Origin of the sequence: Xenorhabdus littoralis (assembly GCF_033949345.1) — a bacterium.
Lineage (GTDB): Bacteria > Pseudomonadota > Gammaproteobacteria > Enterobacterales > Enterobacteriaceae > Xenorhabdus > Xenorhabdus littoralis.
This window is the reverse complement of record NZ_VCDP01000015.1, coordinates 1-57,671: the sequence shown is the minus strand read 5'-3', so window position 1 is coordinate 57,671 and position 57,671 is coordinate 1. Positions and strand designations below refer to the sequence as shown.

The following is a 57,671-nucleotide window of genomic DNA, read 5'->3' as shown; positions in this document are numbered from 1 at the left end:
AACATTCAGCGTACCACTTGAATTCAAGCTGCCCGGTGCAATAACCGCTCCAGCGTTAGCCATGATAGAACCGACAGTACCCGTTCCTCCGAGCACTGCGTCTTTCTGCACAGTAACATCAGAGGTTATACCGCCACTGACTAGCAACTGACCTCCTTCTATCAACGTTGGACCTTTATAGGTGTTATTTTTACCAGCAAGTTCGAGCATACCGACACCGGTTTTCGTCAACCCACCATGACCGGAGATATCATTGTTCCAGCGGTCATAAACACACTCAATAGTGTCACATACTCGTTCTACAGTAGTTCCTTTTTCAATCACGCCACCGAGCCCAGGAATATTGGCGATAAACTGGGTTTCAATATAGGAACCGGGAATATAGTATGTCTTGGGAATATCCTGCTCAGTGATGAACATTTTGGGACCATCAATGGCATCTTTCAGGTTCAGCATTCCCCAACCATACAGATCATCCAAACCAGTATCACCTAAATCGGTTGCCGTGGTTTTAAGAACATCAGAAATTTGTCCAGCAGTCATATACGGGAAGCGCTGCATCAGTACGGCGGCGGCGCCAACTACATGAGGAGACGCCATTGATGTCCCCGTATAGGCGTCGTAAGTAGGATCAATCGTCAGTTCCCCATTATTGAAAGCATCTTCGTTGATATTTCCGTTAACTTTAGAAACAAAATCACCCGTGCTACTGTAAATTTTGGTGCCTGGTGCAGATAAACAGAAACTTGCTGTATAACCGCAGCTGGTTGATGAGAGATTAACCGTACCCTCTCTGGTCAGGTTGGCAACGCTGAGATAGTTTGGCAATACATCGGGGAAGAAATAGGGCATACCCGCATGTAACCAAGTGACGTTATAGTTATTTGCATTACCCGCAGCAAAAACAACTAATTTACCCTGACGTGCCGCACGCAACAAGCCAGCAGTTCTGGTAGTGTAGTCATCAAGCTCAGGGATTGGAGAACGGCTTAACCGATCCAAATCATCTTTAATCGGTGTGACATAATCAATGACATTTTGCAGTGTCACTTTTTCGTAATCAACTGTTCCGTCCGGCCGTCTGATAGGTCTGCCGAATTGATCTGTCTTAAATCTAGGGCGAACTCCCCAGCTGTTGTTGATAACACGGACATTACTTTGGATCATGGCTTCTGTACGGTTATATTCGTTTTGCAAATACTTTCCAGTAATTAAACCCGCATCAAATGCCACACCATGCATTTCTTTGCCATCTCTGTTTGCTGCAATAATTCCTGAAACATGGTTACCATGGGCACCGAAACTGAGAAAACCAAAATCTTCATCATAGTTCACGGGATCATCCGGACTCAGAATTTTCAGTTTACCTGCAAATTCTGGGTGATTGGTCACAGCTTCGTCCAATACACCAACATTAATGCCTTTCCCTGTGTAACCACGGGCATAAGCATAATGAGCACCAATAGCAGCTAACCCCCACTGATGATTAAATTCCTCTGACAGCCAACTGCCAGGTGAGTTTTTTTTACCCTGTTCCTGATATTCAGTGGCAGCCATTGATGCATTTACAGGTAATAGTCCAAAAAATAATGACATCCACAAAAAGATCGGTCGTGCCGAATTGTTTTTTTTCATAAGAGATAATCCATTTTTTAAAAAAAGTGGCGACTTTCAATTCGCTTTCTGGCACATCGCTCCTTGAAAAGTCCTTATTAATAAAACCGACTATTAGATTTAAAAAAGAATGATGCAGCGTTCCATATCTATATTTACAACCGCGCACAAAACAATGCTGACAATAATATCCCTGTCATCGAGCAGTTATAGCATATTAAATTAATTCAAAATGCAAGAAAAATATTTAACGTAAACTTAACTTTTTTACAACAAAAAGAAAAATCATATAGATAGATGTATTTTATAAAAATCCTTGTATATCAATGAAATTTTATTGTATCAATATGTATTAGGGGTCTATTTGTTAATGAAATGTAAAATATTTACATTATTGTCTACAGTTAATTCTTTGAGTTGTGATGGATTATTACACTAATATTTATATTTTTAATAATGTAGGTGTCATAAATTAATGAAAGATGTTTTATCATATATAAAACTTCATCCATAAATTAGATATTTTTTATTTAAAGTGGTTTCTGTTTATAAAATTAGTATTTTCTTACTTGTTCAATATACTAACTGAATATTTATTTTTGTTTTAACTTTTCGCATAAACCACCAATCGTAAATGTCTTTCTACATCCGTAACCATTGACGTGTAATCGAAAGCAGTTAACTGCCCATTTACATTCAATTCCCGTACACCATTACAGGGTTCATAGATTTCATGCCTATGCCACATAGCATAAAAATCAGGTGAGATTTTCAGCAGATTATTGACGAGTTCTTGAATATAAATATCTTTAGCAGCAAGGGCATAGTCACGCCTGAAGCTGGCCAGTAACCGATAAGCATCTCGTTCCCAGTGGCACAATAGTTCGTTAAAGGCAAGAACATCCCAATGTAAATTCAGTACATAAGTCAGATGAGGGGATAAGTCATGTTATCGGCAGCACTATTATTCCCATAGGTTTATGCCAGTATTCGTGCCAGTTTCAACGAAGATAATAGTCGCCGGGCATTCGGCTTACTGGGAATGACATTAGGTCTCGCAGCCATAGCAGGCCAAACTTTGGGAGGTTGGATTTTGGTGTTGTGGTGGTGAGTATGCTAGTTCAGTGGCATTTTAATGGGATAGAAATATGGTCTTTTGTCACATACCAAAATGCTTTTGTTCACAGCATGCTTTACAATGCCACAGCCGCTTTTATTGTATTTTACTTATTAAAGAAATTGCATAAGAAATAGGAAAACTAAACTTACATTATCGATTTGAACTTACTGAACCTAAAGGGGATAGCAATGACAAAAAAACATTGTTACATCGTAGATTCGGTATTTTTTCAGTGTCCTCGTGCTACTCTTATTGCGCTTGTTTTTTGATTATATTGTTTATAATGCGCTCTGCTTGAGTTTCTTTTTTAAGCGAAAGTGCCAAAAAATCGGTATACTGTGTTTTTATACAGATATGCCGATGCTTGACACTTTATTCTGTAAAAATAGTAAGGATATATTGTGTCATGGCGTATTGATGAACTTTTACTACTCGCAACACCAAAAGCGTTAAAACGAATCAAATCGGATATTCAACTACAAAAGTTTGCTTATTTTATACCTCATATTGATGATTATGACTGGTGTCATCCAGAGCATCGTCACAATTTACCGCCCGAAGGTTTAATCATTATTCGTCCTGTGTGTAGCGGAGAGAGTGCTGACAAATATCACCATACATTTTTAAATTCTGATGGCATGAACACAATTGAATTAAATACTTCTTTTTTAGCTGAAACAAAAGGTAAAATTGTTCCTGAAGCCCCCAAAATCAAACAGTCATTTCGAGAATTCTTGGTTCATTTCTCCCGAAGAATAGAAACTCCTGTTCTTTATTATAGTATGTCTACTTGGGGAGGAACCTTTGATTATGAATTGAGCTTTCTATATCAACCAGAAGAAACCTTTTATTCTTCACCGACACATTTCGAACCAGTTGTTTCAGATAAACAAGAGAATGCATTAATTGAAGGGTTAGCAGGAATTGGAATTACTACATTCGGTTATTTTGCGCCACATTCCAGTGAGTTTGAGTGGAACCGATATAAGCTGGTGAATTGAAAAAAGCTTCTTCAATATGGCCTCAGCTTAAATTTTTTAGCCGAGGCTTGGTCATCAGTATTTACATACCATACTGATAATTTTTACTTTCTTCGCTTACATCATCCCGAACTAACTTCAAGGCAGTAGCATAAGATTTAAGTAATTTCAGAGTATAGTTAGCCCGTCCTTCAAACGCTTCTTCATTACAAACCAGATCACTCGAAATTAAGTTTCCACCCTGACGGAAAATCAAATGATCAGGCAAGAAACAAACATGGTTATTTTTGAATCCTGTCATACGTAATTCACAGAGAGGATAAACGCCATTGATTCCACTCGATACGCTTGATAATAATGCGGGTTTATGGCCCAGTTCTGCCAAAGAACAATGTAATAAGAAGTTCTTTAAGGCTGGAGTTGCCATTCCATGCCACTCTGGGGTAACAAAAATAAATGCTTCACTTTCTTTTAAATCCCGCGCAATTGCCTGCCAAGGATGAGATTCTGCTGATATATCTGTTGTGTATCCATCGTGTAATGGCAATTCTACATTAGAGAGGTCAAGGATCTGTATATCAGTAAAGCCATGTTCGTTGCTTAATTTTTTCAAATAACACGCAACACGCTGGCTGTTGGAGTCTGGACGTTGGCTGCCGGAGATTATAGTAAGCTTCATAGATTTTCCTGTTATTTTTTACTTATTAATTAAGAGACTATCCTATTAGTCTCTAATTTGTAGGAGTACCGGATTTTCCTGCCTGATTCCGAGGAATAGAAAGCCAGACAGAAAGAATGATGGTGCATGCTCCGAGCATTTGTGGCAAGGAAAATGTTTGTTTTAGAAAAAAACACCCTAAAATACAAGCAGATAGTGAGATGAGAAATCCTAAAAAAGAGATGGTTACAACGGGTAATTTCTCAATTCCCCGAAATCAGATGATATAAGAGAAAACAGCGCCGATATTAAGTAATCCCAACACCATGATGCGAAACAACCAGATCCCCTTGGGGCTGGTACGGCAGATCAGCAGCAGTAATATGCCCGCAGGTAACGCCCTGATAGTAGAAGCAAGCAAAGGCATATCAGGAGGTAATACTTCCGTTGTGATGATATAGGTACTCCCCCAAACAATCGGAGCTAGCGCAGTCAGCAAGATATTAGGGATGATTCTAGTTTCTGACATCGTGATTCCTTCAAAGGTATTCCATTGGGTTTCTATCTCTGGAAACTTACTCAAAAGATATATCATCATAAAAAGTATCTTTACGTAAAGATAAATTAAAATAATAGCCTAAAAGATTTTTATCAAGTATCTTTTTGGCGTAATAAAATAAATAGGACAAAAAAGCATGAAGCATGATCACGTTGACCGATTACTGATACAGTGGGAACAACAGCGTCCAGACCTTGATCCGTCATCAATGGGTGTCATTGGACGGCTATGTCGCGTAAGCAAAATTATTGAACAACGTCTGCAACATGCTTTCAGAGAACACGGCCTGAGTACTATTGAATTTGATATCCTTGCTACATTACGTCGCAATAATACGCCAATTACGCCTACCGAAATGTATCAATCCGTTATGCTGACTTCAGGTGCAATGAGTACTCGGATTGAGCATATGGTACAAAGGGGATTGATTGAACGTATTGCCAATGAAGAAGATAGACGTAGCTGTAAAGTTTTCCTGACTTCAGAAGGAAAAGCCTTGATAGACAAAGCAGTAGAAAGCCATTTAGAAAATCAAAAAAACATTCTTGAATCGTTGACAGAAACCCAGCAGGAGCAACTTGCAACTCTGTTACGTCATTGGTTACTGGCCAATGAATCCACGCCTTAATATTTTTCCTGCTGCATTGTGAATTAAAAGGTATGAATAAAAGTATCTTGATTAAAAGATAACGTTAAATTATCAATAAGATATATCTTTTTTTGAAGTTATTTTTTATGGTAATTCGCCCTGACATCAGTCAGGGCGAGATAGGTTCAGGTGAGGGATATATTAGAATTTAACGTTAACTCTGGCCCAATAAGTACGACCAGGTTCGTTGACTTGCGTATTGGCCGAATAACCAAAACCTGCATTTCCCGCCAAGTTAAGATGTTCGCTGTAGGCTTTATCAAAAATATTGTCAATACCCGCGCTGACTTTAATATTTTTAGTTACGTTATAGGCCGCATTTGCAGACAGAATGGCAAAGCCTTTGCTGCTGTCAAAATCCTTACCTACCACGTTACCTTCATTGATTGCCACCCGGTGCTGGCTGTTAACCAGACGCAGCAAACCGCTGCTCGTCCAATCCCCATATTCCCAAGTCAAGCCAAAGCGGGCTTCCACAGGAGGAGTTTGCGGCAATGGGCGATGATTTGAGGTATTTTGTGCCCAGGAATACGCTAAACTTGTATCGGTTTTCCAGTTATCGTTCCACTGATAAGCGACTCCCATTTCTCCGCCCATAATGGTTGCATCGATGTTATGAGCCGGAATGATCTGTTTTGGGTTATTACCATAGCGGAATAGAATAAAGTCATTGACCTTGCCCACATAAGCCGATACCCAACCTTTCAGATTCTGGTCATTATATTGCGCACCGATATCTAACTGAGTGGTCTTCTCAGATTTTATGTCAGTGAAAGCATTTTCACCGGCTTTACCTGAAAACAATTCCCAATAATCAGGGAAACGTTCGGTATAACCAACACCGGCATAAAACATAACAGGCACATCATTCAGGTTATGTTCAAACCGGATAAAGCCTGAGGGAAGGGTATCTTTACGTCCTTGTTGGATTTTATAGTTATAAACGGTTGCACGATCCAAACGCGCACCGCCGATAATTTTACTCTGTTCTGTCGCATCCCACGTTAACTCACTGAAAATACCATAGTCACGGAAACGGGCATTCTTACTCCAGCCCTTTCTTTTGGTTTTATCCATATTGCGATCAGTATTAGACCTATGGATGTTGGTTTGCACATCAATGCCACTCTGCAACTTGAAATCTTCCCAGATCCAGGTGCCCATCATGCGTCCGCCCATAGTCAGACGATCTGGCTCTGAAACCATTTTCATTTTCGTGTTGCGCATGGAGTAGTTATCCATTACATGGTCGGTGTAGTTGTAATAGAAATTGGTTTCGAATTTGTCAAATACTTCACTGATATTGGATTTTTCGAAACGCACACCCAAACTTTCGCGCTTGAATTGGGAACCATCCATACCTCGGGTAGCGTAACGTGCTTCACCGTCACCTTGTCCCGCGTTTAACTCCAGCAGCGTATCCTCATCAGGTGTCCAACCCAATGCGATATCGGTATTCCATTTATCCCAACGGGAAGGAACGCGATTGCCACCTCCATCTTTATAATCATTGGCGCGGGATTTATTGCCGATCAGGCGGATATAACCCAATTCATTACCAACTGTGAGATCAGCATTACCATCCCAGCGACCATTAGAGCCAATCACTGAACTGATATTGCCTTTAGCACCTAATTGATCAAATTGAGGGCGGGTACGTTCAAAACGGATAGTACCCGCTGAGTTTCCCGCTCCCCAAAGTACAGTTTGTGGGCCTTTAACCAAGCTCAGAACATCGTAATTTTCAGGAGAAATATACGAACTTGGTGCGTCCATCCGTCCGCCACAAGATCCCAGAATTTCACCGTCATCGATCAGCATTCTCAGGCGAGAGCCAAACATGCCACGGAATACAGGATCGCCATTAGTACCACCGTTACGAATTTGAGAAAAACCGGGGATGGTTTTCAGGTAGTCAGAACCATCGCTGGCAGGTACTGGCTGACGCGGGGTTTTTAGTGAAGCCGCTATTTCGAGAGGTGAAATTGCGGGAGCCGTTACAGTAATCACAGATTCTTTATCATTAGCAGCGTGTGCTTCTTTTGTCTCTTTATTTGTATCAACGTTAACAGCCCAGCTACTGGTTGGTATAGCCAACGCTATTGCCAAAGCTGCTGTCAGTGGTGATACGCGGAAGAATTGTGTAGTAGACATAAAAGAATATTCCTTAATTAACAACAAATCCTGTTTTTGGAATTTGTTTGCAGCAATACTGCCTTGACTTACAAATATCGTAAGGCAAGGAAAATAAAATAATTTATTCCAGATAAGCTGATTAATTAAGGGGTGGGGCGCGCGGTTGCGATTCGCCGTAGAACAGCCGAACTGTTGGCCCTAAGAAACGCGGTGCGGGTGGAGCACGGGAAATGGTCAGTGTCAGCAAGATAAAAAGAACAAAACTTCCTGCCAATAATGGCAGATTGATCAAAAGCTGACAGTAACCACAGGCGATATCATCCATCAATCCCATATGAACATGATCAATACCATGATGGTTCATAGAATGTGATGATGATGTTTGATGGTGGTTATTATTATCGTTATGCTGCATGTCAGGCATCGACATGCAGTGATTCATTGCACTTGTTGTGCTATCACGATGATGTTCCAGTGCTTTCGATACCACTGGCGCAATGAACAACATCAAAATCGTTAGTAAAGCGATAATGGCAGGTGTTCGACATTGTGATAGACGAAAAAGTGATAACAAACTAATAACCCAGATCAATTTCCACGATTGGGCGCTGATATTACTGCATTTTTGATACTGAGTGTTAAAACATTTTTGGCCTTTAATCCAAATGTAATCCGTGCATATCCTTCCCTATTCCTTCTCCAATCCATATTGCCGAAATATACCCATACATATTGCAGTAGATTTCTACTTTTTGGCCAGTAAGCATTGCGTTTTGTAACATAGGAAGAGCCCGAAGATATGCACTGTCATTTCCATTAGCAGTATACATAACAATAGCAGCACCCGGTGTATCCATACTATCTTTTCTGAATACAAGTGATAAGTTACTTTCGTGACCAAAGTGACCTATAGCAACTCCTGTGATATAACCTTCATAAGCACTAGAAACCGGAGAACATTTACCATCCCCTTTATTAGTGTAGGATGCCTTAGAGATTGGAACAATAAAAAAGAACAAAGATACTATTATGAACATAAATTTTGATAGTCTCATTTATATATCTCCATCAAGATATTCAATTAATAATTACCATTATTCGTGCTATTAATGGATAAGTTATTATCTTAGAACCGCATTTTTGATTAAATTTTTCATATGAATTGAGTTTTAATAAATTAACGCCATGTCCTAGACACATTCTGGCAACCATCTCTTCTTGTGGTGAAAGAACAATATTTCTTATAGTAAATGCATCCTCATTATCATCTATCTGTCTCAGATTTTGAATATAATTCAATGTACTATATCTATACATCAGACTGGGTGTCAGGCTATCATTTGTTGATGTATATGTTATTATTGGGGAATACCAAGGGATAGCATTTTGATTTAAATAAATATTAGTCATTTCCGGGGCAAAGCCCAAGGAATAACCTAAATGGCGAACAAGAAGAATATACATGTATCTTTTAATTGCATCCGAGGAATTTGGTGCATCACTGAATGCAGCCATGATCATTTCGACATTTTCATTATTTAATATCTCCGTCATAGATTGGTCGATATATATACCATGAGAGATATTCCCCATAGCTATATTATTTACATTATCAGTATTTGGGATATATGATATAGCAGGCTCAAGGTCTTCATCACCACCAATAATCCCTATATTGGGATCATAACCAATTACAAAGTTTGCTTCTCCTTGATTTGCATGATTAATGGTCAATCCTGGATAGATATTAGGAAGAATACTCCGCCAGTAGTTTACTGCTGCTTCAATTTCACTAGAATAATCAACCAAATAACTTTCATCATCATACTCAGCTTGAACAGTTGCTCCTCCTGATGCTATTGAGTAACGGATCTCTCCATTATAAGCCTCCACGGGATTATATATAGAGGGTTCCAGTAATGACGAAACTCTTGATTCAGCTCTGAAATTTATTATTTCTATCGCATGAGCTGCCTGAATAAAAAAAGATGCAACCAGTAATTTAATTAGCGTTAAAAATAAATATCGAGTGTGATATTTTCTATTCATAACACCTCCAAAATTATATTTTGAAATTATTATTCACTTCATCACGAACCTTGCTTTGACTTATAAAAACCTGACCTACTGGTGGCAATAAACCACCAGCAAATGAAACCAATTAATTACATAGGCTGAAAGCATACATTTTTACTTTTATGTATACATAACACATGTTCTTCTTCTTGGGCATAAGATAATTGAACGCTACCCATTAAAATAAACGCAGCACAGATTTTGAACAGTGAATTTTTAAGATAAGTCATTCATTTACTCCATTAAGTTATTTATAATTTAATTCCGATTTAATATTTTCATCAGCTTATACGTCAGGAAATAATCAATTCGACCTTTTACATATTAAATAATAACCAGAAGGTATTTGTATAATGAAAAACAGTTATCAATTGATAACTGTCTATATTGAAATTTTAGCGTCATAATAAATTTGATCTGTGCCTTACCTGTCAGGATTAAAAACATGATACCTTCTCGATCAGACGCAGTAGCCGCGTTGTTCAGCAACTTATGATGATTCATCGCCTCTGTGCTAATGTAGTTTCATTGCAAACTCTTTGTTACAACCTTGTGGGAGGAGTTAAAAAATGTCAGATAGTCATCTTTTTCAAACCGATCCTTTTCAACCACTGAATTTTAAAGCGCATTGGATGCCATTCAGTGCCAATCGCCAATTTCAACAAGAGCCGCGTTTAATTGTTTCCGCAGAGGGAAGCTGGCTTATCGATGATCAAGGGCGGCGTATTTATGACAGTCTGTCAGCACTATGGACATGCGGAGCAGGGCATTCACGTACCGAAATTCGTCAGGCAGTTTCTGATCAACTGAGTAAACTGGATTATTCTCCGGGTTTCCAATATGGTCATCCTTTGTCATTTAAGTTGGCAGATAAAATTGCCAGTCTCATGCCGGGTGATTTAAATCATGTTTTTTTTGTCAGCTCGGGGTCAGAAGCGACTGATACCGCAGTAAAAATGGCCCGTGCTTACTGGCGCATTCAAGGGCAACCCGCAAAAACTAAATTCATTGGTCGCGCTCGTGGCTATCACGGCGTCAATATCGCAGGAACCAGTCTGGGCGGTATTGGCGGTAATCGTAAGATGTTTGGTCAATTTATGGATGTGGATCATCTGTCGCACACATTACAGCCCGACATGGCCTTTACTAAAGGAATTCCATCGGCTGGTGGCCCTGAACTGGCAAATGAACTGCTGAAGCTGATTGAATTGCATGATGCCAGTAACATTGCCGCTGTTATCGTTGAACCGCTTTCTGGCTCTGCCGGTGCGATTATTCCTCCACAAGGTTATCTACAACGCCTGCGGGAAATATGTACCCAACACGATATCCTGTTGATTTTTGATGAAGTTATTACTGGTTTGGGGCGTTTGGGACATTGGAGTGGCGCGGAGTTTTTTGGTGTAACACCGGATATCCTCAACTTTGCTAAACAGGTAACTAACGGTGCCATTCCTTTAGGGGGCGTTGTCGCTTCCGGCAAGATCTACGACGCCTTTATGTCACAGTCTCTGCCTGAGCATATGATTGAATTCAGCCACGGTTATACCTATTCAGCTCATCCCGTTGCCTGTGCAGCCGGTTTGGCAACATTGGAATTGCTGGAGGAAGAGAATTTACTGCAACAATCTGCTGAATTAGCTCCATATTTTGAACAGGCATTACATGAACTGAAACACTGCCCAAATGTCGTGGATATTCGTAACTGTGGGCTGGTGGGTGCAATTCAAATTGCTGCACGTGATAGTGATGCGGCTATTCGGCCTTTCGAGGTAGGAATGGCATTATGGAAAGCCGGTTTTTATGTACGGTTCAGTGGTGATACGTTGCAGTTTGGCCCTATGTTCAATGCAAAAAGGGATGATCTAGATCGCCTGTTTAATGCCGTGGGCGATGTCTTGCACCAGATTAAATAAAGGAAATGAAGAAGCATGAAAACAATTACGCATTTAATTAATGGTGAAATGACCATCGCAAACAGCAGAACTGCGGCAGTATTTAATCCTTCTACGGGAAATGAAATACGCCAAGTTGAAATGGCCAGCAAAGAGATCGTTCAGCAAGCAATAATTGCAGCAAAGGCAGCGCTTCCTGCTTGGCGCGATACCCCTCCGGCGAAACGTGCACAAGTATTATTTCGTTTTAAACAACTGCTTGAGCAACATGAAGAACAAATAATTACGCTGATAAGTGAAGAACACGGTAAGACCCTTGAAGATTCAGCAGGAGAATTAAAAAGGGGAATTGAGAATGTAGACTTCGCTACAGCAGCACCTGAATTACTCAAAGGTGAGTTCAGCCGCAATGTGGGGCCAGAAATTGACTCATGGAGCGATTTTCAGGCCGTGGGTGTTGTCGCCGGTATAACGCCGTTTAATTTTCCTGCCATGGTGCCTTTATGGATGTATCCGCTGGCAATTGCCTGTGGGAACACGTTTATTCTTAAACCGTCTGAACGTGTTCCCAGTTCAGCATTATACATCGCTGAATTGTTCCATCAGGCAGGTTTGCCAAAAGGTGTACTGAATATTGTCAACGGCGATAAAGAAGCGGTTGATTGTTTGATTGAGTCACCTGATGTTAAGGCACTGAGTTTTGTCGGCTCAACTCCCACGGCAGAATATATTTACAGTGAAAGTACTCGACGCGGTAAACGAGTTCAGGCGCTCGGAGGAGCGAAAAATCACGCCGTACTGATGCCGGATGCTGATTTAAATAATGCAGCCAGTGCGCTGATGGGCGCAGCATATGGCTCTTGTGGTGAACGTTGTATGGCTATTTCTGTTGCGGTATGTGTGGGCAATCAAGTTGCTGATGCCTTAATTGAGAAACTGGCTCCTCAAATTCAGGCTCTCAAAATAGGTGCGGGAACTGAACGTGGTCTGGATATGGGGCCATTAGTCACCAAAGCACATTTGGAAAAAGTATCAGGTTATGTCACAGATGGCGTGAATGCAGGAGCCAAACTTGTTGTTGATGGCAGAAATCTTTCCGTTGCTGGATACGAGAATGGTTTCTTTATTGGCGGTTGCCTGTTTGATCACGTTACACCAGAAATGCGCATTTATCGGGAGGAAATTTTTGGGCCTGTACTGTGTATAGTGCGAGTGTCCAGTTTGGAAGAAGCGATAGCGCTGATTAATGCGCATGAATATGGTAATGGAACGTGCGTCTTTACTAATGATGGTGAGGTTGCGCGGTTATTTGCCAATGAGATTGAAGTTGGTATGGTCGGCATTAACGTCCCGTTACCTGTCCCTGTTTCTTATCACAGTTTTGGTGGCTGGAAGCACTCCTTGTTTGGTGACTTAGCGGCTTATGGGCCGGATGGTGTGCGTTTTTACACTCGCCGCAAAACGATTACTCAGCGTTGGATTAAACGTGAAAGTCATGAAGCCGCTCAATTCGCTTTTCCAAGCAATAACTAAATATTATTAACATCTTAATTGAGCGGTTGTTTACCGCTCATATTTACTTTTTTTCACATCAATTCACCTGAAAAATAGGGTTAATGTCATAGAGTTGACAAGAAATGGTGGTTTTAAAAGTCGTTATTATGTTAGTAAGCACGCTCATTTATAAACTTCATAAACACCTAAAGATAATATGAAAACAGATAAAATTATGGAATCGATTGAAAACAAATATCCGAAAGCAGGTCGTTGGGTATTTGGTGACTCTCCTGAAATGAATGATGAACTGGCTGAATTGGTTGTCAAAGGTGTAAAAACGGCAACAACTTGCTCATTCGATTCTTATTGTACTTATGGACCTGAAATTATTAGTAGCCATAATGTGGTTTTTGACAGTCAGGATAATCCGATTTGTGTTATCAGAATCATGACCATGCATCTGATGAAATTTTCAGAAATGACAGAAGAACTCGCATGGAAAGAAGGGGAAGGAGATAGAAGCCTTCATAATTGGCAATTAGATCATCAAAGTTTCTTTACGCGTGAGGGAAATTTTTCACCTGATATGGAAATGGTTGTATTCGAATTTAAAGTGATTGAGAAACTGTAGTTCATTAATGTTTGTATCTTAAAACATCGCTCTCAGAAACACTCTCCAGCGTTTTATTTCCTTTTCAAGCTGCTTTTCTGCGGCTTGAAACCTATTGATAAAAAATCATTGAAGAAATTATGTCTACAGACAATAGATGAAAGTATCCTTCTGTTTCTATGAGGGATTTGTCATCATTTTGTTTACATACTTAACAACGAAATGAAATAGATCCTCATTATGCAAAATAAAAGTTCTATGCTGTTGCTGATATTATCAATTGCCGTTTTTGGTGTTATTACGACCGAAATCGCTGTTATTGGATTACTACCACAACTGGAAGCACAACTGAATGTCACGCCGACTCAGGTCGGTTTTCTTGTGAGTATTTATGCCATCGTTGTCGCCATAACAGGCCCGTTTATTACTTTGATGCTCTCTGGCTATAACAAAAAATACGTTCTTCTTACCATTCTGTTGATATTTATTATTTCTAACCTTATCTATGCCATAACCGATACCTTCTACCTGATGCTTATTTTCAGGATCTTTCCGGGACTGGTACACGCGGTTTTCTTTGCGGTGGCTCTTGTCGTTGCTACTAATTCGGTTCCTGAAGAAAAAAGTGCGAGCGCAAATGCAAAGGTTTTCGCGGGAGTGGCTGTAGGCATGGTACTAGGAATGCCCATGAGTTCATTTATAGCGGAAAATTTGTCGCTTAGTGCTGCATTTTATTTCGGTGCAATCACGTGTACGCTGGCTTTCATCGGTATTCTCGTTTTCATGCCTTCCATTCCGGCGACAAAAAACGTGACTTTTACCGAACAATTGAACGTGTTACGCAAAGGTAAACTATGGCTGTCAATTGCTACTGTAACATTGATTTTTTCCGCTATATTTTCAAGTTTCAGTTACATCGCAGATTACCTTACAAAGATTACTCATCTTGATAATGATCTTGTCAGCGCAATGTTAATCTTGTTTGGTTTTTGCGGATTGATTGGCAATTTTGTGTTTAGTCGCTTCTTGCAAAAAAATATCTTAAAAACAACTTATGCGTATCCGATGCTACTCATCTTTATCTATATTCAGGTTTGGCTCTTGGGATTTTCACCGATAGCGATGTGTGTGCTGACCATCTTCTGGGGTGGACTGCATTCAGCCGGGCTGGTGGTTAGTCAAACTTGGCTTATGCAGGAAGCTAACGAAGCGCCTGAATTTGCCAACAGTCTGTATATTGCGTTCTCGAATTTGGGGATCACAATTGGCGCTATAACAGGAGGATGGTTTCTTTCACTGTTCGGGGTAAATACAGTCATGCTGAGCAGCATTCTTTTCGCATTTATGGCACTTTTAACCGTTACTATTAAAAATGTTACTATCAAAAATAGTACTCATCAAAACAAAGTTTCATGTTAATCCAACAAACCGTTCGCGGCCATGTCCACCAGCGTATCTACAACGTGGCGAATTTTGGGTAATAACTGACGATTTTTAGGCCATAAAGCACTGATGGGAATTTCTATTCCTGAATATTCTGACAATACCTCTGTGAGTTCTCCGCTCTCAAGGTATTTACCTACCATCCATAACGGCAATTGGGCAAATCCGCATCCAGTCAATGTTGCCGCTAATATTGCATCTCCATCAGCAAATTCATACGTTGCTGGTGGAGTGTAACGTTTTATCTCTCCATTCTTTTCTTTGAATAGCCAAGATATAGGCTGATTTCTGCGAAACCCGACGATACAACGATGTTGACTTAATTCCTCAAGGATTATGGGTTCTCCATTAGACTGCAGGTAATCCGACGAGGCGCAAATAATCAGTTTCTGAACCGTTAATCGGCGCGCAACCAATCCACTGCTATCAGACAACTCACCAATACGTATGGCAAGATCAATGCCTTCCTCAATCAAATCGACAAAACGCTCACTGAATGAAACCGTCAGAGACAGCTCAGGATAATCACGGGCAATTTCCAGAAGAGCGGGGAGTATTCGTTGGCGACCAAACGCAGCCGGCAAATCGACACGGAGTCGCCCTGAAGGATAGGCAATGTGCGAAGTGAGGGCTGCTTCAGCTTGTTCGAGAACATCAATGGCGTTCTGACAGCTCATCAAGAATACTTCACCATCAGGCGTGAGACTCAGACTACGTGTGGAACGTTGAAAAAGTTTAATGCCCAAACGCTCTTCCAACCGGCTGACACTTTTACCTACAGCCGATTTTGTCAAACCAAGGCGTTCACCCGCCGCGGTAAAACTTCCTAGCTGTGCTGTCGTAACAAATGCCGTGATTCCACCAAGATGATCTGTTCTACGCATGATTAGGTTTATTTATCCACAAAGAAACGGTTTTAAATCATAATCCCAATGCACTCAGCCCGGGATGATCATCAGGGCGACGTCCCAGAGGCCAATGGAATTTACGTTCGTTCTCACTGATAGGCATATCATTGATGCAGGCAAAACGGTTAATCATCAGGCCATTTTCATCAAATTCCCAGTTTTCATTACCGTATGAACGAAACCAATTTCCGGAGTCATCATGCCATTCATAGGCATACCTTACGGCAATTTTATTACCTTCCACCGCCCAGAGTTCTTTAATCAGCCGATAATCCAGCTCTTTTTTCCATTTCCGCGATAGAAATTTTTCTGCTTCATTTCGGCCATGAATAAATTCAGCCCTATTACGCCACTGAGTATCTTTACTGTATGCAAGAGCAACTTTGGAAGCATCACGTGTATTCCAACCATCTTCAGCCATACGAACTTTCTGGATTGCTGTTTCATAAGTAAAGGGTGGGAAGGGCGCTTTTCTTTCAATGGAATCAGACATTTTTCCTCCGGTATTTTAACGTTTTATGAGCGGGTTGTTTATTAATAATCCTGCTGTTTTTTTTGCATCATCGGCGGCAGACGGCATATTCATAACCATGGCAACGGTGATTGCACCATCAATAAGTACAAGAAGTTGCCGGGCTAATTCGAGAGGTTCACTGACACCCAGTTTTTCAGTGAGCTGTGTAATGAACAAAAAAATCTTTTGTTTATGTTCCTTGGCAATAATTCTGATCGGATGGGCTGGATCAGAAATCTCTCCAGCGGTGTTTATAAACGCACAGCCACGGAACTCCTCAGACATAAACCAAGATCTAAGCGCATTAAACATCTCAAGAATACACGCCTCAGGGCTTTCACCTTTTAAGGAAGACTCGCTAAACCACCTAATCCAACGTTCATCTCTGCTCAGTAATGCCTGAGCGCAAAGGTCATCTTTGTTGGTGAAATAACGATAGATGGTTTTTCTCGATATCCCTGTTTCCTTGACTATTTGCTCCATCCCAGTGGAATGGATTCCATACTGGTAAATCAATGATTCAGTGACTTCCAGTAATTTGTTTCGTATTTCGTAGGCGTTTTTTGTATTCATACGATGATAGTAGAACGATCATTCTACCTAATCAAGTAAATTATCCATGATTGGGATCAAGTGGTGCGGTTGGCGCAGAAATATCAGTCAAAGCACCACTCTTGTCTTTAATCAAAAAGTGGCGCTGACTGTAAAGTCAATCACGGGCGGTTCGACAATGTCATTGCAATTTATGGGAAAGATTTCTTGTCATTCGGTAACGGATATCATGTCTGAAAATTTCAATGGTCCATATCCAGAGAACACTTCCTACTATTTCAGAGAATATCTCATCAAAAGACAACGCCCAGACAGGAGGAGCCCATCCATAAATGGGTAAAATAATACCGTGGAAAACGATTGCAACGATAAAAGAGAAAACAGCACCATTCCACAGTTTTACAATCGGAAAGATTTCTGCAATGAGAGAATAGAAAATTGCCAATATGATAGAAAAAAGATGATGAACTCCAGCCACACCCCAATTCACGAGGTGTCCTGAGTAAGGATAGACCATGTCGTTGACTTTTCCTCCCCAGGCTTGAAGCATTTCAGCAGGAGGAATGGCACTGCCGGGTATTCTGGGAGGCATGAGATTTTCTGTTCCCCATTTAACCAAACTGGCAATATTTCCACCAAGAAAACCCGCCCATAAGGCAATGCCATAATGTCGGCTATTTCTTTTATTGACTGACAAAAATGAAGACATATTCATCCGGTATAGGTTGTGGTTAGCTCATTTTTATTAATATAAATGAATATTATTAAATAATTTCTAACTGTCCCCCCATCTTTCAAGTCTATTTATTCTGTCTATTTACTCATTTTGAGATGAATTGTTTAGGTTGAAATAAATACAATACTTTGTCAATTGAAACTATTGCACCATGTTATTTCTGGTTCTTGCCATAGAGTAAAACTCCGAGTGAGGAAGAAGACATGAAAGTCACTTTCGAGCAATTGAAAGCACAATTTACCCGAGTCCTGCTAGCCCGGGGTATTCAGGCTGAAATCGCAGATGCCTGTGCAGAAATGTTTGCCAGCACCACGGAATTTGGCGTGTATTCACACGGTGTTAACCGTTTTCCCCGATTTATTCAGCAGCTTGATGCAGGCGATATCATCCCCGATGCCAAACCTGTGCGAGTTGCGTCACTGGGGGCGATTGAACAATGGGATGCCCGGCGGGCAATCGGCAATCTGACAGCTAAAGAGATGATGAACAGAGCCACTGAACTGGCTGAAGAATATGGTATTGGTTTGGTGGCATTACGCAATGCCAATCATTGGATGCGAGGGGGAAGCTATGGCTGGCAGGCTGCGGAAAAAGGATTTATCGGGATCTGTTGGACTAATTCTATTGCCGCTGTGCCTCCCTGGGGCGCAAAAGAGTGCCGGATTGGTACTAATCCATTAGTTATTGCCATACCGGGAAATCCCATCACTTTGCTCGATATGTCAATGTCGATGTTTTCTTATGGAAAATTAGAAGTAAGCCGCTTAGCCGGGCAGCAACTCCCTGTCGAGGGTGGTTTTGATGATGAGGGTAATTTAACCCGAGATCCCGCAACAATTGAGAAAAATCGCCGACTTTTACCTATGGGATACTGGAAAGGTTCTGGCTTATCCATTGTGTTGGATCTCATAGCAACCTTACTTTCAAACGGTTCGTCGGTAGCTGAAATTACACAGAATAATAGTGATGAATATGGGGTTTCACAGGTATTTATCGCTATTGAAGTGGATAAGTTGATTGATGGCCCTTCACGGGAAGAAAAGCTGAAAACCATTACGCATTTTATTACATCAGCAGAACGTGCCGATCCCAATACAGCTATTCGGTTACCGGGTCACGAATTGCTCCGCAGACAAGCAGAAAACAGGCGCAATGGCATGATAATTGACGATAGCGTCTGGGAGAAAATTAAAACCCTCTGAGAGAAATACTCTCCATCAATTTCAAATTCCAGTCTGGAAAATGAAAAGCTATATCCACGAAGATAAAAAGCATAAAGGTTGCATAATATGAGCAAACATAAGCGTAGGTTCTGTCTGGGAATTGATTGTGGCGGTACTTATCTTAAAGCTGGCTTATATGATGACCGGGGACAGGAATATAGTATAGAGCGCACGGTACTGAGAACAATTAGTCCTCAGCCGGGATATGCTGAAAGAGATCTCAACGAGTTGTGGAATGCTTTAATCGCTACGGTTAATAATCTCTTGAAAAACAGTGGCACCCATGGTCAACAGATTAAAGGTATTGGTATTTCAGCCCAAGGCAAAGGATTATTTCTTTTAGATAAAAATAACAAACCTCTGGGTCACGGAATTCTTTCTTCTGATCGTCGGGCCACAGAAATAGTTCATCAATGGCAGCAACAAGGAATGCTGGAAAAGTTGTATCCCCATACACGCCAAACCCTTTGGACAGGTCATCCCGTCTCTTTATTACGCTGGATCAAAGATAACCAGCCTGAACGCTATAACCGGATTGATACCCTGATGATGGCACATGATTATCTCCGGTGGCGTCTCACGGGTGAAAAGGGCTGTGAAGAAAGCAATATCTCTGAATCTAATCTCTATAGCATGAACTCGGGTGCTTATGATCCTGCGCTTTCCATGCTCTTGAATATCAGTGAAGTTGATAGCGTTCTCTCCCGAATCGTTGGTCCAACTGAGATTTGTGGAGAAATTACGCCACAAGCGGCTGAATTGACGGGATTGGCTGTCGGTACTCCCGTGGTCGGTGGATTGTTTGATGTGGTTTCCACCGCGCTTTGTGCGGGTCTTCAAGACGAATACACGTTGAATGCCGTGATGGGAACGTGGTCAGTCACCAGTGGTATCACTGATCAACTGCGTACACATGAACCATACCCTTATATTTATGGACGATATGTTAATGCGGGCCAGTATATTGTTCATGAAGCCAGCCCCACGTCATCAGGTAATCTTGAATGGTTTACTCATCTCTGGGGAAAAATGTCTTTTGAAGAAATCAATGCCGCCGTACACCATCTTCCGAAAGCATCCAGTGAGATTTTTTTTCTTCCCTTTCTTTATGGCAGTAATGCCGGACTGGAAATGACAGCGGGGTTTTATGGTTTACAGTCCAGCCATAATCGCGGTCATTTGCTACAAGCCGTATATGAAGGCGTTATTTTCAGTCATATGACCCATTTGCAACGGATGTTAGAACGTTTCACCAAAACTCAGACGATACGGGTTATGGGAAGACCGGCTCACTCCAAGGTCTGGATGCAAATGTTTGCAGATATAAGCAATCTGCCTGTGGAACTGCCTCAAGTTAAAGAAACGGGTTGTCTGGGAGCAGCATTAGCTGCCTTAGTTGGCATCGGTATCTACAAAAATTTTACTGAAGCCCAGGAAAATTTGGCTTACGTCACCTATACCCTTGAGCCGGATCGGGATTCACATCCGGCATACCTTAATAAAATCAATAAATATCAGCTAATCATTGAATCACTTCGTGGCTTTCATTCCCAATGCAATTCACTAAATACACATGGAGAGAGAGGGATATGAACCGCCCATTATTGCAACTGGCATTGGATCATACCTGTCTGGACTCTGCATTGCGGGATGTAGCGTTATTACGCGATGATGTTGATGTTGTTGAAGCCGGCACGATCCTTTGTCTTTCCGAAGGGAGTAATGCTATTCGTCAATTTCGTCGCCATTGTCCGGACAAAATTATTGTTGCGGACTGGAAAGTCGCTGATGCCGGCGAAATTCTTGCAGCACAGGCATTTGATGCCGGCGCAGACTGGATGACGGTAATTTGTGCGGCACCATTGGCGACCATAGAAAAATCACATCATTTGGCAAGTCAGAGAAATGCAGAAATCCAAATTGAATTGTTTGGCAATTGGACATTCTCTGATGCAAAAAACTGGCATTCCATTGGTGTCCGTCAGGTGATCTATCATCGCGGACGTGATGCACAAGCTAATGGGCAAATGTGGGGAAAAGAAGATATCTCCCGCATGAAAAAACTATCCGATATAGGCTTTGCAATTTCTATTACCGGTGGCCTTATCCCTGAGGATCTTCCTCAATTTAAAGCTATTTCTGTACAAGCTTTTATTACTGGTCGGGCGTTATCCGGCGCAACGCAACCCAAGCAAGTCGCTCAAGCGTTTCATACTCAAATTACTGAGATCTGGGGGTAGCATAATGCGCATCCATCCTATGGGTATCTATGAAAAAGCATTGCCGAAAAATCTGACATGGGCAGAACGTTTATGTTTGGCAAAAAGCTGTGGTTTCGATTTTGTTGAAATGTCTGTGGATGAAACAGATGAACGTTTGTCTCGACTGGACTGGAATGTAAAAACACGTCTTGAACTGGTCAAGAATACGCTGGAAACCGGCATTCACATTCCCTCCATGTGCTTATCCGCACATCGCCGTTATCCATTCGGCAGCCATGATGAAACTGTCCGGCGAAAAGCGTATGAAATTATGTCAAAGGCAATCCATTTAGCCCGGGATCTTGGGGTCCGAACTATCCAACTGGCGGGTTACGACGTTTATTACGAAAAACATGATAAAGAAACGGAACAGCGCTTTGCCGAAGGCATGGCGTGGGCAGTTCAGCAAGCGGCTGGAGCGCATGTCATGTTGGCAATGGAAATTATGGATACAGATTTCATAAACTCGATCACCAAATGGAAAGTGTGGGATGAAATGCTGGCCTCGCCCTGGTTTAGTGTTTATCCCGATATTGGCAATTTAAGCGCTTGGGGACATGATGTTTCGGAAGAACTCAAACTTGGCATCAATCGCATTTCAGCAATTCATCTCAAAGATACTTATCCCGTGACACCAACCCATTCAGGGCAATTCCGTGACGTACCATTCGGTCAGGGATGTGTCGATTTTGTCGGCATATTCAGAACACTTCATGCATTGAACTATCGGGGGACATTCTTAATAGAAATGTGGACAGAAAAAGCGGAAGAACCTGTATTTGAAATTATACAGGCTCGTCGCTGGATCGAAGATCGTATGCAGGAAGGGGGTTTTTCATGTTAGAACAACTGAAAGCCGAAGTTCTGGCAGCAAATCTGGCACTGCCAAAATATCACTTAGTGACATTTACGTGGGGAAATGTCAGCGCGATTGATAAATCAAGCGGTTTAATGGTGATTAAGCCCTCGGGTGTGGAATATGCTGATATGCAGATTGATGACATGGTCGTGATTGATATCGCGAGCGGTGCCATCGTGGAAGGGAGAAAAAAGCCTTCATCAGACACGCCAACGCATCTCGTGCTATATCGTCACTTCCGGGACATCGGGGGAGTTGTTCATACCCATTCCCGCCATGCCACTATCTGGGCTCAGGCGGGGCGTTTTTTGCCTCCTCACGGCACAACACATGCAGACTATTTTTACGGTGCAGTTCCTTGCACCCGGTTAATGACTAAACAAGAAATCAATGATGATTACGAATTACAAACAGGGAAACTCATCGTTCAAACCTTTGCTGAACAACAACTCGATCCAATGAAGATCCCTGCCATTTTGGTTCATTCCCACGGACCTTTCACATGGGGGGTAAATGCAGCTAATGCAGTACACAATGCGGTAGTACTTGAAGAATGCGCTTATATGAGTTTGTTCTCCCAACAATTAAATTCTGAATTAACCTTCATCCAACAGGAATTATTGGATAAACACTATTTACGCAAACATGGTGCCAATGCCTACTATGGCCAGACATGAAATAGTCAAAAAACAAAATGACCTAAAATAAGTCGGCTTTGTTGCTGACTTATACTCAAAAATAGGGAATTAACTCATGAAAGAAAAAATTTCCACTCTGGAAAAGATCGGATATGGTTTTGGCGATGCTGGCTGTAATATTGTCGGCGGTGCTGTTTTCCTGTTTTCAAATTTTTATTATACCGATATTTACGGCCTTAATGCCGGTACAGTTGCTGCCATTTGGCTGGGTGTCAGAATTATTGAAGCAATATCAGACCCCTTAATTGGTTATATTGCTGACAGAACACAAACACGTTGGGGTAAATTCAGACCTTATATTCTTTTTTTTGCATTTCCCTATGCTTTATTTTCAGTATTGATGTTTACTGTGCCAAACTTGGATTACACCGGTAAAGCCATTTACGCATTCTTTACTTATCTGATGATGTCAGTCACTTATTCATTTATTAATATTCCCTATTGTTCATTGGGTAGTGTTATTAGCAGCGATAATCGTGAACGTGTCTCCTGCCAAAGTTTCAGATTTATGGGCGTCGGCCTTGCAACACTCATTCTGACATTATCATTATTGCCTTTGGTTAACTTGTTCGGTCATGGCAATAAAGCTAAAGGTTATCATGATGCCGTTATTCTGCTGACCTCTGTTGGATTAGTGATGTTTGTCCTCTGTTTTTCTTTGGTTCGTGAGCGGGTTCATCCGGTTGTCCCGACAAAGGATTCAATAGTAAAAGATTACTGTGACATCATGAAAAATGATCAATGGCCTCGCTTATTGCTTGTCACATTTATCAATGTATTACCCGGCTTTATCAGAATGGCATCCGTCATGTATTTTCTGACATGGGTGATCCACGCCAGTGAGATCTTTACCACAGTATTCTTAAGCGTTGGCGTTATTGGCATGACGTTGGGCAGTGCCTTAGCCAAACCACTGAGTGATTATTTTTGTAAACTTAAAATATTTTATTGGGTCAGTTTATTAATGACTTTCCTTTCCGTTATTATCTATTTCATTCCGGTTGATATGCATTATGTTATATTGTTCGGATATTTTATTTTAAATGTTGTCCACCAGATCGCCCAGCCAATTAATTGGTCAATAATGGCTGATATTGATGATTATGGTGAATATAAATTGGGTAAGCGTTTAACCGGAATTAATTTTTCCTGTAATTTCCTCTCCCTCAAATTAGGGTTGGCTTTTTCTGGTTCATTAGTCAGTGGGATATTGGCACTTGTTGGTTATGATGCAAATCAATCATCACAAAATAATTATACTCAATTATCTATTGTCATGCTCTTTACTGTTATTCCGGCAATAGGTTACTTATTAACAGCTATTTCAGTAAAACTACTGAAAGTGGATCGCTATATGATGAAAGAAATTTCGTATAGATTGACAAAGAGAAGGATAAACTCGACAAAGCTGGAAAATTATTTAGAACCGAAAAATAATATCATCCCCAGAAAATAACAGGTGTAACGATGAAAATACGTTTAGAAAAACTTTGCTCTCCGGCTATTTGGGCAGAAGGACCTGTTTGGCTTTCAAATGAAAATGCAGTTATTTTCAGTGATGTGAAAGGAAATAGAATGTTTCGCTGGTCAGAACAGGATGGTGTCAGTATATGGCGGGAATATTCTAATTATGCGAATGGAAACGCCCTGGACAAAGAAGGCAGGGTGATTAGCTGTGAACATGGTCGACGAGGCGTGTCCCGGACAGAACAAGATGGTAGCATCACCATGCTGGTTGATAAAATAGACGGTAAAAGATTCAACTCTCCTAATGATGTTGTGGTGCGTTCTGACGGAACAATTTGGTTTACTGACCCACCTTATGGAATCATCAATGATGAAGAGGGATATAAATCAGAAAGTCAGATTATTGGTTGCTATGTCTATTGCTACGATCCGAATGATGACTCTATCTCCATCGCCACGACGGATGTCCAGCGCCCGAATGGACTGGCATTTACTCCAGATGAGAGATGGCTCTATGTTGCAGATATGTCTATTGTCGATTTTCCTTCTCATGGAAGACGTGAACTTCGCATGTATCCGGTGAAAGGTAAAACCTTAGGACTCGGGAAGCATTTTGTGACAGTATCTCCCGGATTCCCTGACGGCTTTTGTGTTGATAAATCCAATCAGGTTTATTGTAGTTGCTCAGATGGTGTTTTGATTTTTGATAAATCCGGTACAGAAATACATAAAATTGCTGTGCCTGAACGAGTATCCAATTGTACGCTGGGCGGGGTCAATGGTGACCAATTGTATATTACAGCGACAACATCGTTATATCGGGCATCTGTCACCGGGTTAATGCCGACCCGATAAAATTTCAGATAAACAAGTATCTATATTATTAAAAATTTTCTTATAGATATCTTTGATTACCGCATTTTTATTATTGTTGTAGTCCATGACATCTCCAGCGCCTTCAATAGCCACCCGTTTGGCTTCTGCATATTGGTTCTTGTCATCCTTATGAGTTCGCAGCCAATTTCGAAAAAGTAGATGACGGATATGTTCCGGGCAATTTTCACCGAATATATGTAAATTTATACGGGGCGAACCCAGCCTAAACATTCGGTGCTGATACCAAGAGGGTTCTCTTATTGTTAACACATAGCCTAATTGTTCAAGTGCAGGAATATAATCTTCTTCTTGTGTCGGATCTGTAACGATTAAGTCAATATCAATAATGGGTTTTGCTGGCAAATCAAGTACTGCTGTAGAGCCAATATGTGCAATATGGAGTACTTTATCTTTCAACTGTTGCTGGATTCTGTTTTTTTCTCCATTGTAAATACTCTTCCATTGAATAGAGTAGGGAACAACAGCAATGGTTTCAGGTGTCGGTTTAGTACCACTAACCCAAGGGTTTTCATTGGGATCACCTGCACAAAAAGACATAATCAGTGGCTTGAGATGAATTAATTGGTCTGACATACGTTTTTGCTCCGATTAGAAGTTCAGCGTGTTATATGACTGTCGTCTTTCAAGATGCAGCATGACAAAGCTGCAACTTGAAACTCATTAGATATAAACCCTTTTTTAAACCTCTTGTTAGTGGAAAGATGAGTGAGGAAGAATATTAATTAATATATTCTATCTCGTTCAGATAGTCAGTATCTGTAAAATCTTGTTCATTGAAAAATCTAATCAGGAGATCAGCTAATACATCTGGACGCTCTACCATAACGAGATGATCCGATTTTTTGATTGTAGTAAATATTGCACCAGGAAAAATAGACGCACAAAGTCTCATATTTTCAGGTGGTGTAATGATGTCATACTCACCGGTTGTAAACAAAATGGGTTTATTGAAGTTGTCAGCCCTTTTGTATTCCTTTTTATTCAGAAGACGTAATTGAAGATGTTCATATCGTTCCCCTTGATGTCGCGTTGATTCCTGTAGCGTTGTTTTTAACAATCTATATGTTGTATCTTTTCCTAATATATCAACACCCGGTTCAAGGCAGAGAATACTTGAAATTATATTCTCTATAGATTCTTCGTAACTTCCTTCACTGAGTAATCGCAATGCTTTATTTAATCTGTCTTGAATATGAGGAGGTTGAATAAGTGCAGTCCCAATCAATACGGACTTATTAATTCTTTCAGGCCATCGATAAGTAAATTCAACGGCAGTGAATCCACCGTAAGAAATACCAATGAGATTTATTTTAGGCAAAGAAAGAACATCTAAGATATGTCGGGTACACTCAGCAAGAAAATCAAAACCTTTATTGTCTGGAATGTCGTCAGCAGACCCAATTCCCGGGAGGTCAACCATGATCAGAGGCCCATCATCTTTAAGAAGATATTCAAGATGTGGCAAAGAATACATATCCTGAAAACCGCCCGCTATAATGAGTTTTGGGACGACAGTTGTAGTGCTGATATCACCAATGACCCGAAAAGCATATTTAACGCCATTCCATTCAATATCTCTTTTATCTTCCGGTGGAATACGATGAGTTGAATCAATAAAAGCAGCAAGTGATTCAACCGTTCTGAATCTGAGTACATCACTCCAATCTATTTTTTTACCTAAATTTTGCTCAATAAAAATTTGTATTTCAACTAAGGAAATAGAGTCAGCACCAAGGCTAAAAAAGTCATTTTTAGTGCTCATTGATTCTACAAGCAGTACTTCTTGACATATTTTCAGCACTTCATTTTCGGTGTCATTTGATGGGTAATTTTGTGATGATGACGTTGTCATATTATTCTCCTATCATTATTTGATTTTTTATTGTGGGGGCAAAAAATGTACAATAAAGAATCACTTCAGTTAAATACGATAACTGAAAGAAATCATTTCGTCATGATATTAATGTAGTAAATCGTAATACTTACTCGAACAATTTAAAAGCTAGCACAATAAGTTTTAATTGATGAGTAATTGTCTATAAAAATAAGTATAAATGTTAAGGAGGAATATTCTGAATGTTGCTAAATTACTCACGATCGGTAAAGTTATGTTGCAATAAGACTGCTAAAAATTATTGTCATAGATGACAAGCTCATTAAGTTTTTATGACTACTTCAAATTAAAAAGAAGAACCCAGATAAGTATTGCTGAAACCCTGTTTTTTATTAAAAGGAAACATTATGACCGATAATAGTATTCACACTGATCTTTTCTCTCCTACCAAATTAGGAGAAATAGCACTCGCTAACCGTATTGTTATGGCACCTTTGACACGCAGTCGCGTGAATGAAGAAGGCGTTCCGAGTGATCTTAATGTGACATATTATGTCCAGCGCGCGAGTGCAGGTTTAATCATCTCAGAAGCTACCAATATTTCAGCCCAAGGACGTGGCTATGTTATGACCCCCGGCATCTGGACAGAACAGCAGGTAAATGGATGGAAAAAAGTCACAGATGCTGTTCATGCTGCTGGTAGTAAGATTGTCGTTCAATTGTGGCATGTCGGCCGATGCTCACACATTGATATTCAACCTGATGGAGAATTGCCGGTAGCACCATCAGTAATAAAAGCAGACTGTAATGTTTATACCTACAATGGCCCTCAAGAAGCGTCCATGCCACGCGCCCTGAAAACTGACGAGATCCCGGATATTATCGAGCAGTATAGACATGCGGCTGAATACGCTAAAAGAGCAGGGTTTGATGGTGTAGAAATCCATTCGGCTAATAATTACTTGTTGGAACAGTTCCTGCGTGATTCAACTAACCACCGCACCGATCAATATGGTGGTTCCATTGAAAATCGAGCCAGACTGATTCTCGAAGTTGTTGAAGCGGTAACCCATGTTTGGGACAGTAACCGAGTTGGAATTAGACTTTCTCCAATTACAACAGAAGTTGGAAACACGCCTCTTGATAGCAATGTCATGGCAACTTATAGCTACCTTATTCAGCAGTTAAATAAGTTCAAACTGGCATATCTCCACTTTGTTGAAGGAATGACAGGAAAAAATCGTACCGTTCCTGAAAATGTTGATCTGGACGCATTGAGATTGCTATTTGACGGAGCTTATATCGGCAATAACAATTATGATCTTGAAATGGCCATTTCCCGCCATGCAGAAGGTAAAATTGATGCAGTAGCATTCGGGCGTCCGTTTATTTCTAACCCCGATTTAGTGGAGCGTCTACGCTACGGTATCGAATTAGCAGATGTGAATAATGATGCCTATTACGGCAATGGTGAGAAAGGATATACCGATTGGCCTAAAGCGAATGATTTTTGAATCTTCATTTACTAAATCCTGGATCTTAAAGTGAGTTAAAAGCAAAAAAGGTATTACATGGAAAATATAAAGATATTAAATATTCTTATATTATCTATATCGGTAATTATAACGTCTAATTCTTTAGCTAATGAAATCAGAGCAAGAGAGTTAGGCATCCCGTTCTCTGGAGTAACGGGCAAATATAATGCGATCACAGATGTTAGTGGTGTAAAAGTTGGCTATTCGACCATAATAGAAGGTGATGGAACACTAGAAGCTGGGAAAGGCCCAATAAGGACAGGTGTGACAGCGATATTGCCAAAGGGAAAGAAATTTAGTCCGGTGTTTTCCAGTATTTTTTCTTTAAATGGCAATGGGGATATGACGGGAAGTCAATGGGTGGAAGAAAGTGGTTTTTTGGAAACGCCAATATTAATCACCAATACTCATAGTGTTGGTGTTGTTAGGGATTCAACAATTAGTTGGATGATTGATAATAACCTGACTTCACCACTGAAAGATGATTTGTTTTGGTTATTGCCTGTAGTTACAGAAACGTGGGATGGGATATTAAATGATATAAATGGTATGCATGTAAAAAAAGAACATGTATATAACGCGTTGAATAGTGCTAAATCAGGTGAAATAAAAGAAGGGAATGTTGGCGGTGGTACGGGGATGAACCTTTTTAAATTTAAAGGAGGAACAGGTACTTCATCCCGGATTTTAGATAAAAAAGATGGAGGATATACTGTTGGCGTTCTTGTTCAAGGCAACTTTGGTGATAGGAATGACTTGATTATTGCAGGAATTCCTGTTGGTAAAGAAATAAAAGATATCAATCCGATATATCATGGAAACAAGAAACAAATAAAGGATGCCGGTTCTATCATCGCTGTCGTTGCAACTGATGCTCCATTGGCTCCGCATCAGTTAAACAAAATAGCTAAAAGAGTATCTCTCGGACTTGCCAAGGTAGGTGGCGTTGCCAGAAATACCAGCGGTGAGATATTCATTGCATTTTCAACTGCGAATAACGATGCATTTTCCAGAGAAGAAATAAGAACAATAAAAATACTGCCAAATGACAAACTCGATCCTTTGTATGAAGCCACTATAAATGCAACAGAAGAGGCAATCATTAATGCCATGATAGCAGCTAAAAAAATGGTTGGGAGAAATGGAAATACTTCATTTTCTCTTCCTAAAGAGAGGGTGATGAACATATTAAAAAAACATAATATACTTCTTGACAGTTAGATAAAATCGACGCTTTTTTATTTGAAATAACCGACTTTGATTTATATACCCAATCAAAGTCGGTAACTCTCATACCTCTGTAAAAATAATTTTATAAATTGATTTCTTATGCAAAAAAACATCAAAATTATCAGAGCATTAAATGAACTTTTAGCCCCGTTTGATAAAAATTCTCCCGGTTTTGTGTACATGGCTAAATATGACAATGGATTGACCTACCAAGGCTCTGTAGGTCTGGCATGTTTAGAATCACATAAATCACTTTCAATAGACAGTGTGTTTAATATCGCTTCAGTCTCAAAACAATTCACAGCTTTTGCGATTCTATTATTAGAAAGTGACGGGAATTTATCGTTAGATGATTCAATCATAAAATACCTGCCTGATTTAGGTAACTATGCTGAACCCGTCACCGTCACCTTGCGCCACTTAATTTATCATACTGGCGGACTCGTTGATTACATGGAGTTGGCTGAATCAGCCGGCATTAGTGAACTCGATCCGTTGACAACTGAACAGTCATTACATCACTTGTACGCTCAGTCTCAATCCATATTTTTACCGGGAACAGCTTTCGAATATAGCAATACCGGCTATTTTTTACTGTCACAGGTGGTTGAAGAAGTCAGCGGTATGAAACTGAGTCAGTTCAGCCAAGAGCATATTTTTAAACCGCTCGGAATGAGGAGTACATTCATTGTTGATGAGTATCCAATAGCTGTTGAATTTGCACATGCATATTGCCAGAAAGGTCAGCTTTTTGAATCCTTGTGGACACATACAGGTGATGGAGCCGTACACTCAACAGTAGTCGACCTCATGTTATGGGGCGAGAATTTAACTCATGGCAGAGTAGGTGGGAAAGCATTAGTCCAGCGTATGACTCAAGCATTACCAGAAAAAACATCTACCGGAGAGACAGTTAAAAATCACGAATCTTATGCATTCGGTTTAGAGCATCACTCCCATTTAGCTGAGCCGAGTTTAGAACATGCAGGCGAATGGGCAGGTTACCGCGCTTATTTTATCCGCTTGCCAAAATCACGCTTAACGATTGCAGTTCTGAGTAATCAGGAAAATATTGATACAGAAACACTAAGCCATAGGATTGCTGATATCTTGATAAATTAGTTATTAATCAATTTATTATAATTCACAGCCATAAGGGAAACAGTGACCTTATGGCTGGTAAAAATATATGTTGTGTGTTTGAAAGAGGAAATATTAATTTCTTCTGGTGCAATACATCTTTATCATGATGGTGTGTTTTTTAAACAAATCGCGTACCGCCCGATAATATTACAGATGAAGAATGTCATAACTTAAAAGTCCGAACAGGCATAATGAAATCTCTATTTTTACCGAATCAGGGAAAAATTACTTTATAAAACAATACATAAAAATGGGTGTTTTTGTTGGCGGTGCCAATCTGAGTGTGTCAACCGAGAAAGAAGGTAAACAAGTGATTTCTAAGGCAGATGTTCGTCTTGCAAAGGAAGGGCATTGCGGTAACTGATTTTTAGAGCTGTATAAAAAATCTCGTTGATAAAGAGAGATTTTTTTTTGCCGATATGAATTGATTTCCCTGAACTGAAGATTGGAATGGTGAAGAATATCAATAAAAATGATTTGATATAAAAGTACATCACTACTTTGTCGGTTAAGCATCCGTGGATTGTTCATCATAAATATTTTTAGTCATTTCAAAGCACTATAAATCCTCTAAAATCTGAAACATCAGAAGAAGATTGGTACAACGCTAAAATGCAACTAAGAACCAAGGAGACAGTCCATTATGTCAATAACGACCACATATCGGATAGCCGCTGTTCAGGCAGCACCTGTTTTTCTCAATCTAGAAGCGACCATTGAAAAAACCATTTCACTCATAGAATCAGCAGCCAATCATGGTGCTAAATTGATTGCATTCCCTGAAACTTGGATACCGGGCTATCCATGGTTTATATTTCTGGATTCTCCTCTGTGGGGAATGCAATTCCTCAAGCAATATCACAGCAATTCACTAGTGATCGATAGTCAGCAATATCAAAGAATTGAGCAGGCTGCCGCTGACAATAATATTGTGGTCGTACTTGGTTTCAGTGAAAAAGATAACGGTAGTCTTTATATTTCCCAATCGATTATTGATCCAACAGGCAAGACCTTATTAACACGAAGAAAATTAAAACCCACACATGCAGAAAGAATGATTTTTGGCGAAGGTGATGGTAGCAGTTTAAATGTTATAGAAACGTCTCTATTATACGTATCGTCTTACAAACACTTTGGAATCCTCGCCCGATAGGGCGGGGAGCTGGGAGTAGTCACATAATAAACATGTATTCACCAAATTTATTTATCGTTATTTATACGGTGGGATTAGGGTGCTGTCCGATAAATCGTAATCTTCCCTAAAAATTTACCGGACTTTGCTATTAACGGGACTGAACAGTGGTCAGTGGCTCGATACTCATCCCTTTAAGCATACTAAGCCATGCGAGGAACGTGATCCCCATCAGGATGATAAATAACGATTGAGGCGGTAGCTCAGTGAGTACAATGCCACTTAATATCGGATTAAAAGCAGCGCCCAGAAAGCCCAATGCCTGAGCCGAAAAATAACTGGATTTCATTCCTTCCGGTGCGATATTGTCAATGAGCATATATTCACCCGGAGCATAAATTAATTCACCAAGGGTGAAAATAACGGCGGCAAGTCCCCAAATGTAAAGGTTCGTACCTGCTATCATAAAGACGGTCAGCCCCATCAAGAAAAAGAAACTGCCTAATGTCATGAGTCTCTTCAGATTTTCCGGACGGATACGTCTACCTACCGCATATTGCAAGGTAACAACTACAGCCGCATTCACGGGTAATACAACACTGATCACCGCCTGAGCCAAGTCACTATTAGCTATTGTCAGGACATATTGCGAAATCCAGATGCTAAAAGAGCCAAACACCAATGAGCCAAGAAAAGTTGATAAAACAAACCAAGCCAACGCACGATCACGCAACATTGCTGCCGGATTCCACACCGTGGTGGATTTATTATTGTCTTCGGAAACGTTGACCTTTTGAACATAGCGATGAATAAAAACAATAGGAACAGAAGCGGAAACTGCTGCCAACCAAAACGGAAGATTGATGTTGTACATCAAAAGCCATGTACCTATTGGTGGGCCAATAGTCCAACCTATATTAGCAAATGTATAGTTCAGCGAAAAAACTTTCGCTTTCGTTGATGTTGGCAATGTATCAGCAAAGTAACCTTTCAGTACCGTCGAAAATACAGAATAGGAACAATTTATCAATGAGATAAATACAACCACCAAGATTACGTAATTGACCAAAGGGATCGCAACAAATCCACAAATAAACGCAATAACAGCTGACAACATGTAACGTTTTTTATCAAATTTATCTGCCAGAATTCCGAACCACATACTGAAGAGTATGCCAATAGTTAAAGCAGCAGAAATAGCAAGCCCGACCATATCAATCGACATCTGATACTGACGTGTCAGGTAGATAGCCATAAAGGGAAGAGTAGCTCCACGCCCTATGGTCAAGAGCAGAGAAGAAATCAGTAATGCGCTGGTTGAGATATTTGATTTAGAAAACATTTACTCACTACCTGAAAATAGTTCTTGTTACACGATTGTTAATTAATGACTAAGTTACAGAATTTTTCCGCAGTAAGAAATGCCTCGGACAGACCAAAGTAGTGAAAAGAGCAAAAACAGTATTTTTCATCACGGTTACCGTACTACTGAATAAAAAATATGGAATAATTGATACTGTCGGCTCAGAATAGAGCATTATGTTGGTTAGGAAATATATGACGCACTGGCAATATTAAATAGCAAACTATGCTTGGATGCATTGCGGAATAATACTATCGTCTATGCTTTCGGAATGACATGGTTTATCTATTGTGCTAATAATGTAATTCCCTTATCACAAACTTTAACATTTATTTCAGGATATTTCGTAATGCCATGGACATTTTCACATCCAGCAGCCGTTTTTCCGTTGAAAAACCTCCCGGGAGGCAGATTCTTGAATTTGCCTGCGTTAATTACTGGTAGTTTGTCTCCTGATTTCTTTTACTCTGTTGGGTTATATAATGTTGCAGCGACTGCGCATCACTTACCCGGATGGTTTTATACCTCATTTCCTTTATGTCTATTGATATTTTTAGTTGTACGTCTATTATCATCTCCTTTATCTGTCCTTTTCCCAATATCCTTTACTCGTTATGAAAAACAAAGCTATAAGGACAGAGTTATTTTTGTGATGTCATTATTGATAGGAGCTGTAACCCATATCGGCTGGGATGCATTCACACACGATAAAGGTTTTTTTGTCGAACTAATTCCTCTGCTACAGTTCCACATTTTTCATTCCATGACCAACGGGCAGGGGATAGGTATATATAAAATTCTACAGCATCTCAGTTCCTTGTTAGGATTATTGTATCTATCCATAAAGTACTGGCAATATCAGAAAAAATTGGGTCTTGCCATTCAAAAAACGAACAAAAGAAAATTTTATCATCTGATTATTATTGGGGTTATCTCAGGCTTTTTGACATGTCCAGTAGCATTGTTTTTATCCTGGGAAGTGTCGGGGATAAATATAGGCAGGTTTGTGTTTAAGGAACTAACGCTATCTGTACCCGTTTTTTGTCTTATTCTGATAATTATTGCGTTACGGATAAGATATTACTCTTCGAAGATACTATAAAAATAATTACCTTCTTTCTAAATATTGATTGGCACATGGTTGGATACCAGTGTCATATTTCAAATGCGAGCCTCTACACTTATCTTAATTTTCACATTAAACTATAGCTTACCCGTTTACTATACAACAACTCATATTATTAAATGGCATATAAGGAGCCACTTTATGAAAAATGGAAGAAGACTTTTTCTGAAAAAGGCGAGTGTTACTGGTGCAGTATTTTCATTATTACCTCTGATGTCAGCAGGATCTCTCGCCTCTACACAGGGTCAACCAAAGAAAAGGGATAATATTGATATAGACGTTTGCGAGATGACACCAGAGGAAATGTCAGGTCCATATTTTATAAATAACAAACTACTGAGGAGGAATATAACAGAGGATGAACCAGGAATACCTCTTTTATTGACAATGAAAATAATTGACTCTGTAACCTGTAAACCTTTAAATGATATCCTTATTGATATATGGCATTGTAATGCAATGGGAAAATATTCAGGTTGGAAATACATAAATCCAGACCTCGAGGCTCCATCTGATAATATAGGGACGATTTCAAGAACTGATGAAAGCACATTTCTTCGTGGGGCACAAAGGACAGACAAAGAAGGCATAGTCAGATTCACCACAATCTTCCCTGGATTTTATGCTGGAAGAGCTATACATATCCATTTATCAGCAAGGAATACTAATGTACAAAAAAGACAAGAAGATAAATTCTATTTTGTAGGCCAACTCTATTTCCCTGAAAATATATCTCAAGAAATAATGATTAATGATATGTATTCTCCAAGGGATATTAATAGGCTTAAAAATAAAGATGATTCCATCTTTTCTGGTGTTAAAAATAGAGCGGCAATTTTGACAATAGAAAAAATAGGTGATAATCCATTAGATGGATTATATGGAAAGATAGTTTTATCTATTAATAAAAACAATGTGTCCAAGAAAATAACGCCTAAGGACTTGGCTAAACACACTGTGTAGTAGGTTACCAAAACATCGGAGACCATTTTGTTTGAGTCAGGTGAGACATGCCAGACTCGTTGGACTTACACAACAGTTTGATTATTTTGAAAATCGTGGGAAAATCGTCGGAATATTCTAGATATAGCTAAAAATATGAAGTTGAGAGGAATCTGTTATGCCTATATGGGTAGATGCCGATGCATGTCCTAAGGTTATAAAAGAAGTATTATATCGTGCAGCAGAACGTGAAAAAGTACAGGTTACATTCGTAGCAAATCAACGATTAAGTGTACCTAAATCTGCTTTTTTACGTACATTACAAGTTCCCGTTGGGTTTGATGTCGCTGACAATGAAATTGTTTGTCGCTCAGAAGTTGGTGATTTAGTGATTACAGCAGATATTCCTCTTGCTGCTGAAGTGATCGAAAAAGGTGCAATAGCACTCAATCCGCGCGGTGAACGTTATAGTGAAGCGACAATACGTGAACGCCTGGTTATGCGGGATTTTATGGATACTATGCGAGCGAGCGGGATCCAAACGGGAGGACCTCCCACGCTAAACCAACGTGATCGCCAACGGTTCGCAAATGAACTAGATAAGTGGTTATTGCAACAAAAAAAAGTATCTTGAAAGGAGATATCCCCGTCGCAAAGCGGGGGTATTAAGGTTTAACTTCTACGGAATTAGAATTAGTTCATGCGATTGCTACTGATCTTTGATAACTCATGGAGTTATTGTCTATTCCGTGTTATTTAACATAATATAGATTATGCGAATCAATGATGTAGTAGCAAAGTTGTAATGTCCGCTCTGAGCTAAACTCACCATTGCTACGGAGTCTTTCCTGATTTTGCTCTCGAAGTGCGACAAAAATAAAAAACCGGTATTCGCCTGACTGACCTTGGATTCCGCCAAACCGCCCAGCAGAATGATGTCTCCATCTGCTACAGATACATCGATCTTCATTCTTTATGGCTCGTTTTCCCAATAATCAATATCCTGACCACGAAAATTTATAGCGCTGAATTTGTTAATTCCATTTATTGTCGATTTGGTTAAGTATTTGTTTGAATCAGGATATTCACATATCTCAGGGCTTTCCATTGTACTTATAGAAATATAACGTAACATTTCATCGGATGTATTGATAATTTGGTGTGGATATTTATCTCCCGGAGGTATGCAAATAACATCACCCTCTTTGATAGGAATCATGTCATCAGCGATACGAAGTGTTCCAGAGCCATTGATAACAATGAACATCTCCTCTTGTGAATGATGAAAATGATACGGTACTGCGCGTTTTCCCGCAGGAATACAGTCAATAGAAGCACCAAGCTTACAAGCCTGAGTGCCATCTGTCAGAGAAGCCCCTCTAGATGCATAAAGCGGATGACGTTCAACATTATCCAGTTCAATTTCATTTATGTTTTTGATTATAAAGTCATTCTTTGCTTTTTCGTCTATCACTGTTATTTCTCCAATTGGTGATTAGTTGTCCTTCATACATTCAGAGCTATCATGCTTTATTACTGATGGAGGATTCCACTACATGGCATTTTAACAGTGCTGGAAAAAATAAGTGGTTGTGAACACTGCATATAATGTGATCACAACCACGTTGTGCAATTTCAGGGATTTCAGGAATCCAAGGCTTTTGAAACCACATCTTTGAACTGAGTAAGTGAAGCTACACCAACCAGCACATCAACAGGTTTACCGTTCTTGAATACTACGGTTGTTGGAATACTGCGAATACCATAGCGTGCAGCAATGGAAGGTACATCATCAATGTTCACTTCCCCAAATGTCGCACTTTTGTTCATCTCGTCAGCCAGTTTCTCGTAAATAGGAGCAACCATGAGACAAGGACCACACCAAGGTGCCCAGAATCGGACAACAGAAATACCTGTATTTGGATTCACCACATCATCAAAGTTGTTTTCAACAAGCTCAATTAGATTACTCATCATTTCTCCACATAATGTCATTTACGCCTAAAAATCATTTTATTTCAGCTTGATAAATCAGTACTGAAGTTTGTCCGTTCAGGCTATCGTTGTTTTAAGCAACACAGTTCAGTTTTCAATTATTCTATTGAATATCAAAATAAGATCAACCACGATTGGTTTCAATTTTCCATTTTATTTATGAAAGATTTTGTAAGGTTACTAAGTAAACCCAATTTTAAACATCGAAATACAATCGGTTAGTTTGCATCGCCTACCCGTCGACAGAGCTAAAACAATTGTTATCGGGTTGCTATATGTTCCGCTGTATTGATATCGTCATTCATAAAAGTTCTGACAAGAGTACCAATCAGAATCTAAGAACACGTTATTAATGGTCGTGTAATTTTAACCTTGACTAATAGTAAATAACTTTTTTTACTATTATGGAAATTAACGATAATAACTCGTAGGAAGAGGATAATTATGATTGTTTTTGTGACAGGGGCGACCTCTGGTTTTGGTGAAGCGATTGCAAGAAGGTTTATCGAGAATGGCTCTGTAGTCATTGCTACAGGACGCCGTAAAGATAGGTTGGATAAGTTGAAACAAGAGTTAGGTGAAAAATTCCACCCCATCCAATTTGATGTAAGAGATCGCGTTGCAATTGAGCAAGCAATCCAACAGTTACCAGATACATTGCGCAATATTGATGTTCTTGTTAATAATGCAGGGCTGGCATTAGGTTTAGAGCCAGCTCATCAGGCTAATCCTGATGATTGGGATACTATGATTGATACCAATACTAAAGGATTAGTCAATATGACTCGCGCTCTTCTGCCTCATATGGTGCAACTCAATCGCGGACATATCATTAATATTGGTTCCATAGCAGCCAGCTGGCCCTATTCTGGTGGTAATGTATACGGGGCTACCAAAGCCTTTGTAAAACAGTTCAGCTTAGGATTACGGGCAGACTTACAAGGAAAGAAAATCAGGGTCACTGATATTGAGCCGGGACTTGTCGGTGGAACTGAGTTCTCTCAAGTTCGTTTTAAAGGTAATGATGAAAAAGTCGGTAAAACTTATGAAGGAGCGGATGCCCTAACCGCTGATGATGTTGCCGAAGCCGTTTTTTGGGTTGCTAACCTCCCTTCTCGTGTCAATATTAATACATTAGAGATGATGCCAGTTTGCCAATCATTTGCAGGATTAAGTGTACACCGAGATCAATAATCGTATTTTGATGAACTGTTAACTCTATCAATGTCACATTCCACCCAATGTAAGGTTTAATACAATATTTCTTGGGTGGCATCTGTAAATAGCCTAGTCTTTTAAATAACGTGGTTTTGCTAAATGTCACAATGAAAGAGGTTCAAACATGAGCGTCCATAGTTCTCTGATTGTTAATAGTTCTCTGATTATTAAAAGTGTTTCCGCCATCGCCCTGTTATTGTCACTTCTTTGGCAAGTGCCTGCATTTTCTGCTTCTAAGCCCTGCACAGATAGTACATGCGTAACTATCAATGGCGGCGGTGAGAATTCGATAAGCAAAGAAGAGGCTCGTCAAAGCAAAGAAGAGTGGAATGAACAGAGAAATTTACGTCATAAGATTAACAACCGTCGAGAGAAAGAATTTGATAAGTATGAGGTAGAAGTTGATAATCGTGAGGATTGCTTGAAAAGCGTTAACATTAGCGCTTATTGGGAACCAAACACGAAACGTTGTTTGGATATCAATACAGGTCAACCGATCAAACCTTGATAGACTCAACACCGACATCAGAATAAGGAGATGATGGTGAAAAAGATCCTACTGACTGGAGTTTTGTTTTTTGCTCTTTCTCCCTTTGCAGTTCAAGCGTCACAAAAGGTAGCTTGTGAAAATTTGAAAGCAGAGATTGCGCAGAAAATTATTAAAAATGGTGTTCAGGAATCGGATTTTAAGCTTGAAGTCATTCCTAATGAACAAGCTGTCACAGACAATGAGAAAATTGTTGGTCACTGTGATCTTGGCAAAAAAAAGATTGTCTATATCCGCCTTGCTAAATCAACTAGCACACCGATCAGTCATGCAGAACCTCAAAGGTAAAGACAAAAAGGGGAGCAAAATATGCTCCCTTTTTTTATTCGTCAAATGCTGATATTGCCGAAGCATCCAGATAACAAGATAAATCGCGTTCTTCAGGTCTTAAAAGATAAGGGATCTCACCTAGCTGCGGTGCAGGTATATGACGACGTAACCTATCCATCGTTTTAGCATAATGTGCCAATCCAGGATTAATACGGTTAGCAATCCACCCCATAAGGGGCACTCCGTCATTAATGATAGATTGCGCCGTCAGAATGGCATGATTAACACAACCAGCCTGAATTCCTACTACCAGAATCACGGGGAGTTTTTCTTGCACAACCCAATCAAAGTAAAACGTATCATCTTCAAGTAACATGCGCCAACCGCCATTACCTTCAATAATCACGCGATCAGCTTTATGACCTAAATTTCTCAAACTTTTTGTCATTTGAGTAAAATCAGCTCGGTTTCCTTCTTCGTAATTACTTGCCCAAATAACAGGATTGATTTCTTCATAATCCACTTGAATCGGTGAAGATGTCTGTATGATCAAGGCATCACGATTACGCATCCCCTCCGGTGTTTCTTTGGTTTCTGTCGCAATAGGTTTATATCCTACTGCGGTTGTTCCTTCACGATTAAAGATTTGCAGTAATGCGCGGGTAACAACTGTTTTACCAATGTTGGTATCCGTGCCTGTAACAAATAAGCGCGTTAACATAATTCATTTTTCCATGAGAACAGAATAGATAAACCAGTTACTCTTTTAGCGAGCAGGCTTAAAGTGTAGGAGATGTGTTTAAGATAGGGATTGCGTTAGCTCAATGTTTTGCCTGATGGGAGAACATTATCCTTGCATTAGTCCAAGAAGTAACTCGCCACTATAGAGGGATTGCTTAATTAACGCTGCCGCTGCTCGTGTGCCTGAATTAGCAAATTGAGTAGCAACAATATCAACCTGTCGGCTATAACCAGGCAGAGAACGCTGGGCGATTTGTTGCTGAATGGCAGGATATAGAATATGTTGTACATTGTTCAGCGGCGAACCAATCAGGATTTTTTCGGGATTAAAGATATTGACCATGATAGCCATAATGCGACCAATGCGTTCTCCTACATCATGGATGATTTCAGTTGCCAGAAGATCTTCTTTATTTGCAGCCTGACAAAGTAAATCAATCGTTAATGAGGAAGTGTTCAATAAAGAACAGGGGTGTTTTCCTGCAAGAGAACGTGTTTTCTTCAAGATGTTGTTAATACCTACGACGGTTTCAAGACAACCTATATTGCCACAGTAACAACGTTCACCATGAGGGTCGATTTGTGTATGCCCTATTTCGACGACACTATGGTTTCCTGCATGTAGCATTTGCCCTGCTGTCATAATCCCCGCCCCAACATTATCATCAATGACTAGCTGGATAAGGTTCTGGCAATTCTTCCCTGCTCCATATAAAGATTCTGCTATTGTCCATGCTGTTATGCCATGTTGCAGAAAGATTGGCAGCCCTGTGCGTTGGTGTAAAAATGATCCAAGTGGAATATCTTGAATATCATAGTACGGTGAACTATGAATTACCCCATTAGTCGGATCGACAATCGCATTCATAATAATGCTAATCGCTGTCAGGCGTTCCAGAATAGATTGATACCGAAAGAAGAAATCATCAATTTTATCAACGATACAATCTAAGAATGTTTGATTATGAAGTTCTGGGAGCGGTGATTCTTCTTCTGCTACAAGATTACAGCTTAAATCACGCAATCCAATGACTATACTAGCTTTGTTAAGACGGACACATAAGAACTGCCACCCTTCACTCGCTATTTTTAACCCAGTGGCAGGACGCCCGCGAAAACCAAGATCGGGAAATTCAGCTTCCTTCACTAAGTGAGAATCAATAAGCTCTCGTGTGATTTTGGTAATACTGGCGGGCGCCAATTGAGCTTTTTTAGAAAGTGCGATACGCGAGATAGGCCCATATTGATCAATTAGCCGATAAACCAAACCAACATTCGTCTGCTTAATCTGGTCAATATGACTTGGTTGAATATCAACACTCACCCCGCCTCCCGCTATTTAATTTGCTCAGCTAAATAATTAATGATGATTATGTCGCTGTTTAAATTAGAAGATATCCGTTTGGAGTAGAAATGTGATCTTTCACACGAACTTACCTTGATATATTGATTATTACTTTCAATTAACACTTTTCATTCAGGATATTAGAGAACAACAGATCAGTTAACCGATTTGCCGCAGGACTGTTATTGCGATTTATACGTTTAACTAACCAAACTTCCGAATATGTGGGATTGTTTACTAAAGGCAAATATTGGACACCATCCAGTTTCATTCGAGTAAATGATTCGGTAACGATGCTTATCCCCAATCCTGCTGCCACCAATCCCAGTATTGTCATTGCTTCCCCTGCTTCTTGCGAAATCATCGGAGTCACCCCAGCGTTCGCCAACAAGGAGATAATCTCATCGTATAATGCTGTTCCTACATCGCGTTCAAAAAACACCAACGGATAACCGGATAACATCGATAAATCCACGCCTTTATCAGCGTACTTCAATAAAGGATGCCCATCATATACCGCCAAGACAAAACGCTCACGAAAGAGTAAGTGATGTTTCAGGTTATCTGGTAATAACGTATTACGCATGATCCCTATATCAATCCTGCCTGTCTGCAAAGGCGCTATTTGTTGTTTGGTATTCATTTGATGCATGTGGATAGCCACCTCAGGATAACGCTCACGGAACTGGCGTAAACTTAGTGCCACTTTATGCATAAAAGGGGTGGTGGACGTAAAACCAATGGATATCTCCCCTAATTCACCCTGCTGCATTCGGGCAGCTCTGATAGCGGCTGCATCAACTTGGGCAATAACCTGATACGCCTCCTGAAGAAACATTTGTCCGGCGGGTGTCAGGCAGACATTTCTATTATTGCGCTCCAGTAATTTGGCATTTATATTCGCTTCAAGAGCCTGAATCTGCTGGCTGAGCGGCGGTTGAGATATATTTAATCGCTCTGCTGCGTGCCCAAAATGTAGTTCTTCTGCCACAGCAATAAAATAACGTAAGTGCCTAAGCTCAATATTGGTAGCCATCGTTTATCATCCTATTGATACTTTTTAAATATCATTTTTAATGATTAATATATTAGACAATAATTTCACGAATTCCTATTCTTGATCTGAATCAAGTTGTTAACGCTTTTTTTACATAGATAAGGAAATAACGTGAGTATAAGCCAAAGCGTCAGTGAAAAATCAGCAATCTCTGACGTTGAAAGAGATGTTGAAAACACGGTTAACCAAAAGAACAAAAGCAAACAGCAACTTATTCAACGTGAAGATGCCGTATACCTCCGGGTAACCCTATCATTTTTCGCTGCTGGACTGGCAACTTTTGCATTAGTCTACTTTGTTCAACCAATACTGCCTATTTTGTCAAAAGAATTTAACATTTCACCAGCCAATAGTAGTTTAGCCCTATCGCTTTCTACCGGGATGCTATCCATAGGATTATTGATAACAGGCCCTCTATCTGATGCAATCGGCCGAAAAAACATCATGGTAGTATCACTTATCGCCGCAGGTCTTTTTACGCTCTTGAGTTCTGTGGTAACAAGCTGGCATGGGATTTTATTTATCCGCGCCCTTCTGGGGCTATCATTAAGTGGCATTGCAGCTGTTGGAATGACCTATCTGAGTGAAGAGATTCATCCTAGTTATGTTGCCTTATCTATCGGGCTTTACATCAGTGGGAATTCAATGGGTGGGATGAGTGGTCGCTTAATTGCCGGAGTCGTCGCAGATCACTTTTCATGGCGAGTCATTGCCATTTTATTAGGTAGTTTTGCTTTAGTCTCCGCCATCGCTTTTTGGAAGATGCTGCCGGAATCCAGACACTTTAAACCCAGCTCATTAAAACCTAAGGCGTTACTAATCAATCTGAAATTACATTTTCGCGATCAGGGGCTGCCTCTGTTATTTGCTGAAGCTTTTTTGCTGATGGGAAGTTTTGTGACTGTGTTTAACTACATCGGTTACCGGTTATTAGAAGCACCTTATCATCTGAGCCCATCTATCGTTGGATTATTATCCATCGTTTTTTTAACAGGCACTTATAGCGCGATAAAAGCAGGCTCACTAACGAATAAGTATGGACGGGGAAAAGTATTATTAGCTGCAATCAGCACTATGTTCATTGGTTGCGCTATCACCGTATTTTCTCATATCTGGGTCGTTATGCTCGGGATTGTGATACTAACAATGGGTTTCTTTGCCTCCCATGCGGTTGCCAGTGGATGGATAGGACAGAGAGCTAAACGAGCAAAAGCTCAGGCTTCATCAATTTATTTATTCTGTTACTACTCTGGATCAAGTATAGCTGGAACATTAGGTGGTATATTCTGGTTCCATTTTAAATGGAATGGTGTTGCAATATTTATCTTACTCTTGACCGCTATTGGCATTTATTTAGGCTTTAAACTCAATAAATTAGATAAATGATGAATTAATTACCGGCACATGTTCATGGATGCCGGTAATTTTTCAAACAATTCATTGTGGAAACTCTGTTTATTTTTTAATAAGTTGTTTCAATAACACGTTTGGACAGGCAATGTGATAATGTTTGCTAAATGTCCGTCAGTGATTTCAATGTTCCCTTCTTTTTTCAACAAAAATAATATGCGTTGTATACTACTTCGTGAAAGTGTGCATCGTTGCTCTACATATTTTATTACAGTAATATTCTCACGAAACTCATCAGGTAAAGTCATTAATCGAGATAATAGGCTGCATACAATTTCGTTTGAACTATGACGAAAGATACTGATGTCTCTTGCGTAAAAAAAAGCGATTTTATATGAAATTATTCTCATCCATTCTCTATATAGATCATGTTTCTTTATCGCACTCAAAGCATTAACTCTGGAAACCTGATAAATCTTACAATGTGGACCTAATTCAATTGAATAATAAATTTCCGAACCTGAGTAGAAAGATAAGCCAATGATGTAAGGTGAAAATGATGTCGCAATAACCAAACCATCATTTACTCTGCGCACGTTGATATAACCTTGTTCTAATAAAAAAATTTTCGCGAATTCTTTTTCAACTCTAATCAATGTTCCTTGTGTCGGTAAATCGGATGTTATTGATTCTGAATATGGCAATAATGCATCTATCACTTTTTTAAAAGAGTCTACGGGTTTGATCAATTTTTTCATATTTAACGACCCTAATTCATCACCCCATTCCACCAATAAATAATAAAAACCGGGGAAATAAGTGAAAGATTTTCTTATAGTTAACTTTTCCGTTTAATTTATAATTAACAGATTAGTAATCTGTTAGTTTTTATCACAATACCGAAATACTCTGCAATAGACGTTCTTTTTTTCTATGTTCGTTGTTGAATATTTGTTTTATTTTATGTGGATGTTGGCACTTTTTTTATTTATACTAATCAGTATGTTGTAACTAACAAATTCAATGGAACTAAGGATGAGTAAATATATTTCAATAGAATCACTTACAACTTGTTTCAAAAAACAAGAAGAAAAACTATCTGAGTTGATTGGATTGTTAATGACCTATTCACTCATTGATGCGCAGGTATTTGAATTACCTAAAATAGAAAAAGGAGAAGAACATGAACAGATAAACGAAATTGTAGTTAACCTTCGGCAAGGGTACGAAGCCCTCAATTTGGGTCTGCACTTTTATCAAAAGCTATTCATACATCACAATAACCCTAATATTAGTAGCAAAGCGGCAAGCAGGCTTCCTGGTGCTCTATGTTTTTCTGTCAGCCACCAGCAATATAAAGAAGCTATGAACTTAATCAGTGAGGTGAACCAACTAAAAACTGAACTAGAAAATATCGTTACTAAAGAATCGGGGATCAGTAAAGAACAACGATTTGAATTTGTTCATGATCATTTACGAGGCTTAATCACCCTGAATGCCTATCGCACAATTACCCCCCTACTCAACCCTGATTCCATCAACTTTGGTTGGGCCAATAAGAACATTATAAACAAAGTTACCAAGCAGCAAATTCTGGAGCGCCTGGAGAAAAGTTATAATGCTGGACGTTCGGTTCCTCCTTACTCGAGTGAACAATGGGCAGCATTGGTGGCATTAGAAATCACAGATATCAAAAAACTACCTGATGATGCGGTACTGAAAATCAAACGACCTGTAAAAGTTCAGCCTATTACCCGTGTATGGTATTCAGAAATACAGAAGCAAGTTCAATATGCTTGTCCGCTCCCCCTCATTGTTTTCTATACAGAAAATATATATACAGAAAATAGTGAAATAAAGCCAAAAATTGGCACACTACCTAACTATGATGCCAATGCCATTAAACACAGATATAAGCCCAAAGCTAAACCGCTTGAGCTGGTCATTCCTCGTTTGCATCTTTATAGAGAAATTTAAGACATAAAAAACCGGAGTAAATGTTCTCCGGTTTTTTAAATTTAATGACGTAGATGAGCCATTAATCAGTAAGCATTATTTCATGCTACCAACCATGTCTTCTGGGCGTACCCACTCATCAAATTCAGCTTCGGTTAAATATCCCAACTGCATGGCTGACTGTTTCAGGGTTAAACCCTCTTTGTGAGCCTTTTTAGCAATCTCAGCAGATTTATCATAGCCAATATGAGTATTCAATGCGGTTACCAGCATCAGAGATTCATTCAGCAATTGGGTTATGCGGTCGTGGTTAGGTTCAATACCAACAGCACAATGCTCATTGAAGCTACGCATACCATCCGCCAGCAGGCGAACAGATTGCAGGAAGTTATCAATCACCATCGGCCGGAAAACATTCAGCTCGAAGTTACCGGATGCGCCACCAATGTTGATAGCCACATCGTTACCCATAATCTGAGCACATAACATGGTCATCGCTTCACATTGAGTAGGGTTGACTTTACCCGGCATGATTGAGCTGCCTGGCTCATTTTCAGGAATGGAAATTTCGCCAATGCCACAACGAGGACCTGAAGCCAGCCAACGAACGTCATTAGCGATTTTCATCAGGGATGAAGCCAAACCTTTCAGTGCGCCGTGTGAATGAACAAGTGCATCACAAGTAGCCAGCGCTTCAAATTTATTTGGTGCGGTGACAAAAGGCTGACCGGATAATTCAGCAATTTTTTTCGCAACGCGGACAGCATATTCCGGATGAGTATTCAGACCTGTTCCTACTGCTGTACCACCTAAAGCCAATTCACACACGTGAGGAACGCTATCTTCAATGTGTTTCAGGCTATGAGTCAACATCGCTGCCCAGCCGGAAACTTCCTGACCTAATGTCAGAGGTGTCGCATCTTGTAAATGAGTACGGCCGATTTTTACGATGTTCTTAAATGCTTCTGCTTTATCTGCCAGTGTTTTTTGCAGTATTTTCAACTCTGGTAACAGATGTTCACGCACTGCGATAACAGCCGCAACATGCATGGCGGTTGGGAAGACATCATTGGAACTTTGACTTTTGTTAACGTCATCATTAGGGTGAATCAAACGTTCGTTACCCCTTTGACCGCCAAGGATCTCACTACCACGGTTCGCCAACACTTCATTCATGTTCATGTTGCTTTGCGTTCCCGAACCGGTCTGCCAGATAGCAAGCGGGAATTCTGTTGGGTGTTTACCTTCCAACACCTCTTTCGCCGCAGCGATAATTGCGTCACCACGTTCTTTAGGCAGGAGGCCCAGATCCATGTTGACGCTAGCGGCTGCTTGTTTAGTCAATGCAAGAGCATGAATCAGCGCAACAGGCATTTTTTCCTGAGAAATGCGGAAATGCTCCAGTGAACGCTGAGTTTGCGCTCCCCATAATTGGTCAGCAGGTACTTCGATAGGTCCCATTGAGTCTTTTTCAATGCGAATGGCTGCCATTACTATCTCCTTAGCACACAGAATAATTGAATACGCCGGAACAAACTTTGCAGATAAATTAGTCGGCATCTCTTTATAATGCCATAAATTCATTATCGATAATGCGACCTGATCGCGTTTATTGTATTGTTGTCATATAAATAAATTTATTTTTTATCACAGGAAATTCCGCCATGCTGAAAATGACCAACAACATCCAACATTATGACTGGGGAAGCAAAACCGCCCTGACGGATATTTATGGCATAGAAAATCCTGATAATCAGCCAATGGCAGAACTTTGGATGGGAGCACATCCAAAATGCAGTTCACGGGTCACTGATCCGCAAACAGGTGAAACAATTACCCTGAACAATCTGATCGCCAAGGCGCCCGAAAAATACCTTGGGAAAAAAGTAGCTCATCAATTTCAACGATTGCCATTCCTGTTTAAAGTCTTATGCGCAGCTCAACCCCTTTCGATTCAGGTACATCCTGATAAAACATCCGCAGAGGCCGGATTCGCTAAAGAGAATGAACAAGGAATTCCCTTGGATTCAGCACAACGAAACTATAAAGACGATAATCACAAACCTGAGTTAGTGTATGCCCTGACTCCCTTTAAGGCTATGAATGCTTTCCGCCCTTTGTCAGATATTGCTCAATTGCTGAATTACGTTTCTGCCGCTCATCCCGATATTCAGACATTCCTCCAGCATCCAAACGAAAAAAATCTGGCGTTTCTTTTTGCCCAGTTATTGAATATGCAAGGTGAGCAGAAACGCTTAGCCATTGCTGTCTTAAAATCTGCACTAAACAGCCATCAGGGGGAACCGTGGGATACCATCAGAAAAATGACTGCTTTCTATCCCGATGATAATGGCCTGTTTTCACCTCTTCTGCTCAATGTAGTTGAACTGGAACCCGGTCAGGCGATGTTTTTGTATGCCCGCACACCTCACGCCTATCTTGAAGGCGTTGCTCTTGAGGTAATGGCCAATTCCGATAATGTGCTGCGAGCCGGTTTAACCAGTAAGCATATTGATGTACCAGAATTAATGTCTAATCTGGATTTTATTCCGAAATCTGTCGATACTTTGCTGACTGCGCCAAAACAAGAAAAAGATGCACTGAGCTACCCTGTTCCCATCAATGATTTTCGTTTTTCTGTTTATACTATCCAGGAACAGCCAATTACATTGGAAAATGCTTCCGCTTCTGTCCTGTTTTGTTTTGACGGTCAAGTGGTTATCAGTACTGATGAGCAGCAATTGAGATTATTCTCAGGTGAATCAATCTTTTTATCTGCTATAGAAAGAGCCGTAACTGTTCATGGCAATGGAAAAGTAGCTAAAGTATCTAATTAATTATTTTTAGATTCATAGAGTTATATCTATTTTCATCGGTTGTTAGTCACATTTTCAGTGAAAACTGATTAAAAATATTTTAGCTAGACTATACACTTAACAACCATTATTGACATAAATACAAAACGCATACCTCTACCATGTTATATGCGTTAAAAGGATGAGATTTCCACATGAAAAAATCGTTAGTCGCTGTAAGTGTTGTTGTTGCTCTCGGTGCTGTATGGACAGGCGCATCATGGTACACAGGTAAACAACTTGAAAATCGTTTGGATAATTTCATAAAAAGAGCAAACACTGAACTCACAAAAGCATTTCCTGAAAGTGGCATTGCATTGCAAGCAAAAGATTTCACACGAGGTATCTTCAGTTCTGATGTTCGTTTAATCCTGAACATCAAAGATGGTGTGAAAAATGCGGGTCTTCAGCCAAATGAAGAGGTTATTTTCAAGTCCACCATCGAACATGGTCCATTTCCGATTAGCAGCCTGAAGTCATTCAATCTTATGCCGAAGATGGCTTCTATCCATTCAGAACTCGAACAAAGCAATGCGCTGAAAGAACTGTTTGAGTTTACTCAAGGAAAATCGCTGTTTAACTTAGATACCAGAATCAGTTATAACCTTGATCTGTCTTCCAATATTAGTCTTATCCCCATTAATCACACAGAAACCAAAAAAAATGGTGAAAAACGAGTTCTGTCATTTTCTGGGGCAACAATTCAAGCCGATGTTAAACGTGATTTAAGTGCATTCTCATTTTCTGCTAAAAGTGATGAGTTGTCTTTCAGCGATCCGACCAAAAATGAATCCATTATCTTAAAAGATATTGATTTTACCGGAAACAATAAAAAAGGTAATTTCGATATCTATATCGGTGATCAGAGTTATAGCATTGGCGAAATCACCATGCAGGGAATTTCTGACGAACCAAATGTTGCTCTCAAAGGAATAAAAATCACGTCCGATATAGGAGAGAATAAAGATAACCTGGACATCAAAATCGCTTACAGCGTTGATGGCGTACAAATTAAAGACATCAATCTCGGTTCAGGTCAGTTAGTTCTGGGAATGGAAAAATTAGATGGTCAGTCTGTTCGCAAATTTACTCAGGCTTATAATGATGCGACAGCAAAAGCATTAGCTACAGATGAACCTTCTGATGTGGCTTCCTACGCTATTATGAATAACATTCATCTGCTCCTGAATAAAAACCCCCAATTCAGTATCGCTCCTTTGAGCTGGAAAAACAGCAAAGGTAAAAGCTCGGTAGATTTCAAACTTTCCTTGCAGAACATACCAGAAGAGAAAAACTCACTGGCCTTCATGGGGCCGGAAAAGATGATCCGCAATCTGGTTCAAGAATTATCACTGCGTGTTAGCTTGCCTAAAGCGATGTTAATAGAATCTATCGCACAAGCAGATGAGTTGGATGGCAAGGATAAAGCCACCGCAGAAGCCAAAGCAGAACAACAAGTTAATATGCTCACTCAACAAGGTATTAAATATAAGATCCTTACTGATGAAAACGGCATCATTGGCCTTAATCTTCACTACAACAATGACAAAGTGAAATTAAACAATAAGGAATCAAATCTGCATAAATTCCTGCTTGATAATGGTCTTATCGGTCCCTATGATGGTGAGCAAAATCAATCTGATGCTGCTGAACAGCCTGTTGCTGAATAAACAACCCGAACAAGTGATTTAATAACAATAATCACTACGAATAAATAGAACCTGAACCGGGTTCTATCATATTCTTGCCAGTCAACACGTTGACTGGCTTTTTTGTATATGTGAACTTGATAAGAAGGATAAAAAATGATTGATACACGGCTTCCATTGACCGATTTACACCGTCATCTTGACGGCAATATTCGTCCAGAAACCATTTTAGCCCTTGGGCGTCAACATAATATCCCACTCCCTGCTTATGAGTTGGAAGTATTGCGTCCTCATGTTCAGATTATTGAAAACGAACCCAACCTTGTTAGCTTTCTCCAGAAACTAGACTGGGGAGTCGCTGTTCTGGCTGATCTGGATGCCTGCCGCAGAGTCGCCATTGAAAACGTTGAAGATGCTATCAATGCAGGCCTTGATTATGCTGAATTGCGTTTCTCTCCTTACTATATGGCGATGAAACACCAATTGCCTGTCGAAGGCGTCGTAGAAGCTGTGATTGATGGCATCCACTCTGCAAGCCAGCAACATGACATTCAAATCCGCTTAATTGGCATCCTGAGCAGAACATTTGGAGAAAAAGCCTGTTCTCAGGAACTGGCTGGCCTTCTCGCTCATAAGCAACATATCACAGCATTAGATCTGGCGGGTGATGAACTGGGTTTCCCCGGGCATCTTTTTGAACAACATTTTATCCATGCGCGTGATACAGGCTGGAATATTAGCGTACATGCCGGTGAAGCTGCAGGTTCAGAGAGTATCTGGCATGCCATTCGTGAATTAGGTGCAACCCGTATTGGTCATGGAGTTAAAGCTATAACAGACCCGGCTCTGATGGATTATTTAGCTGAACACAATATTGGTATTGAATCCTGTCTGACGTCAAACCTGCAAACCAGTACCGTCAGCTCCTTGCAGGATCATCCCCTGAAAAAATACCTTGAGCACGGTATTCTGGCATCAATCAATACTGATGACCCGGCAGTAGAAGGTATTGAAATCCGCCATGAATATAATGTTGCTGCACCAGCAGCAGGACTGTCGCCAGAACAAATTCGGCAGGCGCAGATTAACGGATTGACAACAGCATTCCTCAGCGAAGCAGAGAAGCAAGCACTGAAAGATAAAGTTGCAAAGCGCTAAGAAGTCCTGTTTGTAACAAGTTTATAAAAAATAAGTCATAAGGGCAGAAATTAATCTGCCTTTTTAGGTTTCAGCATTACTGTGCCTTGATTCATCGGCTGTTTCCTTTTTCAAACGCTGCGCATAACGCTGAGCAAGAACAGCACAAACCATCAATTGGATCTGATGGAAAATCATCAACGGCAACAGCATTATGCCCACCATTGAGGCGGGAAATAACACATTAGCCATTGGTACACCATTTGCTAGGCTCTTCTTCGAGCCACAAAATACAATAGTAATTTCGTCTTCTTTGCCAAATCCAAGCAAACGAGAGCTGTATACATTAATGACCAATACTATGGCTAATAAAATACAGCACACAATACCGATCATAAGCAGTGAATATGCATCAATTTTATGCCAGATACCTTCCACTACGGCTTCACTGAATGCAACATACACCACCAGCAAAATAGAAGAACGGTCAGTCATATTGACCAGCTTTTTATGCTTTTCTACCCAAGCGGCAATCAGGGGACGGGATAAGTGCCCGAGAATAAAAGGCACCATCAATTGTAAGATAATATCTTTTATCGCTTTCCATGTATCTGTATGCGCGCCCCCTTCAAGGTTCTGAATCAAAAAACCAATCAATAGTGGAGAGAGAAACACACCTAATAAACTAGAAGCAGAAGCGCTGCATATTGCCGCAGCAACATTACCACCCGCGACAGAAGTAAAAGCAATTGCAGACTGCACCGTGGCAGGTAAAGCACAAAGATAAAGGAAACCCATATAGACAGTAGGAGACATCCATTCAGGCACAATAAAATGCAATCCCATTCCCAGAATCGGAAATAAGACAAAGGTGCTGATAAAGATCACTAAATGCAGCCGCCAGTGTCCTATACCTGCCAAAATGGCATTACGGGATAACTTCGCGCCATGCATAAAAAACAATAGTGCAATGGCTGCCGTAGTTAAGTGCTGAAACCCTATTTTAGCGTCGCCTTCACAAGGAAAAAACGATGCAATAATGACCACTGTAATCAGTATTACCAAAAAAGGGTCGATTCTTAATTTCTGCAACAGATTCATCAAAAGCGTTTCCTTTGTCTTACCAGTCCGACCGGATCAATTAATCGATCAAGATTGCACGTTGCTCTTTCGCCGATTTTTCGCCGGCTTCAATGAGCTTCATGATTAAAATGGCTTCACTGGCTGTCACAGGGTTCGGTTTTCCAAACAGTATTGCATCACGGATAGCTGCATAATAAGCACCATAGTTGCCCGGCAGAGTGGGAATAACTTGCGTAATCAGGTCATCACCTTGTGACAACGTCACAGAACCATCACGGGCATCATATCCCCAATCTGCTTGTGGTAGCCTTTCACCCGCTTTCAGGCATTCTTCCTGTGGGTCCAGACCATACTTAACGTAGCTACCTGCCATACCGTGCAGTGTATAAATTGGAGATTCTGCTGCCGCGAGCATTGTTGCATGCAGCACGACTTTCAAATCCGGGTAGCTTAGCTGAGCATGGAAATAATCCGCCGTTTCTGCATCCGGGCGTATCATGCCTAAATCCGCCGTGATAGCTTGCGGTTTACCGAAAAGTTGAACAGCCTGATCCAATAAATGTGGTGCTAAATCATACCAAATGCCGCTACCCGCACCTGCGGATTCTCTCCAGCGCTGCCGAACCGCCGGACGGTAGCGATCAAAATGGGATTCATAATATTTCAGATCTCCCAATTTATTTTCTTTTATGAGAGATTTCACTGTCAAAAAACCTGAATCCCAGCGACGATTATGGAATACAGACAGTAACAAATTAGCGTCTTCTGCTTGTTTCTTCAGTGATTCTGCTTGTTCAACTGTAATAGTAAAAGGTTTATCAACGACAACATGTTTACCCGCTGCCAGCGCTTTTTGTGCCAGTGGATAATGAGTATCATTAGGTGTCGGGATCACAATCAGATCAATGTCAGGGTTACTGAATAAAGCTTCCGGCGAGGAAACGACTGATATCGCAGGCCAATCTTTTTTGACTTTATCTGCATCACTGCTGGAGATAGCAACCAATTCAACATTAGGTGTCCCTGCAATTAAGGGAGCATGAAATGTCTTACTTGCATAACCATAACCTACCAAACCCACTTTTAAAAAATCACTCATAGCTGCCTCTGGAAAATGATCGTAATACCGCTCATTAAGTAACAAGACATCAGAAAATATCATCACCTATCACACGTTAGCAAATAATCCCTGTTCCTGTGCTACTATCTCTTTTCTTTATCAAAACTCTCATATGGAATGAAGATTATCTATGCATCAATCCAATGATTATCACCGTATTAACGGTTGGCTATTTGCACCTGTCGCCTATCTCATCATGACATTAATTGCAGCCAGTTTGATGCTTCTGCTATATGCCATGATGTTTATCTACAATAATGAGGCTATTCACCAAATCGGTGGTAACTTTACCGCTATGTGGTATGTCTCCGTATTTTCCACAGTAATGATGTGGTTTTTCACTGTCTGGGTATTGAAACTGCTTTTTATTCGTTCAAAACGTTTCCCGCGTATTTTTATTATTTGGTTGATGGTTTCTGTTTTGATTGCGATAAAGACTTTCGCCTTCTCTCCCATTACTGATGATATGGCAACACGATCCCTATTATGGTCATTATTGGCCGCTGCCATTTTTGTTCCTTATATTAAGCGTTCTTATCGAGTAAAAATGACTTTCACACAAGATCGATAACATACCCCAACATTGATTGTTATCATTGTCCCCACTTGCCTCTCCGCAAGGAGGGGAATTTCTACTCAGACTATAAGCAATATTTCATCTTCCATATTATTTTCAGGTATAGCAATGACTGAATACCTTCTCTTATTTATTGGCACAGTTCTGGTCAATAACTTTGTGTTAGTAAAATTTCTGGGTCTATGTCCTTTTATGGGCGTATCCAAAAAACTCGAAACTGCCATCGGCATGGGGCTGGCAACAACATTTGTTCTCACTCTGGCCTCTATCAGCTCATGGCTGATAAATACCTTTATTCTCGTTCCGCTCGATCTGATTTATCTGCGGACTCTAAGTTTCATTTTGGTCATTGCCGTTGTCGTTCAATTTACTGAACTGGCAGTTCGCAAAACCAGCCCGACACTTTATCGACTCTTAGGGATCTTCCTGCCACTGATAACAACCAACTGTGCTGTACTTGGTGTTGCTCTGTTGAATGTCAATCTATCTCACGGCTTCCTGCAATCTGCCGTGTATGGCTTCAGTGCCGCAGCAGGATTTTCCCTTGTGATGGTGCTGTTTGCCGCCATTCGTGAACGCTTGGCTGTTGCCAATATTCCTGCCCCTTTTCGTGGTTCATCGATAGGGCTTATTACAGCGGGGTTAATGTCTCTCGCATTTATGGGCTTTAGTGGTTTGGTGAAATTCTGATGATGTCATTATGGATTGCTATTGGCGTATTAAGTCTACTCGGGTTAGGTTTCGGCTTAATTCTGGGTTTTGCTGCCCGCCGTTTTAAAATAGAAGAAGATCCGATTGTTGAGAAAATCGATAACCTCTTACCCCAAAGTCAATGTGGGCAATGTAGCTATCCTGGTTGTCGGCCTTATGCAGAAGCAGTCGCCAATAATGGCGAAATGATTAACAAATGTGCTCCCGGAGGGGAGCAAGTTATGCTCAAAATGTCCGAGTTGCTGGGCGTTGATCCACAACCTTTGGATGGTGATGAGAGCGTACAAAATCCTGCCAGAAAAGTTGCTTTCATTGACGAAGAAAACTGCATAGGCTGTACTAAGTGCATTCAAGCATGCCCGGTTGATGCCATCATCGGTGCGAATCGCGCCATGCATACCGTTGTTGAAGATCTCTGCACAGGTTGCGATTTGTGCGTCGCACCTTGCCCAACAGATTGTATTGTTATGATCCCAGTTGCTACCACTACTTCAAATTGGAAATGGGATTTAAACACCATTCCGGTTAAAAATATTCCTGTTACACCTGAATCCACGCTATTCCCTGCTATTAAGCCTGTTGAGGTTAAAATTAATGTTTAATCTGTTCAACTTGCTCAATAAGAATAAAATCTGGGATTTTGATGGTGGCATCCATCCACCGGAAATGAAATTACAATCCAGCGGTACTCCGCTGCGTTACGCACCATTGCCGGATGAATTAATCATTCCCCTACAGCAACATTTAGGACCAGAAGGTGAATTGCTGGTCAAAGTGGGTGAAAAGGTATTAAAAGGTCAGCCATTGACATTTGGTACAGGTCGGACTGTGCCTGTTCATGCCTCCACCTCAGGCACGATTACCGCAATCGAGCCTTGCGTTACCGCACATCCTTCCGGGCTGAAAGAACTATGCGTTCGGCTGCAACCGGATGGCGAAGATCAATGGTGCGAGCGCATCCAGTCTACTGACTATAAGACACTTGATGCCAAAAGCCTGTTACAGCGTATTCAACAAGCCGGTATTGCGGGGTTGGGTGGTGCAGGCTTTCCCACAGTGACAAAACTCCGGGGTGGCCAACACAATCTCAGAACGCTCATCATCAATGCAGCAGAATGTGAGCCTTATATCACAGCTGATGATCGTCTGATGCAGGAACACGCAAGCGAAGTTATCGAAGGCATCCGTATTTTGATGCACCTGCTCAAACCAAAACAAGTGTTGATTGGTATTGAAGATAACAAACCTGACGCGGCTGATGCACTGAATACGGCAATTGAAGGAGATAAAACGATTATTGTGCGGGTTATTCCCACAAAATATCCTTCTGGCGGTGCAAAGCAACTTACCAAGATCTTAACAGGGAAAGAAGTTCCCTCTGGCGGACGTTCTTCCGATATCGGGGTTCTCATGCAGAATGTCGGTACAGTGGTCGCCATCAAACGCGCCATTATAGACGGAGAACCCTTAATCGAACGCGTCGTAACGTTGACAGGAGAAGCAGTAACTTCACCCGGAAACTTTTGGGCGCGTCTAGGAACTCCTGTTAATTTCCTGTTACAACAGGCTGGATTCAAACCCAAAGCAGAACAAATGGTTATTATGGGCGGCCCATTAATGGGTTTTACCCTGCCTGATCTCAATGTACCAACCGTCAAAATCAGTAACTGCATTCTTGCTCCTTCAACACAGGAAATGGAACCTAAAGAGATTGAGGAAGCCTGTATCCGTTGTGGTTTATGTGTCGAAGCATGCCCTGCCGGATTGCTCCCCCAACAACTCTATTGGTTCAGTCGAGGGCAAGAACATGAAAAAGCTAAAAAACATCATTTATTCGACTGTATTGAATGTGGTGCCTGCGCTTATGTGTGTCCGAGCAATATTCCTCTGGTTCAATACTATCGGCAGGAAAAAGCAGAAATACGGGCTATAGATTCAGAAACCCACCGCTCAGCCGAAGCCAAAGTACGCTTTGAAGCCAAACAAGCGCGTATGGAACGAGAAAAATCAGCTCGCGAAGAACGCCATAAGAAAGCCGCCGTTCAAGTTAATAATACTGATAAAGATACTGTACAGGCAGCCCTTTCTCGCATGAAGGAAAAACAGGTAAATGCCGGTGCAATTATCACAGTGCAAGCCGGGCAATCTCCTGATAATGCGGCGGCAATTGCGGCACGTAAGGCCAGAAAAGAACAGTTACGCGCTCGTCAGGCAGAAAAACAGGTTGTAACAAACGTAGAATCGGATACAGAAATATCAGGTGATAGTAACGATCCACGTAAAGCTGCTGTCGCGGCCGCAATTGCCCGTGCCAAAGCCAAGAAAGCTGCACAAAACCAACCTGAGCCTGTTCAGCAACCCGCAGAAGTGGCTGAACCAGAAGACGTTGATCCACGCAAAGCT

At 40.5% G+C, this 57,671-nt stretch carries 57 protein-coding genes and 2 pseudogenes (1 of these 59 running past the window's edge); 33 read left to right on the top strand and 26 right to left on the bottom strand.

Annotation, left to right across the window (positions count from 1 at the left end; translation table 11 throughout):
* Both FE394_RS04640 and FE394_RS19870 read right to left on the bottom strand, forming a co-directional pair.
* Positions 1 to 1,635 carry the 5' portion of an autotransporter domain-containing protein gene (locus tag FE394_RS04640; protein WP_319925234.1) on the bottom strand. It extends 1,416 nt beyond the left edge of the window, so only the first 1,635 of its 3,051 coding nucleotides appear in the window; its start codon is at positions 1,633 to 1,635; its stop codon lies beyond the left edge, outside the window.
* Positions 1,636 to 2,218: 583 nt separating this feature from the next.
* Positions 2,219 to 2,494 (bottom strand): MmyB family transcriptional regulator, encoded by a 276-nt coding sequence (locus FE394_RS19870; RefSeq protein WP_419836305.1) that lies wholly within the window; start codon positions 2,492 to 2,494, stop codon positions 2,219 to 2,221.
* Positions 2,495 to 2,563: 69 nt separating this feature from the next.
* Between FE394_RS19870 and FE394_RS04635 the strand changes: the two are divergent.
* Positions 2,564 to 2,710 (top strand): annotated as a pseudogene (locus tag FE394_RS04635) (MFS transporter); the annotation flags it as partial.
* Positions 2,711 to 3,135: 425 nt separating this feature from the next.
* Positions 3,136 to 3,735, top strand: coding sequence for a hypothetical protein (locus FE394_RS04630; RefSeq protein WP_319925233.1), 600 nt, complete (start codon positions 3,136 to 3,138; stop codon positions 3,733 to 3,735).
* Between the two features lie 61 nt (positions 3,736 to 3,796).
* Here the strand turns inward: FE394_RS04630 and FE394_RS04625 are convergent, their stop codons facing one another.
* The 3 genes from FE394_RS04625 to FE394_RS04615 are packed head-to-tail and all read right to left on the bottom strand — an operon-like array spanning position 3,797 to position 4,901.
* Entirely contained in the window at positions 3,797 to 4,393 is a 597-nt protein-coding gene (locus FE394_RS04625) for an NADPH-dependent FMN reductase (protein ID WP_319925232.1), read from the bottom strand.
* 52 nt (positions 4,394 to 4,445) lie between these two features.
* Positions 4,446 to 4,640, bottom strand: a complete 195-nt coding sequence (locus tag FE394_RS04620) for a hypothetical protein (protein ID WP_319925272.1) — start codon at positions 4,638 to 4,640, stop codon at positions 4,446 to 4,448.
* A gap of 9 nt (positions 4,641 to 4,649) precedes the next feature.
* Positions 4,650 to 4,901, bottom strand: a complete 252-nt coding sequence (locus FE394_RS04615) for a hypothetical protein (RefSeq protein ID WP_319925231.1) — start codon at positions 4,899 to 4,901, stop codon at positions 4,650 to 4,652.
* Between the two features lie 166 nt (positions 4,902 to 5,067).
* Here FE394_RS04615 and FE394_RS04610 point away from each other — a divergent pair, with 166 nt between their 5' ends.
* Positions 5,068 to 5,559 (top strand): MarR family winged helix-turn-helix transcriptional regulator, encoded by a 492-nt coding sequence (locus FE394_RS04610; RefSeq protein ID WP_319925230.1) that lies wholly within the window; start codon positions 5,068 to 5,070, stop codon positions 5,557 to 5,559.
* A 162-nt stretch (positions 5,560 to 5,721) separates the two neighbouring features.
* On the opposite strand, the gene FE394_RS04605 is transcribed toward FE394_RS04610, so the two are convergent.
* The 4 genes from FE394_RS04605 to FE394_RS04590 all read right to left on the bottom strand — a co-directional run bounded on the left by FE394_RS04605 (position 5,722) and on the right by FE394_RS04590 (position 9,765).
* Positions 5,722 to 7,734, bottom strand: a complete 2,013-nt coding sequence (locus tag FE394_RS04605; protein WP_319925229.1) for a TonB-dependent copper receptor — start codon at positions 7,732 to 7,734, stop codon at positions 5,722 to 5,724.
* A 121-nt stretch (positions 7,735 to 7,855) separates the two neighbouring features.
* On the bottom strand, positions 7,856 to 8,290 hold the full coding sequence (locus tag FE394_RS04600; protein ID WP_319925228.1) for a DUF2946 domain-containing protein: 435 nt from the start codon (positions 8,288 to 8,290) through the stop codon (positions 7,856 to 7,858).
* Between the two features lie 82 nt (positions 8,291 to 8,372).
* Positions 8,373 to 8,771, bottom strand: coding sequence for a hypothetical protein (locus FE394_RS04595; RefSeq protein WP_319925227.1), 399 nt, complete (start codon positions 8,769 to 8,771; stop codon positions 8,373 to 8,375).
* A gap of 22 nt (positions 8,772 to 8,793) precedes the next feature.
* Positions 8,794 to 9,765, bottom strand: a complete 972-nt coding sequence (locus FE394_RS04590) for a hypothetical protein (RefSeq protein WP_319925226.1) — start codon at positions 9,763 to 9,765, stop codon at positions 8,794 to 8,796.
* A gap of 596 nt (positions 9,766 to 10,361) precedes the next feature.
* Between FE394_RS04590 and aptA the strand changes: the two genes are divergently transcribed.
* The 4 genes from aptA (at position 10,362) to FE394_RS04570 (ending at position 15,213) form a co-directional block, all read left to right on the top strand.
* Complete coding sequence (gene aptA / locus FE394_RS04585) at positions 10,362 to 11,708, top strand: omega-aminotransferase AptA (RefSeq protein ID WP_319925225.1); 1,347 nt, start codon at positions 10,362 to 10,364, stop codon at positions 11,706 to 11,708.
* Between the two features lie 15 nt (positions 11,709 to 11,723).
* Positions 11,724 to 13,220 carry a CoA-acylating methylmalonate-semialdehyde dehydrogenase gene (locus tag FE394_RS04580; protein WP_319925224.1) on the top strand — a complete coding sequence of 499 codons (1,497 nt, stop codon included), beginning with the start codon at positions 11,724 to 11,726 and terminating at the stop codon, positions 13,218 to 13,220.
* Positions 13,221 to 13,398: 178 nt separating this feature from the next.
* Positions 13,399 to 13,815 (top strand): ASCH domain-containing protein, encoded by a 417-nt coding sequence (locus FE394_RS04575; protein WP_319925223.1) that lies wholly within the window; start codon positions 13,399 to 13,401, stop codon positions 13,813 to 13,815.
* Between the two features lie 219 nt (positions 13,816 to 14,034).
* A complete protein-coding gene (locus FE394_RS04570) occupies positions 14,035 to 15,213 on the top strand; it encodes an MFS transporter (RefSeq protein ID WP_319925222.1) in 1,179 nt (392 codons plus the stop codon).
* Here the strand turns inward: FE394_RS04570 and FE394_RS04565 are convergent.
* From FE394_RS04565 to FE394_RS04550, 4 genes are all read right to left on the bottom strand, one after another.
* Positions 15,210 to 16,121 carry a LysR family transcriptional regulator gene (locus FE394_RS04565; RefSeq protein ID WP_319925221.1) on the bottom strand — a complete coding sequence of 304 codons (912 nt, stop codon included), beginning with the start codon at positions 16,119 to 16,121 and terminating at the stop codon, positions 15,210 to 15,212. The two genes, FE394_RS04570 and FE394_RS04565, sit on opposite strands and share 4 nt — an antisense overlap.
* 37 nt (positions 16,122 to 16,158) lie before the next feature.
* Positions 16,159 to 16,638, bottom strand: coding sequence for a nuclear transport factor 2 family protein (locus FE394_RS04560; RefSeq protein ID WP_319925220.1), 480 nt, complete (start codon positions 16,636 to 16,638; stop codon positions 16,159 to 16,161).
* Between the two features lie 15 nt (positions 16,639 to 16,653).
* Entirely contained in the window at positions 16,654 to 17,232 is a 579-nt protein-coding gene (locus FE394_RS04555; RefSeq protein WP_319925219.1) for a TetR/AcrR family transcriptional regulator, read from the bottom strand.
* Positions 17,233 to 17,392: 160 nt separating this feature from the next.
* Positions 17,393 to 17,920: a YagU family protein gene (locus FE394_RS04550; RefSeq protein WP_319925218.1), complete on the bottom strand. Its 528-nt coding sequence runs from the start codon at positions 17,918 to 17,920 to the stop codon at positions 17,393 to 17,395.
* Between the two features lie 230 nt (positions 17,921 to 18,150).
* On the opposite strand from FE394_RS04550, the gene yiaK reads away from it, so the two are divergent.
* The 7 genes from yiaK (at position 18,151) to FE394_RS04515 (ending at position 25,310) form a co-directional block, all read left to right on the top strand.
* Entirely contained in the window at positions 18,151 to 19,149 is a 999-nt protein-coding gene (gene yiaK / locus FE394_RS04545) for a 3-dehydro-L-gulonate 2-dehydrogenase (protein WP_319925217.1), read from the top strand.
* An 87-nt stretch (positions 19,150 to 19,236) separates the two neighbouring features.
* Complete coding sequence (locus FE394_RS04540; RefSeq protein ID WP_319925216.1) at positions 19,237 to 20,763, top strand: FGGY-family carbohydrate kinase; 1,527 nt, start codon at positions 19,237 to 19,239, stop codon at positions 20,761 to 20,763.
* On the top strand, positions 20,760 to 21,410 hold the full coding sequence (gene ulaD / locus FE394_RS04535; RefSeq protein ID WP_319925215.1) for a 3-keto-L-gulonate-6-phosphate decarboxylase UlaD: 651 nt from the start codon (positions 20,760 to 20,762) through the stop codon (positions 21,408 to 21,410). The genes FE394_RS04540 and ulaD overlap by 4 nt, the downstream gene beginning before the upstream one ends.
* Positions 21,411 to 21,414: 4 nt before the next feature.
* The gene (locus tag FE394_RS04530) at positions 21,415 to 22,275 is read left to right on the top strand and encodes an L-ribulose-5-phosphate 3-epimerase (RefSeq protein WP_319925214.1); all 861 of its coding nucleotides are present in this window, start codon (positions 21,415 to 21,417) and stop codon (positions 22,273 to 22,275) included.
* Entirely contained in the window at positions 22,269 to 22,967 is a 699-nt protein-coding gene (gene araD / locus FE394_RS04525) for an L-ribulose-5-phosphate 4-epimerase (protein ID WP_319925213.1), read from the top strand. Before FE394_RS04530 ends, araD begins: the two co-directional genes overlap by 7 nt.
* 76 nt (positions 22,968 to 23,043) lie before the next feature.
* A complete protein-coding gene (locus tag FE394_RS04520; RefSeq protein ID WP_319925212.1) occupies positions 23,044 to 24,444 on the top strand; it encodes an MFS transporter in 1,401 nt (466 codons plus the stop codon).
* 11 nt (positions 24,445 to 24,455) lie between these two features.
* Positions 24,456 to 25,310, top strand: coding sequence for an SMP-30/gluconolactonase/LRE family protein (locus FE394_RS04515; RefSeq protein WP_319925211.1), 855 nt, complete (start codon positions 24,456 to 24,458; stop codon positions 25,308 to 25,310).
* Here the strand turns inward: FE394_RS04515 and FE394_RS04510 are convergent.
* Together FE394_RS04510 and FE394_RS04505 are read right to left on the bottom strand one after the other, a co-directional pair.
* Positions 25,293 to 25,925 (bottom strand): GrpB family protein, encoded by a 633-nt coding sequence (locus FE394_RS04510; protein WP_319925210.1) that lies wholly within the window; start codon positions 25,923 to 25,925, stop codon positions 25,293 to 25,295. The genes FE394_RS04515 and FE394_RS04510 overlap by 18 nt on opposite strands.
* A gap of 145 nt (positions 25,926 to 26,070) precedes the next feature.
* Complete coding sequence (locus FE394_RS04505; protein WP_319925209.1) at positions 26,071 to 27,204, bottom strand: alpha/beta fold hydrolase; 1,134 nt, start codon at positions 27,202 to 27,204, stop codon at positions 26,071 to 26,073.
* A gap of 389 nt (positions 27,205 to 27,593) precedes the next feature.
* Between FE394_RS04505 and FE394_RS04500 the strand changes: the two genes are divergently transcribed.
* From FE394_RS04500 to FE394_RS04485, 4 genes are all read left to right on the top strand, one after another.
* Positions 27,594 to 28,700 carry an alkene reductase gene (locus FE394_RS04500; protein ID WP_319925208.1) on the top strand — a complete coding sequence of 369 codons (1,107 nt, stop codon included), beginning with the start codon at positions 27,594 to 27,596 and terminating at the stop codon, positions 28,698 to 28,700.
* Between the two features lie 57 nt (positions 28,701 to 28,757).
* Entirely contained in the window at positions 28,758 to 29,942 is a 1,185-nt protein-coding gene (locus FE394_RS04495; RefSeq protein ID WP_319925207.1) for a DmpA family aminopeptidase, read from the top strand.
* Positions 29,943 to 30,050: 108 nt separating this feature from the next.
* On the top strand, positions 30,051 to 31,073 hold the full coding sequence (locus tag FE394_RS04490) for a serine hydrolase domain-containing protein (protein WP_319925206.1): 1,023 nt from the start codon (positions 30,051 to 30,053) through the stop codon (positions 31,071 to 31,073).
* A gap of 664 nt (positions 31,074 to 31,737) precedes the next feature.
* Complete coding sequence (locus FE394_RS04485) at positions 31,738 to 32,247, top strand: nitrilase-related carbon-nitrogen hydrolase (RefSeq protein WP_319925205.1); 510 nt, start codon at positions 31,738 to 31,740, stop codon at positions 32,245 to 32,247.
* A gap of 130 nt (positions 32,248 to 32,377) precedes the next feature.
* Here the strand turns inward: FE394_RS04485 and ydeE are convergent, their stop codons facing one another.
* Positions 32,378 to 33,568 (bottom strand): efflux MFS transporter YdeE, encoded by a 1,191-nt coding sequence (gene ydeE / locus FE394_RS04480; protein ID WP_319925204.1) that lies wholly within the window; start codon positions 33,566 to 33,568, stop codon positions 32,378 to 32,380.
* 370 nt (positions 33,569 to 33,938) lie between these two features.
* On the opposite strand from ydeE, the gene FE394_RS04475 reads away from it, so the two are divergent.
* The 3 genes from FE394_RS04475 to FE394_RS04465 all read left to right on the top strand — a co-directional run bounded on the left by FE394_RS04475 (position 33,939) and on the right by FE394_RS04465 (position 36,291).
* Entirely contained in the window at positions 33,939 to 34,691 is a 753-nt protein-coding gene (locus FE394_RS04475) for a DUF4184 family protein (protein ID WP_319925203.1), read from the top strand.
* 165 nt (positions 34,692 to 34,856) lie between these two features.
* On the top strand, positions 34,857 to 35,678 hold the full coding sequence (locus tag FE394_RS04470) for an intradiol ring-cleavage dioxygenase (protein ID WP_319925202.1): 822 nt from the start codon (positions 34,857 to 34,859) through the stop codon (positions 35,676 to 35,678).
* A 157-nt stretch (positions 35,679 to 35,835) separates the two neighbouring features.
* Positions 35,836 to 36,291, top strand: coding sequence for a YaiI/YqxD family protein (locus tag FE394_RS04465; RefSeq protein WP_319925201.1), 456 nt, complete (start codon positions 35,836 to 35,838; stop codon positions 36,289 to 36,291).
* A gap of 237 nt (positions 36,292 to 36,528) precedes the next feature.
* On the opposite strand, the pseudogene FE394_RS04460 reads toward FE394_RS04465, so the two are convergent.
* The 3 genes and pseudogenes from FE394_RS04460 to trxA form a co-directional block, all read right to left on the bottom strand.
* A pseudogene (locus FE394_RS04460) lies at positions 36,529 to 36,618 on the bottom strand (bacterial type II and III secretion system family protein); the annotation flags it as partial.
* Between the two features lie 12 nt (positions 36,619 to 36,630).
* Positions 36,631 to 37,128, bottom strand: a complete 498-nt coding sequence (locus FE394_RS04455; RefSeq protein WP_419836306.1) for a cupin domain-containing protein — start codon at positions 37,126 to 37,128, stop codon at positions 36,631 to 36,633.
* 173 nt (positions 37,129 to 37,301) lie between these two features.
* Positions 37,302 to 37,634 carry a thioredoxin gene (gene trxA / locus FE394_RS04450; protein ID WP_319925199.1) on the bottom strand — a complete coding sequence of 111 codons (333 nt, stop codon included), beginning with the start codon at positions 37,632 to 37,634 and terminating at the stop codon, positions 37,302 to 37,304.
* A gap of 462 nt (positions 37,635 to 38,096) precedes the next feature.
* On the opposite strand from trxA, the gene ydfG reads away from it, so the two are divergent.
* The 3 genes from ydfG (at position 38,097) to FE394_RS04435 (ending at position 39,705) form a co-directional block, all read left to right on the top strand.
* Positions 38,097 to 38,846, top strand: a complete 750-nt coding sequence (gene ydfG / locus FE394_RS04445; RefSeq protein WP_319925198.1) for a bifunctional NADP-dependent 3-hydroxy acid dehydrogenase/3-hydroxypropionate dehydrogenase YdfG — start codon at positions 38,097 to 38,099, stop codon at positions 38,844 to 38,846.
* A 148-nt stretch (positions 38,847 to 38,994) separates the two neighbouring features.
* Positions 38,995 to 39,378, top strand: coding sequence for a DUF1283 family protein (locus FE394_RS04440; RefSeq protein ID WP_419836304.1), 384 nt, complete (start codon positions 38,995 to 38,997; stop codon positions 39,376 to 39,378).
* A 30-nt stretch (positions 39,379 to 39,408) separates the two neighbouring features.
* A complete protein-coding gene (locus FE394_RS04435) occupies positions 39,409 to 39,705 on the top strand; it encodes a DUF1161 domain-containing protein (protein WP_419836303.1) in 297 nt (98 codons plus the stop codon).
* Between the two features lie 34 nt (positions 39,706 to 39,739).
* Here the strand turns inward: FE394_RS04435 and bioD are convergent, their stop codons facing one another.
* The 3 genes from bioD to FE394_RS04420 form a co-directional block, all read right to left on the bottom strand.
* Positions 39,740 to 40,408 (bottom strand): dethiobiotin synthase, encoded by a 669-nt coding sequence (gene bioD / locus FE394_RS04430; protein ID WP_319925197.1) that lies wholly within the window; start codon positions 40,406 to 40,408, stop codon positions 39,740 to 39,742.
* A 126-nt stretch (positions 40,409 to 40,534) separates the two neighbouring features.
* Positions 40,535 to 41,752, bottom strand: a complete 1,218-nt coding sequence (gene mlc, locus FE394_RS04425; protein ID WP_319925196.1) for a sugar metabolism global transcriptional regulator Mlc — start codon at positions 41,750 to 41,752, stop codon at positions 40,535 to 40,537.
* A 139-nt stretch (positions 41,753 to 41,891) separates the two neighbouring features.
* Positions 41,892 to 42,809 carry a LysR family transcriptional regulator gene (locus FE394_RS04420; protein WP_319925195.1) on the bottom strand — a complete coding sequence of 306 codons (918 nt, stop codon included), beginning with the start codon at positions 42,807 to 42,809 and terminating at the stop codon, positions 41,892 to 41,894.
* Between the two features lie 132 nt (positions 42,810 to 42,941).
* Here FE394_RS04420 and FE394_RS04415 point away from each other — a divergent pair, with 132 nt between their 5' ends.
* Positions 42,942 to 44,216, top strand: a complete 1,275-nt coding sequence (locus FE394_RS04415) for an MFS transporter (protein WP_419836302.1) — start codon at positions 42,942 to 42,944, stop codon at positions 44,214 to 44,216.
* 89 nt (positions 44,217 to 44,305) lie between these two features.
* Here FE394_RS04415 and FE394_RS04410 read toward each other — a convergent pair whose 3' ends face one another.
* Positions 44,306 to 44,938, bottom strand: a complete 633-nt coding sequence (locus tag FE394_RS04410) for a helix-turn-helix domain-containing protein (RefSeq protein ID WP_319925194.1) — start codon at positions 44,936 to 44,938, stop codon at positions 44,306 to 44,308.
* Between the two features lie 277 nt (positions 44,939 to 45,215).
* Here FE394_RS04410 and tus point away from each other — a divergent pair, with 277 nt between their 5' ends.
* A complete protein-coding gene (gene tus, locus FE394_RS04405) occupies positions 45,216 to 46,157 on the top strand; it encodes a DNA replication terminus site-binding protein (protein WP_319925193.1) in 942 nt (313 codons plus the stop codon).
* A gap of 75 nt (positions 46,158 to 46,232) precedes the next feature.
* Here tus and fumC read toward each other — a convergent pair whose 3' ends face one another.
* The gene (gene fumC / locus FE394_RS04400) at positions 46,233 to 47,627 is read right to left on the bottom strand and encodes a class II fumarate hydratase (protein WP_319925192.1); all 1,395 of its coding nucleotides are present in this window, start codon (positions 47,625 to 47,627) and stop codon (positions 46,233 to 46,235) included.
* A gap of 173 nt (positions 47,628 to 47,800) precedes the next feature.
* Between fumC and manA the strand changes: the two genes are divergently transcribed.
* The 3 genes from manA (at position 47,801) to add (ending at position 51,798) form a co-directional block, all read left to right on the top strand.
* Positions 47,801 to 48,973, top strand: coding sequence for a mannose-6-phosphate isomerase (gene manA / locus FE394_RS04395; RefSeq protein WP_319925191.1), 1,173 nt, complete (start codon positions 47,801 to 47,803; stop codon positions 48,971 to 48,973).
* 173 nt (positions 48,974 to 49,146) lie between these two features.
* Positions 49,147 to 50,661 carry a YdgA family protein gene (locus tag FE394_RS04390; RefSeq protein WP_319925190.1) on the top strand — a complete coding sequence of 505 codons (1,515 nt, stop codon included), beginning with the start codon at positions 49,147 to 49,149 and terminating at the stop codon, positions 50,659 to 50,661.
* 135 nt (positions 50,662 to 50,796) lie between these two features.
* The gene (gene add / locus FE394_RS04385) at positions 50,797 to 51,798 is read left to right on the top strand and encodes an adenosine deaminase (RefSeq protein WP_319925189.1); all 1,002 of its coding nucleotides are present in this window, start codon (positions 50,797 to 50,799) and stop codon (positions 51,796 to 51,798) included.
* Between the two features lie 63 nt (positions 51,799 to 51,861).
* Here the strand turns inward: add and FE394_RS04380 are convergent, their stop codons facing one another.
* Positions 51,862 to 52,878: a bile acid:sodium symporter family protein gene (locus FE394_RS04380; protein WP_319925188.1), complete on the bottom strand. Its 1,017-nt coding sequence runs from the start codon at positions 52,876 to 52,878 to the stop codon at positions 51,862 to 51,864.
* A gap of 40 nt (positions 52,879 to 52,918) precedes the next feature.
* Positions 52,919 to 53,959: an oxidoreductase gene (locus tag FE394_RS04375; protein WP_319925187.1), complete on the bottom strand. Its 1,041-nt coding sequence runs from the start codon at positions 53,957 to 53,959 to the stop codon at positions 52,919 to 52,921.
* Positions 53,960 to 54,110: 151 nt separating this feature from the next.
* Between FE394_RS04375 and FE394_RS04370 the strand changes: the two genes are divergently transcribed.
* The 4 genes from FE394_RS04370 to rsxC all read left to right on the top strand — a co-directional run.
* On the top strand, positions 54,111 to 54,551 hold the full coding sequence (locus tag FE394_RS04370; protein ID WP_319925186.1) for a DUF2569 domain-containing protein: 441 nt from the start codon (positions 54,111 to 54,113) through the stop codon (positions 54,549 to 54,551).
* A 114-nt stretch (positions 54,552 to 54,665) separates the two neighbouring features.
* Entirely contained in the window at positions 54,666 to 55,247 is a 582-nt protein-coding gene (gene rsxA, locus FE394_RS04365; RefSeq protein WP_319925185.1) for an electron transport complex subunit RsxA, read from the top strand.
* Complete coding sequence (gene rsxB, locus FE394_RS04360; RefSeq protein WP_319925184.1) at positions 55,247 to 55,870, top strand: electron transport complex subunit RsxB; 624 nt, start codon at positions 55,247 to 55,249, stop codon at positions 55,868 to 55,870. The genes rsxA and rsxB overlap by 1 nt, the downstream gene beginning before the upstream one ends.
* Positions 55,863 to 57,671: electron transport complex subunit RsxC (rsxC, locus tag FE394_RS04355; RefSeq protein ID WP_319925183.1), on the top strand; the 1,809-nt coding region annotated here is incomplete at its 3' end. The genes rsxB and rsxC, both read left to right, overlap by 8 nt.

Excerpts from the sequence above, each read along its gene's own strand:
- FE394_RS04485 (WP_319925205.1), top strand. The coding sequence starts at position 31,738 with ATGTCAATAACGACCACATATCGGATAGCCGCTGTTCAGGCAGCACCT.
- rsxB (WP_319925184.1), top strand. The coding sequence starts at position 55,247 with ATGATGTCATTATGGATTGCTATTGGCGTATTAAGTCTACTCGGGTTA.
- manA (WP_319925191.1), top strand. The coding sequence starts at position 47,801 with ATGCTGAAAATGACCAACAACATCCAACATTATGACTGGGGAAGCAAA.
- aptA (WP_319925225.1), top strand. The coding sequence starts at position 10,362 with ATGTCAGATAGTCATCTTTTTCAAACCGATCCTTTTCAACCACTGAAT.
- FE394_RS04510 (WP_319925210.1), bottom strand. The coding sequence starts at position 25,925 with ATGTCAGACCAATTAATTCATCTCAAGCCACTGATTATGTCTTTTTGT.
- ydeE (WP_319925204.1), bottom strand. The coding sequence starts at position 33,568 with ATGTTTTCTAAATCAAATATCTCAACCAGCGCATTACTGATTTCTTCT.
- FE394_RS04505 (WP_319925209.1), bottom strand. The coding sequence starts at position 27,204 with ATGACAACGTCATCATCACAAAATTACCCATCAAATGACACCGAAAAT.
- ulaD (WP_319925215.1), top strand. The coding sequence starts at position 20,760 with ATGAACCGCCCATTATTGCAACTGGCATTGGATCATACCTGTCTGGAC.
- FE394_RS04575 (WP_319925223.1), top strand. The coding sequence starts at position 13,399 with ATGAAAACAGATAAAATTATGGAATCGATTGAAAACAAATATCCGAAA.
- FE394_RS04410 (WP_319925194.1), bottom strand. The coding sequence starts at position 44,938 with ATGAAAAAATTGATCAAACCCGTAGACTCTTTTAAAAAAGTGATAGAT.
- FE394_RS04580 (WP_319925224.1), top strand. The coding sequence starts at position 11,724 with ATGAAAACAATTACGCATTTAATTAATGGTGAAATGACCATCGCAAAC.
- FE394_RS04550 (WP_319925218.1), bottom strand. The coding sequence starts at position 17,920 with ATGTCTTCATTTTTGTCAGTCAATAAAAGAAATAGCCGACATTATGGC.
- FE394_RS04375 (WP_319925187.1), bottom strand. The coding sequence starts at position 53,959 with ATGAGTGATTTTTTAAAAGTGGGTTTGGTAGGTTATGGTTATGCAAGT.
- FE394_RS04380 (WP_319925188.1), bottom strand. The coding sequence starts at position 52,878 with ATGAATCTGTTGCAGAAATTAAGAATCGACCCTTTTTTGGTAATACTG.
- FE394_RS04615 (WP_319925231.1), bottom strand. The coding sequence starts at position 4,901 with ATGTCAGAAACTAGAATCATCCCTAATATCTTGCTGACTGCGCTAGCT.
- FE394_RS04520 (WP_319925212.1), top strand. The coding sequence starts at position 23,044 with ATGAAAGAAAAAATTTCCACTCTGGAAAAGATCGGATATGGTTTTGGC.
- FE394_RS04490 (WP_319925206.1), top strand. The coding sequence starts at position 30,051 with ATGCAAAAAAACATCAAAATTATCAGAGCATTAAATGAACTTTTAGCC.
- FE394_RS04440 (WP_419836304.1), top strand. The coding sequence starts at position 38,995 with ATGAGCGTCCATAGTTCTCTGATTGTTAATAGTTCTCTGATTATTAAA.
- tus (WP_319925193.1), top strand. The coding sequence starts at position 45,216 with ATGAGTAAATATATTTCAATAGAATCACTTACAACTTGTTTCAAAAAA.
- FE394_RS04435 (WP_419836303.1), top strand. The coding sequence starts at position 39,409 with ATGATGGTGAAAAAGATCCTACTGACTGGAGTTTTGTTTTTTGCTCTT.
- add (WP_319925189.1), top strand. The coding sequence starts at position 50,797 with ATGATTGATACACGGCTTCCATTGACCGATTTACACCGTCATCTTGAC.
- ydfG (WP_319925198.1), top strand. The coding sequence starts at position 38,097 with ATGATTGTTTTTGTGACAGGGGCGACCTCTGGTTTTGGTGAAGCGATT.
- fumC (WP_319925192.1), bottom strand. The coding sequence starts at position 47,627 with ATGGCAGCCATTCGCATTGAAAAAGACTCAATGGGACCTATCGAAGTA.
- bioD (WP_319925197.1), bottom strand. The coding sequence starts at position 40,408 with ATGTTAACGCGCTTATTTGTTACAGGCACGGATACCAACATTGGTAAA.
- FE394_RS04420 (WP_319925195.1), bottom strand. The coding sequence starts at position 42,809 with ATGGCTACCAATATTGAGCTTAGGCACTTACGTTATTTTATTGCTGTG.
- FE394_RS04370 (WP_319925186.1), top strand. The coding sequence starts at position 54,111 with ATGCATCAATCCAATGATTATCACCGTATTAACGGTTGGCTATTTGCA.
- FE394_RS04530 (WP_319925214.1), top strand. The coding sequence starts at position 21,415 with ATGCGCATCCATCCTATGGGTATCTATGAAAAAGCATTGCCGAAAAAT.
- FE394_RS04390 (WP_319925190.1), top strand. The coding sequence starts at position 49,147 with ATGAAAAAATCGTTAGTCGCTGTAAGTGTTGTTGTTGCTCTCGGTGCT.
- yiaK (WP_319925217.1), top strand. The coding sequence starts at position 18,151 with ATGAAAGTCACTTTCGAGCAATTGAAAGCACAATTTACCCGAGTCCTG.
- FE394_RS04605 (WP_319925229.1), bottom strand. The coding sequence starts at position 7,734 with ATGTCTACTACACAATTCTTCCGCGTATCACCACTGACAGCAGCTTTG.
- FE394_RS04495 (WP_319925207.1), top strand. The coding sequence starts at position 28,758 with ATGGAAAATATAAAGATATTAAATATTCTTATATTATCTATATCGGTA.
- FE394_RS04515 (WP_319925211.1), top strand. The coding sequence starts at position 24,456 with ATGAAAATACGTTTAGAAAAACTTTGCTCTCCGGCTATTTGGGCAGAA.
- FE394_RS04470 (WP_319925202.1), top strand. The coding sequence starts at position 34,857 with ATGAAAAATGGAAGAAGACTTTTTCTGAAAAAGGCGAGTGTTACTGGT.
- araD (WP_319925213.1), top strand. The coding sequence starts at position 22,269 with ATGTTAGAACAACTGAAAGCCGAAGTTCTGGCAGCAAATCTGGCACTG.
- FE394_RS04565 (WP_319925221.1), bottom strand. The coding sequence starts at position 16,121 with ATGCGTAGAACAGATCATCTTGGTGGAATCACGGCATTTGTTACGACA.
- trxA (WP_319925199.1), bottom strand. The coding sequence starts at position 37,634 with ATGATGAGTAATCTAATTGAGCTTGTTGAAAACAACTTTGATGATGTG.
- FE394_RS04475 (WP_319925203.1), top strand. The coding sequence starts at position 33,939 with ATGCCATGGACATTTTCACATCCAGCAGCCGTTTTTCCGTTGAAAAAC.
- FE394_RS04595 (WP_319925227.1), bottom strand. The coding sequence starts at position 8,771 with ATGAGACTATCAAAATTTATGTTCATAATAGTATCTTTGTTCTTTTTT.
- FE394_RS04500 (WP_319925208.1), top strand. The coding sequence starts at position 27,594 with ATGACCGATAATAGTATTCACACTGATCTTTTCTCTCCTACCAAATTA.
- FE394_RS04590 (WP_319925226.1), bottom strand. The coding sequence starts at position 9,765 with ATGAATAGAAAATATCACACTCGATATTTATTTTTAACGCTAATTAAA.
- FE394_RS04610 (WP_319925230.1), top strand. The coding sequence starts at position 5,068 with ATGAAGCATGATCACGTTGACCGATTACTGATACAGTGGGAACAACAG.
- FE394_RS04570 (WP_319925222.1), top strand. The coding sequence starts at position 14,035 with ATGCAAAATAAAAGTTCTATGCTGTTGCTGATATTATCAATTGCCGTT.
- FE394_RS04625 (WP_319925232.1), bottom strand. The coding sequence starts at position 4,393 with ATGAAGCTTACTATAATCTCCGGCAGCCAACGTCCAGACTCCAACAGC.
- FE394_RS04560 (WP_319925220.1), bottom strand. The coding sequence starts at position 16,638 with ATGTCTGATTCCATTGAAAGAAAAGCGCCCTTCCCACCCTTTACTTAT.
- FE394_RS04540 (WP_319925216.1), top strand. The coding sequence starts at position 19,237 with ATGAGCAAACATAAGCGTAGGTTCTGTCTGGGAATTGATTGTGGCGGT.
- FE394_RS04465 (WP_319925201.1), top strand. The coding sequence starts at position 35,836 with ATGCCTATATGGGTAGATGCCGATGCATGTCCTAAGGTTATAAAAGAA.
- rsxA (WP_319925185.1), top strand. The coding sequence starts at position 54,666 with ATGACTGAATACCTTCTCTTATTTATTGGCACAGTTCTGGTCAATAAC.
- FE394_RS04555 (WP_319925219.1), bottom strand. The coding sequence starts at position 17,232 with ATGAATACAAAAAACGCCTACGAAATACGAAACAAATTACTGGAAGTC.